The sequence below is a fragment of the Burkholderia sp. Ac-20349 genome (genome assembly GCF_017104865.1).
Classification (GTDB): domain Bacteria; phylum Pseudomonadota; class Gammaproteobacteria; order Burkholderiales; family Burkholderiaceae; genus Burkholderia; species Burkholderia aenigmatica.
On the sequence record NZ_JAAGPM010000021.1, the window covers coordinates 1 to 56,770 of the forward strand.

Here is a 56,770-nt window from a genome sequence, read left to right on the forward strand (position 1 = left end):
GACCGCGCGGCCCTGCGCGTCGCACAGCAGCACGGGCAGGCAATCCGCGACCATCACGACGCAGACGGCACCCGCCCGGTCGGTGACGCTCGCATCGGCCTGCACCGGCGCCGCAGCGGCGGGCGCCGCTGCGATCACCTCGTCCGCGCGCACGATCTGCGCGCCGTGAACCTGCTCGAGCCAGGCAGCGCTCGACTGGCCTGCCAGCGCGAGCAGACGCGCGCGATTCCCGGCGACATGGGCCGGGTCGTCACCGGTATGCAGACCGAGATTCATCCCGCCCGGCAGCGCGTCTCCGCCCTGCCAGCGCCCGTACGGGCCTTCGCTCAGCCCGCCGTCGCGCGTCGTGATCAGCGCGCGCACGCGCGGCGACACCTGCCAGTCGGGTTGTACGCAGTCCTGCCACGTCAACGGCGCCAGGTTCGTCATCGGCACTCACTCCTCCTCATCGTCCAGGTCCGGCTCGTCATCCTGATACTCGTCGCCGAAATCGTCATCGTCGTAGACACCGTCATCGTCGTCGAATTCCTCGTCGCCCTGCCCGAAGCCGAGCGCCGCGACGAGTGCGTTCATGTCGTCCGGCAGCGGGCAGCGCCATTGCATCGCCTTGCCCGTGACCGGATGCACGAGACCGAGCCGCCACGCATGCAGCGCCTGCCGCGCGAACCCGTCCGGCAGCGGCGTGACCGAGCGCTTGCCACGCGCGCGCCCGTACACGGGATCGCCGAGCAGCGGGTGCCCGGCGTGCGCGCAGTGCACGCGGATCTGGTGCGTGCGACCGGTCTCGAGATCGCACTGGATCGCCGAAACCGGCTGACGTTGCCACAGGCATGTGTCAACCGTGCGGAAATGCGTGCGCGCGGGCTTGCCCGACGCGCCCGTGACGACGGCCATGCGCGTGCGTTCGCGCGGATCGCGGCCGATCGGCGCGTCGATCGTGCCTTCCTCGGGCATCGTGCCCCACACGAGCGCGAAATAGCGGCGCTTCACCGTGCGGGCCTGCAACTGGCGCACGAGGTCCGTCTGTGCGGCCAGCGTGCGCGCCACCACCATCAGGCCCGACGTTTCCTTGTCGAGCCGGTGGACGATCCCTGCGCGCGGCAGGCCGGCCGCCGCGTCGCCGTAGCGATGCAGCAGCCCGTTGAGGATCGTGCCGCTCCAGTTGCCGGCGGCCGGATGCACGACGAGGCCGGCCGGCTTGTTGATCACGACGAGCGCGTCGTCCTCGTAGATCACGTCGAGCGGCACGGGCTCCGGCGTAAAGGCGAGCTGCTCGGGGAGCAGGTCGGGCACGAGCTCGATCTTCGCGCCGAGCGGCACCGGCTGGCGGATCTTGGCCGGCGCGCCGTCGACGAGCACGCGCTGCGCCTCGATCCAGCTCTGCAGGCGGCTGCGCGAGAATTCGGGGAACAGTTGGGCGAGCGCCTTGTCGAGGCGTTCGCCCGCGAGCGACAGCGGCACTTCGACGACGCGCGGCGCCTCATCGACCGCCGCGGACGGCACGACGGGCGGCTGCATTGCGTCGCCGGTCAGATCGTCATCGAGGGAATCCCCCGAGGCAGCGTCGGCGGGCCGATCGCTTGGGCTATAATCTTCGCGATTTGGTGTGCCCGGCTGGGCATTCTGCGAACTTGAACGGGTCATTTAGACTGGGTCACCGAGACTTGAAGCTAGGACATGCGAGCATGATGAATTCGACCAAACGCACGGCCATCACCGTCGCCGCCCGGGCTGCGGCGGTAGCGGCCGCGGCCCTCATCGCCGGCTGCCACGGCTTGCCGCAGAAGCAGGACGAGACGGCTACCTGGTCGAACAACAAATTATACTCAGAGGCCCAGGACGCGCTGTCCGGCGGCGACTGGGGCAAGTGCGCGAAATATTTCGAATCGCTGCAAGGCCGCGATCCGTTCGGCCACTTCGCGCAACAGGCGCAGATCAACGTCGCGTACTGCAACTGGAAGGACAACGAAGCGGCCGCCGCCGACCAGGCCGTCGATCGCTTCATCCAGCTCCACCCCGATCATCCGGATATCCCGTACGCGTACTACCTGAAGGGGATGATCCACTTCAACGACGATCTCGGCCTGTTCGGACGCTTCTCCGGCCAGGACATGAGCGAGCGCGATCCGCAGGCACTGCGCGAATCGTACGATGCGTTCAAGGTCGTCGTCGACCGCTTCCCGAAGAGCAAGTACGCGCCCGACGCCGCCGCGCGGATGCGCTACATCGTCAACGCGCTCGCCTCGCACGAAGTGCACGCGGCCGACTACTACTACCGGCGCGGCGCCTACGTCGCGGCGATCAACCGTGCGCAGCTCGCGATCAAGGACTACAAGGGCGCCCCGGCGATCGAGGACGCGCTGCACATCATGATCCTGTCGTACGGCAAGCTGAACCAGCCGCAACTCGCCGAGGACACGAAGCGCGTGCTCGCAGGCACGTTCCCCGACAGCCCGTACGTCACGGGCCACTCGCGCCCCGGCACGAAGAAGTCGTGGTGGCAGTTCTGACGAACGCACCGTGCAGCCCCCGCTGCACGAACAAAAAACCCGGCCATCGAGCCGGGTTTTTTTATGGGCGCCGCATTCAGGCGGCGCCGGTGCGAGGGCGCGACGATCGCCGCGCGCGCCGTCACGTGCGCTTTGCCGAACGGTGTTCGTCGAAGAAGTCCTGGACGACCGCGATCTCGCGGGTCCGCTTGAACGGCGGCAAGCTCTGCCAGATCCGGCGCCCGTACGGCTTGTCGACGAGCCGCGTGTCGCAGATCATCAGCACGCCGCGATCCGTCTCCGCGCGAATCAACCGGCCCGCGCCCTGCTTCAGCGTGATCACGGCCTGCGGCAACTGGTGCACGGCGAACGGGCTCAGCCCTTTCTTCGTCAGCGCGTCGAGCCGCGCAGCCAGCACCGGATCGTCCGGCGGCGCGAACGGCAGCTTGTCGATCACGACGAGCGACAGCGCATCGCCGCGCACGTCGACGCCTTCCCAGAAACTCTGGCTGCCGACCAGGATCGCGTTGCCGTACGCGCGGAAACGGTCGAGCAGTTCGGTACGGCTCGCATCGCCCTGCACGAGCAGCGGCGTGTTCCAGCCGCGCGATTCGATCACGTCGCGCAGCTTCGACGCGATCCGGTCGACCGCGCGCAGCGTCGTGCACAGCATGAACACGCCGCCACCGGACGCCTCGATCGCCGGCAGCGCGGCGTCGAAGACGGCATCGGTAAATGCCGGCGAAGACGGTTGCGGCAGGTTGCGCGGCACGTACAGCAGCCCTTGCGACTGGTAGTCGAACGGACTGGCGAGCGTCATCGAGCGACGCGAGCTGAGGCCCATCTGCGCCGCGTAGTGCGTGAAATCGCCGCGCACCGACAGCGTGGCCGACGTGAACACCCAGGCACGCGGCACGCCCGCGCGCTGCTTGGCAAAGATCGGCGCGACCGACAGCGGCGTTTCGTGCAGCTGGACGGTATGCGCGAACACTTCGACCCAGCGCACCTTCTCGTTCGGATCGCCGTCGGATGACGCCTTGTCGCCGGCCGCCGCCGCGTCGGCCTTCGCAGCCGCCTCGGTCGCGCCGGGCGCAACCCAGCCGGCCAGCAGGTCCTGCAGTTCGCGTGCGCGCCGCAGGCACGCGCCGAGCGATTCCGCCCGTTCGGCCTGGCTCGCAAGCGCCGACGCCAGCGCGTCGAGCGCCGCCTCGAGCGCGTCGAGCGCGCCGAACATCGGGTGATCGTCGCCGAGCTGGGCGAGCGACATGCGGACGATCTGGTCGTTCGCGAACGCAAGGCGCAAGTCGCGCGCCGCGCGCTCGAGATCGCCGCCGAGCTTCACCCATTCGACCGCGTCGCGCGCATGGCTCAAGCCTTCCGCCACCGTGTCGCGTGCGAGCTCGAGGATCTGCGTCGTCGACAGCGTCTCGCCGAAGAACAGCGTCGCCGTTTCCGGCAGCTGGTGCGCTTCGTCGAAGATGACCGTATTCGCGTTCGGCAGCAGCTCGGCCATCCCCGTATCGCGCAGCATGATGTCCGCGAAGAACAGGTGGTGGTTGACGACGACGACGTCGGCCTGCTGCGCCTCGCGCCGCGCCTGCATCACGAAGCAATCCTTGTAATGCGGGCATTCCTGGCCGAGGCAGTTGTCGCGCGTCGACGTGACCATCGACCACACGGGCGCCGTTTCCGGCACGCTTGCGAGCTCGGCCTTGTCGCCGCTCTTCGTGATCTTCGCGAAACGGACGATTTCCTGCAGATAGGCCGTATCCTGCCGCGACGGCAACCGGCCGTTGTCGGCCGTGCGTTGCAGGTAGTAGTGGCACAGGTAGTTGGCGCGGCCCTTCAGCATCGCGACCGACACCGGCACCGCGAGCGCGTTGCGCACGGTCGGGATATCGCGCTGGAACAGCTGATCCTGCAGGTGTTTCGTGCCGGTCGACACGATCACCTTGCCGCCCCACAGCATCGCGGGCACGAGGTACGCATAGGTCTTGCCGGTACCCGTGCCGGCCTCGACGATCAGCGTATTGTCGCCGGCGTCGCTGTCGGGCTCGGCCGCCGCAGCGGCGTCCGAGCCCGGTTCGGCCGTTTTGTCGCCGTCGCCAAGGCGACGCGCCGGCCGCTTGCGGGTTTCGAAGATCTCGGGCTCGGGCATCCGGCGCGCGGACGCTTCCATCGCGGACGCGACGGCACGCGCCATCTCGATCTGCGACGTACGCGGCCGATAGCCGTCGATCGCACGCGCCAGCAACCCGCCTTCGCCGAAGATCGTGTCGAGTTCGTCGACACGTTTGCGGCTCAGCTCAAAGGTGCCTTCGGGCGCACGAGCACGCCCGGCGGACGACACGTCGCGCCGGGCATCGGGGGTGGCTTCAAGCGGTGAATTCAAGGCAAGCGTTCCTGTGTCCAGCGCCCGGGCGGCGCCGGCGCTTGCCAGGCCGCGCTCAGGCGCGCTTATCCGGTTCCAGCTGCGATTGCAGCAAAATGATTTTGTCCTTGGCCGCCAGCTTTTCCTTCTTCAGCCGGTGCAGCGTGATGTCGTCGATGTCGGAGTGTCCTTCCTTCAGCTCGATCTCCCGAGCGAGCTGCTGGTGCTGCTCCTGCAATGCAGCCAAACGGTTGTGCAATTCCTGCTGCTGTTCCGTGGGACGGTTTTGCATACTTGCCTCCTCATCGAAGCAGCGCGCCGGCTGGCGTGCCAGCGCGCGAGACTGATTCCGGATCAATCCAACACGTTACTGCCCCTGCTGTTGCTTCTGCTGCGCCTTCTCGGTCGCTTCCTTCTGGCGCTGCTCGACATCGGCCTTGTGCTGCACGGCTTCCTTCTGCTTCTGCTCGTAGCGCGCGGCGTTGTCCGCCCGCTCCTGCGCCTTCTGCGCGGCCTGCTGGTGCGCCTGGTCGAGCTTGCGCTGGAAGTCGCCCTGCTTCTGGTCGTATGCCTGCTTGCTCGCCGCGCGCTGCGGCGCCTCCGCCCCGCGCTGCGCCTGCTTCAGCGCATTCTGCTCCTGCTTGTCGCGGAACGCAGCCGCGTTTGCCGCGTCGTTCGCCGCGCGCTGCGGCGCTTCCGCCGCATCCCGTGCCTGCTTCAGCGCCTGCTGCTGGTCGCGCTGCTGCGCGCGCACCGCCCGCTGCTCGTCGTTGAGCGCGAGCTGCTCCTGACGGATGCTCGCCCGCTCGTCGCGCATCTGCTCACGCGCCTTGCCGAGACAGTGATTGACGAAGAACTTGCTGTAGCAATCGTGCTCGGCCACCGCATAACGATAATCGTTTTCCGCGGAGCGTTGATTGAGCACTTTTTGACGGGCGTCGAAATCCGGTGCGGTTGTGGCTGCCATGGGCGCAGCCGCGGCGGCGGCCGGCGCGGTGGCGCCCGAAGCCTGCGCGAACGCGCCGGAAGGCCCCGCAGACAAAGCCGCGGCGAGCGCTGCGCCGAGCGCGACGAGAGAAATTCGGGAAGTTGGCAACGTCGTAGGAAAGCTGCGGGACATGTGTCAAATTCTATCACCCCCGGCTGGGCGCTCCGCCATTTATGGCAAAATGCCCCGCTTCACTCACCCGCGGCATCTGGCCCGTCGGGCCCGCCACGCAGCCCGCCGCTTCGGGCCTGCCGGCCCGCGCCGCGATTTCAGCAGGCAGATCATCCACGACATGACGGAAACCGTAGCACTCAAGATCGTACAGCGCATCGCCACCGAACTGTCCGTCCAGCCGCGCCAGGTCGCGGCGGCCGTGCAACTCCTCGACGAAGGCTCGACCGTTCCGTTCATTGCCCGGTACCGCAAGGAAGTGACCGGCAACCTGGACGACACGCAGTTGCGCCAGCTCGAGGAACGCCTCCTGTATCTGCGCGAACTCGAGGATCGCCGCGCGACGATCCTGGCGAGCATCGACGAACAGGGCAAGCTGACCGACGAACTGCGCGCCGCGATCGACGCGGCCGACAGCAAGCAGGTGCTCGAAGACCTTTATCTGCCGTACAAGCCGAAGCGCCGCACGCGTGCGCAGATCGCCCGCGAGGCCGGCCTCGAGCCGCTCGCCCAGGCGCTCCTCGCGAACCCGCTGCTCGACCCGCAGGCCGAGGCAGCCGCGTACGTCGACGCCGAGAAAGGCGTCGCCGACGTGAAGGCCGCGCTCGACGGCGCGCGCGACATCCTGTCCGAACAGTTCGGCGAGACGGCCGAGCTGCTCGGCAAGCTGCGCGACTACCTGCACAACCAGGGTGTCGTGTCGTCGGCCGTCGTCGAGGGCAAGGAAAACGAGGAAGGCGAGAAATTCCGCGACTATTACGACTACGCGGAAACGATCAAGACCGTGCCGTCGCACCGCGCCCTCGCGTTGTTCCGTGGCCGCAATGCCGGCGTGCTGACCGTCAAGCTCGGCCTCGGCGAAGAGCTCGACGCACAGGTGCCGCATCCCGGCGAGGCGATGATCGCGCGCCATTTCGGCATCGCGAACCAGAACCGTCCGGCCGACAAGTGGCTGTCCGACGTGTGCCGCTGGTGCTGGCGCGTGAAGGTGCAGCCGCACATCGAGAACGAGCTGCTCACGCAACTGCGCGAAACGGCCGAAACGGAAGCGATCCGCGTGTTCGCACGCAACCTGAACGACCTGCTGCTGGCCGCGCCGGCTGGCCCGAAGGCCGTGATCGGTCTCGACCCCGGCCTGCGCACGGGCGTGAAGGTCGCGGTCGTCGACCGCACCGGCAAGGTGCTCGCGACCGACACGATCTACCCGCACGAGCCGCGCCGCGACTGGGACGGCTCGATCGCGAAACTCGCCCGCATCGCCGCGCAGACGCAGGCCGAGCTGATCAGCATCGGCAATGGCACCGCGTCGCGCGAAACCGACAAGCTCGCGAGCGAACTGATCGCGAAACACCCGGAACTGCGCCTGCAGAAGATCGTCGTGTCGGAAGCCGGCGCGTCGGTCTACTCGGCGTCCGAACTCGCCGCGAAGGAATTCCCGGAGCTCGACGTGTCGCTGCGCGGCGCCGTGTCGATCGCACGCCGCCTGCAGGACCCGCTCGCCGAGCTCGTGAAGATCGAGCCGAAGGCGATCGGCGTCGGCCAGTACCAGCACGACGTGAACCAGCGCGAACTCGCCCGCTCGCTCGACGCGGTCGTCGAGGATTGCGTGAACGCGGTCGGCGTCGACGCGAACACGGCGTCGGCCCCGCTGCTCGCCCGCGTATCGGGCCTGAACGCGACGCTCGCGCGCAACATCGTCGACTACCGCGATGCGAACGGCCCGTTCCCGTCGCGCGAGCACCTGCGCAAGGTGCCGCGCCTCGGCGACAAGACCTTTGAACAGGCCGCCGGCTTCCTGCGCATCAACGGCGGCGAGAATCCGCTCGACCGCTCGTCGGTGCACCCGGAAGCGTATCCGGTCGTCGAACGGATGCTCGCGAAGATCAGCAAGCGCATCGACGACGTGCTCGGCAACCGCGAAGCGCTGTCGGGCCTGTCCCCGACGGAATTTGTTGACGAACGTTTCGGCCTGCCGACCGTACGCGACATCCTGTCCGAACTGGAGAAGCCGGGTCGCGATCCGCGCCCCGAATTCAAGACCGCAACGTTCCGCGAAGGCGTCGAGAAGGTGTCGGATCTCGTGCCGGGCATGACGCTCGAAGGCGTCGTGACGAACGTCGCCGCGTTCGGCGCGTTCGTGGACATCGGCGTCCACCAGGACGGCCTCGTCCACGTGTCCGCGATGTCGACGAAGTTCATCAAGGACCCGCACGAAGTCGTGAAGGCCGGCCAGGTCGTCAAGGTGAAGGTGATCGACGTCGACGTGAAGCGCCAGCGCATCGCGCTGACGATGCGCCTCGACGACGACGCGGCAGCACCCGGCATGTCGTCGCGCGGCGGCCAGGATCGCGGCAACGCGGGGCGCGGCGCCGCCCGCCCGCAGCGTTCGCGCGAGCCGGAACCGGCCGGCGCGATGGCTGCGGCGTTCGCGAAGCTGAAGCGCTGAGCACGCGCAAGCTTTCGCGACGTACAAAAAAGCCCGCCGAAAGGCGGGCTTTTTTATGGCTGCGGCGAACACGGTGCGCGGCCGGACGGCCCGCGCACCACACCGCGCATCAGATCTCGATCTTCGTCCCGAGCTCGACCACGCGGTTCGCCGGGATCGAGAAGAAGTCGGTCGGCTTCGCGGCATTCTGGTGCATCCACGCGAACACGCGCTCGCGCCAGATCGACATCCCGGGCAGATGCGTCGGCACGACCGTTTCGCGCGCGAGGAAGAACGACGTATCCATCAGCTCGAACGTCATGTCGTGCGTGCGGCCGAATTCCTCGAGCACCGCCTTCACGTCCGGCGTCTCGTTGAAGCCGTACTCCGCCTTGACGATGTACAGCCCGCCGCCCGCATCGCGCGAGGTCTGGCGCTTGTCGTCGCGCACGTAAGGAATGTCGCGCGTGACGAACGTGAGGAAAATGGTTCGCTCGTGCAGCACCTTGTTGTGCTTCAGGTTGTGCAGCAGGCTGACGGGCACGAGCTTGTCGTTGCCGGTCAGGTAAATCGCGGTGCCCGACACACGGTGCGGCGGGTGCGCGAGCAGCCCCTGCAGGAACGGCTCGAGCGGGATACCGTCGGCCGCCGTGCGCTCCTTGACGATGTGACGCCCCTTGTACCAGGTCATCAGCAGGAAGAACAGCAGCGCGCCGATGCCGAGCGGCAGCCAGCCGCCCTGCGCGACCTTCAGCAGGTTCGCGCCGAAGAAGCCGAGGTCGACCGCGAGGAACACCGCGATGATCGCGCCGACCAGCAGCCGGTTCCAGTTCCACACCTTCACCATCACGACCGCGGCGAGCACGGTCGTGATCACCATCGTCGCCGTCACCGCAATGCCGTACGCGGCCGCGAGGTTGTCGGAGCTCTTGAAGCCGATGACGATGCAGAGGATCACGAACAGCAGCAGCCAGTTCACGACCGGCACGTAGATCTGGCCGATCGCGAGTTCCGACGTATGCAGCACCTTCATGCGCGGCACGTAGCCGAGCTGGATAGCCTGCGACGTCAGCGAATACGCGCCCGAGATCACCGCCTGCGACGCAATGACGGTCGCGACCGTCGACAGCACGACGAGCGGCAGCAGCCCCCATTCGGGTGCCAGCAGGAAGAACGGGTTCTCGATCGCCTTCGGGTTCTGGATCAGCAGCGCGCCCTGGCCGAAGTAGTTCAGCACGAGCGACGGCATCACGAGCCCGTAGGCAGCGATGCGGATCGGCTTCGCGCCGAAGTGGCCCATGTCGGCGTAGAGCGCTTCCGCGCCGGTCAGCACCAGCACGACCGAGCCGAGCACGACGTAGGCCTGCAGCAGGTGATCGGCCATGAACGACGCCGCGTAATACGGGTTGATGGCCGCCATGATGCCCGGCACCTGCGCGATGTGATACACACCGAGCGCCGCGATCACGACGAACCACACCACCATGATCGGGCCGAACAGCTTGCCGACCAGTGCGGTGCCGTGACGCTGGATCCAGAACAGCGCGATCAGGATCACGATCGTGATCGGCAGTACGAGGTGGGACAGGTGCGGCGTCGCGATTTCGAGACCCTCGACCGCCGACATCACCGAGATCGCCGGTGTGATCACCGCGTCGCCGTAGAACATGCAGGCGCCGAAGATGCCGAGCGCCATCAGTGCGCCCGTCACACGGGATTTCGAGTTGAGCGGCCGCAACGACAGCGCCATCAGCGCGAGCACGCCGCCTTCGCCGTTGTTGTCGGCCCGCATCACGAACAGCAGGTACTTGATGCCGACCACCAGGATGATTGCCCAGAACAGCAGCGAGATCACGCCGAGAATCGATCCTTCGGTGAGCGGAATGCCGTGTGCGGGGCTGAACGCCTCCTTGAGCGAATACAGCGGGCTGGTGCCGATGTCGCCGAACACGACGCCGATGGCTGCTATCGCTAGCGCCCGCATCGAGTGTTGTTGCGTCGAATGCGGCGCGTGTGCTGCGTCGGTCGCTTGGATCGTGTCGTTCATATGAAGCGTAATAATCGGGTCCGGGTCGGACAAAACGAGCGCTATTCTACTCGCGCCCCCGTGAAACGCCGCCCTGCTCTGTTGCCGTGGAACCACGTAATCGACGCTGCGCATGCAATCCGGCGCAAGCTGTGGCAGGGCTGCCAATCATAGCCGCGGCAGCGCCGTCTGCCTACCGGATCCGCGGCGCGCGCAGCGCCGGCGCGCATGTCGCCCCAATGAAAAACGGCGCCGCAAGCGGCGCCGTACAAGGCTTTCCTTCGATCGGCCGGCCGCTTACGCGCCCGAACCGTCGCGCTGTGCGCGACCGCGCTTGATCCACGCCTCGAGGTTGTGCGGGCGAACCGTGTCCCACTCCTCGAACGGCTGATGAATCCACGGATTCGTCGGCAGAAACTGCGTGTGATAGTCGGGCTTGACCTTCGAGCACCCCTTGTACCAGAGCACGGCCGAGCGCACGGCCGTCACCGACGGATAACGCTCCTTCAGGTGCTCCTGCACGCGCGCAAGCGTGACGCCCGAATCGACGAGATCGTCGACCAGCAGCACGTTGCCCGCCAGGTTGCCGCGCGTCATCGTGATGTACTGCGCGATGTCGAGATCGCCCTGCTCCGTGCCGGCCGCTTCCCGGTACGAACTCGTCGCGAGAATCGCGAGCGGCACGTCGTAGATGCGCGACAGTTGATCGCCGACACGCAGGCCACCGCGCGCGAGGCACAGGATCTGGTCGAACTTCCAGCCCGATGCATGAACCTGGAGCGCGAGCAGCTCGATGAGACGGTGATACTCGTCCCAGCCTACCCACAGGTTCTTGTCGTCGTTGCGCGGATCAGTCATCAAGTCTGCCGCCGTCATCGTGATTTGCTGCGTCATCTGGAAATTACACCTTGAACGGATGGCGGAGCAGGATCGTTTCGTCGCGGTCCGGGCCCGTCGACACCATGTCGACCGGCACGCCAGCCACTTCCTGGACGCGGGTCAGGTAAGCCTGCGCATTCGCCGGCAGTGCTTCCCACGTCTTGATGCCGACCGTGCTTTCCTTCCAGCCTGCAAACGTTTCGTAGACGGGCTCGCAACGCGCCACGTCGGCGGCACCGCGCGGCAGGATGTCCGCATCCTTGCCGTCGATCTTGTAGCCGACGCACAGCTTGACTTCGTCGAGGCCGTCGAGCACGTCGAGCTTCGTCATGCACAGGCCCGACACGCCGTTGATCTGGATCGAGCGGCGCAGCGCGGCCGCGTCGAGCCAGCCCGTGCGGCGCGGACGGCCGGTGACCGAACCGAATTCCTTGCCGACGTTCGCGAGCGTGACGCCGACCTGCTCCTGACGCTGCGGATTGTCCGCATCGTAGAGTTCGCTCGGGAACGGGCCCGAGCCGACGCGCGTGCAATAGGCCTTCGTGATGCCGAGGATGTAGTTGAGCTTCTGCGGACCGACGCCTGCGCCGGCCGACGCCGCACCTGCGACGCAGTTGCTCGACGTGACGAACGGATAGGTGCCGTGATCGATGTCGAGCAGCGTGCCTTGCGCGCCTTCGAACAGCAGGTTCTGGCCCGCATTGTTCGCGTCGTACAGGCGGCGCGACACGTCGGCCACCATCGGCTTCAGGCGATCGGCATAGCCAAGCATCGTGTCGAGCGTGGCCTGGAAATCGACGGCCGCGGCGCCCAGGTACTGGGTCAGCACGAAGTTGTGGAAATCGAGGTTTTCGCGCAGGCGGTCGGCGAAGGTCTTCGCGTCGAACAGGTCCTGCACGCGCAGCGCGCGGCGGCCGACCTTGTCTTCGTACGCGGGGCCGATGCCGCGGCCCGTCGTGCCGATCTTGCCCGCGCCCTTGCGCGCTTCGCGCGCCTGGTCGATCGCGATGTGGTACGGCAGGATCAGCGTCGTGGCTTCGGAAATGAACAGACGGTCGCGCACGTTCACGCCGGCTTCTTCCAGCTCGCCGATTTCCTTGAACAGTGCTTCGGGGGACAGGACGACGCCGTTGCCGATGTAGCAGGCGACGCCTTCACGCATGATGCCCGACGGAATGAGGCGCAAGATCGTTTTCTTGCCGCCGATGATGAGGGTGTGGCCGGCGTTGTGACCGCCCTGGAAACGCACGACGCCCTGAGCGTGGTCCGTCAGCCAGTCGACGATCTTGCCCTTGCCTTCATCACCCCATTGCGTTCCCACGACGACGACATTGCGCCCGGGAGTCACGTTCACTGCGCTGGCAGACATGTTGATTCGTTAGCTGGTTAAAAACGTATTCTACCTATGTTCGCGGGCGATTCCGAATTTTTCCGTTTCGCTTCAACGATATGCACGCCGAAGCACGTCCCGCGAACGCCTGTTTATCGGGGTTCGACCACCCATGCACCGTTGCGCTCGACGAGCGAACGGTCGCAGGCAAACTCGTCGAGCACATGATCGTGGCCCGGCAGCGCCTGGATCACGACTTCGCCCGCATCGCGCAACGCCGCAACGGCCGTGCTCAGTGCGTCGTCCTGTGCCCACGGCGCGAGAATCGCGGTGCCGCGCGCCTCGACCGGCGAGATCCGCGCAAGCTCGCGCAGGTCGAGCGAGAAGCCCGTAGCCGGACGGGCACGGCCGTACGCCTGGCCGACGTGGTCGTACCGGCCGCCCCGCGCGATCGCGTTCGGCACGCCGTCGATGTAGGCGCTGAACATCGCACCGCTGTGGTACGCGTAGCCGCGCAGGTCGCCGAGATCGATCGCCACTTCGACACCCTTCGCCTGCGCCGCGAGCTGCGCCAGATCGTCGAGCGCCCGCGTGATTTCGGGCAGCACCGGCAACCGCGCGCGCGCCTCGGCGAGCACGCTCGCATCGCCATAGAGATGCGGCAGCGCGCGCAGCGCGGCGCGCGTATCGGCGCCGAGATCGTCGGTGAGTTCGTTCAGCAGCGGCACGTCCTTGCCCGACAGCGCGTCGTACAGCGACTCGCCGCGCTCGGCAGCCTGCGCGTCGCGCGCCAGCAGTGCCGCGAGCACACCCGCGTGGCCGAGGTCGAGACGGATGCGCGACAGCCCCGCGAGATGCAGCGCGTCGAGCATCAGTTGCTGGATCTCGAGGTCGGCTTCCAGCCCGCCATGCCCGTAGATTTCGGCGCCGATCTGGATCTGCTCGCGCGTTGCGTGCAGGCCGCGCGGACGCGTATGCATCACGTGGCCCGCATAGCAGAGGCGCGTCACGCCCTGACGGTTCAACAGGTGCGCGTCGATCCGCGCGACCTGCGGCGTGATGTCGGCGCGCAGGCCGAGCGTGCGGCCCGACATCTGGTCGACCAGCTTGAAGGTGCGCAGGCGCAAGTCGGCGCCGCCGCTCGTCAGCAGCGACTCGAGATACTCGAGCAGCGGCGGCATCACCATTTCGTAGCCGTACGAACGGAAGCGGTCGAGCAGCCTGCGGCGCAGCTCCTCGATCTTGCGCGCTTCCGACGGCAGTACGTCGGCGATATTCTCGGGAAGTAACCAGGTCGACATCGGTACGGTCCTACGACGGGAAACAGCGCGCGACACGCGCGCCGCGATGTGAATCGGAAATTCTGAATTCGGGCGGGACGAACGGCGGATGCGCCGTCCGGATCGGGTGTCCGGTCAGGTCGCGAGCAGCAGCAGTACGAGCCCGAGCACCATCACGATCAGCCCGCCGATCCGGATATGATGCGGCGGCCGCTCAGCTATTCTACGAAACGTGTCGCGCCAGGCGACGGGAAACACGAAGGGGAACGCCCCCTCGATGATCAGCATCAGCGCTACTGCGAGCAACAACGAGCCAGCCAGGTCCATGCGAGCGACGGCGCCGCTCGACGCGGCGCCCCAAGGTCAGTGTTTGCGGGGAGCAGGCGCCGCCGGTGCGGCACCGCCCGTCGGGCTGCGCATGAAGCGGAAGAACTCGCTGTCGGGATCGACGACGATGATGTCGTTGCGCTTGAACGTGTTCCGGTAAGCCTGCAGGCTCGCGTAGAACTGATAGAACTGCGGATCGCGGCCGAACGCGTCGGCGGCAATCGTCGCAGCCTTCGCATCGCCCTCGCCCTTGATCGTCTGCGCGGACTTGTACGCGTTCGCGAGCACGGCCTGCTGTTCGCGTTCGGCATCGGCCTTGATCTGCTCGACGTCGGCCGCGCCTTGCGCACGCACCTGCGCCGCCTGATCGCGCAGTGCGCCGATCATCCGCTGATAGACGGCATCGGTCTGCGCGGCGGGCAAGTCGACGCGCATCAGCTGGACGTCGACCACGTCGACGCCGAACCCGGACGCCTTCGCCTTCACTTCGTCGCGGGCCGCATCGGCGATCGCACGCTGGCCGCCGAGCGCGTCGTCGAGCGCGCGCTTGCCGAACGCGTCGCCGAGTGCGCTCTTCAGCGCGCCGGCCAGACGTTCGCCGGCTGCCGCCGGGTCGCCACCCGTCGCCGTGAAATACTTCATCGGATCGCTGATCCGGTATTTCACCGCATAGGCGACGAGCAGGTCGTGCTTGTCTTCCGTTGCCAGTTGCAGCGGATCCGACGACTCGAGCGATTGCAGGCGCGTGTCGATCAGCGTGGCCGTCTGCAGCGGCGGCGGCAACTTGAAATGGATGCCCGGGCCAGCCAGCTCGGGCTGCGCGCCGTCGCGCCCCGACAGCACGGCCGTGTGGCGCGGATCGACGGTAAGGACGGTCGACGATGCCGCGAAGGCAACGATCACGATTGCGACGACGAGCGCAATGATTCGGTTCATGTTCTGCGCTCCCCGTTACTTCAGATCGTCTTCGCGCGACCGGCTGCGAAACGCTTCGCGCGATCGCAGCACGTCGTTGCCCGACGCTGCCGACGCCGCACTCGCGGGTGCCGCTGCAGCCGGCGCGACGGCCGCCGGCGCCGACGCCGCATCGGGCACGGCTGCGCCAGTGGACGCCGCGGCGTTTTGCCGCCCCTGCTCGACGAGCTTGTCGAGCGGCAGATACACGACGCTGTTGCCGCCCTTGTTGCCGACGAACACCTTCGTCGAGTTCGAATAGATTTCCTGCATCGTCTCGAGATACATCCGCTCGCGGATCACCGCGGGCGCCTTCGAGTACTGCGCATAGACCTGCTTGAAGCGATCGGCATCGCCTTCGGCTTCCGTGACCACGCGATCGGCATACGCCTTCGCTTCGTCGACGAGCTTCGCGGCATCGCCCTGCGCCTTCGGCAGCAGGTCGCTTGCATATGCCTGTGCAGCACGCTTCGCGGCCTCGCGCTCGTCGCGCGCCTTCGCGACTTCGCCGTACGCGGCCTGCGTCTGCTCGGGCGCCGCCACGCTCTGCATCGTGACGGCCGTCACCTCGAGCCCCGACTGGTAGCGATCGAGATCGCGCTGGATCGCGGTGGACAGCTGCTCGCGCAGCGCATCACGATCCTGGTTCAGCACGTCGGCCGCGCTGCGCGTACCGACGATCGCACGCACCGCGGCCTGGGCGGCCTGCGAGACGCTGCGCTCGGGATCGACGCTGCGGAACAGGTAATCGGTCGCGGAACGGATCCGGTACTGGACGATGAAACGCACGTCGACGATATCGGCATCGCGCGTCAGCATCGCCGCTTCCTTCACGTTCGCGAGACGCACGACGTTGTTGCGGCCGATCTCGATCGAGCGGACCTGCGACGTATCGACGATCTCATGCGACGCGAACGGATACGGCGCGCGCCAGTGCACGCCCTGACCGACCGTGCCCGACAGCTTGCCGAGTTGCAGCACGACGCCCGTCTGGCCGTCCTGCACGACGAACAGCCCGCTGCCCGCGTAGACCGCGACCAGCACGCCGATCACGATGCCGACGCCGACTCGCGCGGCTCGCCCGTTGTCAGGACGGAAACCGTTGCCGCCCTTGCCGCCGAACAGGCCGTTCAGGCGTCGGTTGAAGTTGCGCCACATCTCGTCGAGATCGGGCGGGCCATCGCCGTCGCCGCCTTGCGGCCGCTTCGATTCGTTCGCACGGGGACGGGATCCATCCTTGCCATTGCCTTCGCCGCGTCCCCAGCGGGGATCGTTGATCGACAGCAAGGCGCGCATCCGCCGCCAGGTACTCCGCTCGTTGTATTCGTTCACCAGAGTTTGTTCACCAGATTAGACGCCGGCGAACCGGCCGGGACCGGTTAGCGCCCGTGTTCGGAAATCGTGTGGTCTTCGTGTGGTTCTGCGGGAGCGCCGTCGAACGCGCCGTTGGGTAACGTCGCGCTGGAAAGGTGTTCCGCGGAGGCGATTTCGGCGATGGCGGCACGCAACGCGTCAAGACCCTGACCGGTGCGCGCGCTCAAAAAGACGCGCGAAATATTACCATACTCGTCCCGCTCGACCGCGTCGCCGCGGGCCGCCAGCTCAGGCACGGCGTCGATCTTGTTGAATACCAGCACCTGCCGGATCGTGTCCGCGCCGATCTCGTGCAGCACGCCGTTGACCTGCTCGATCTGTTCAAGCCTGACCGCGCTCGACGCATCGACCACGTGCAGCAGCAGATCCGCGTGGATCGTTTCCTCGAGGGTCGCGCGGAATGCGGCGACCAACTGGTGAGGCAACTCGCGGATGAACCCGACCGTATCCGACACGACGATCTGGCCGACCTCGTCGCCGAGGTACACGCGCCGCGACGTCGTGTCGAGCGTGGCGAACAGCTGGTCGGCCGCATACGCCTGCGCTTTCGTCAGCGCGTTGAACAGCGTCGACTTGCCCGCGTTCGTATAGCCGACGAGCGACACCGACATCGTGCCGCTGCGCGCACGCTGCCGGCGTTGCGTACTGTGTTGCCGGCGCAGCCGGTCGAGCCGCGACTTCAGCATCTTGATGCGCTCGCCGATCAGCCGGCGGTCGGTTTCGAGCTGCGTTTCACCCGGGCCGCGCAGGCCGATACCGCCCTTCTGACGCTCGAGGTGGGTCCATGCGCGAATGAGTCGCGTCGACAGATACTGAAGCTGTGCGAGTTCGACCTGCAGCTTGCCTTCGTGGCTGCGGGCGCGCTGCGCAAAGATGTCGAGGATGAGGCTGGTGCGATCGACCACACGCCTGTTAAGTGCCTGCTCCAGATTACGTTGCTGGGCTGGCGCCAGTGCGTGGTTGAAGATGACGATTTCGACGTTGTGCGCGTCGCAGGCGAGCCGGAGTTCTTCGGCTTTGCCGCTGCCGATGAACATCTTGGCATCGGGACTGGCGCGACGGCCTGTGAGGGTGACGGCGGGACGGGCCCCGGCGCTGGAGGCGAGAAGACTGAGTTCTTCGAGACTGGCTTCGAAATCGGTCTTGCCGAAATCGATGCCGACGAGCGCTGCGTTGATCAAATTTTCAGGTGTCAAGATAAGGCGGCTGGCATCGGTCGCTCGCGGCGACCGGATGCCGGCCGCTGCGATAGGTTAGGACGAGGCTTCCGCGTCCGGGTGGAAATTCACCGGGCGCGCCGGCACGACCGTCGAGATGGCGTGCTTGTACACCATCTGGGTCACCGTATTACGGAGCAACACGACGTACTGGTCGAACGATTCAATGTTCCCTTGAAGCTTGATGCCGTTGACGAGGTAGATCGAAACGGGAACGTGCTCTTTGCGCAGTGCGTTCAAAAACGGGTCTTGTAACAATTGCCCTTTGTTGCTCATGGCGTACTCCATCTTTTTTTGCAGGTTGATCTGGATTGGCGGCGAAGAAAAAGAGATCCGGCGCCAATCGCTACACTATAGCCGATTTTGCCTGGCCCGCCCGGGGCGTAGGCCTTGCGGCCAACCCCTTGCGGGACGCGTGAAACAGGCGTCTTCAGCTCTTGTCCGCGTACGGATTGTTCGACGAACGGAACTCTATGCGCAATGGAGTCCCTGTCAGTGAGAAAGTTTCGCGGAACCGGTTTTCCAGGTAACGCTTGTACGTTTCCGTCACGGCGTCGAGCGCGTTACCGTGGATCACGATGATCGGCGGATTCTGGCCGCCCTGGTGCGCGTAGCGCAGCTTCGGACGCACCGGGCCGCGACGGCGCGGCTGCTGGAACTCGACCGCCTCGATCAGCGCGCGCGTGAGCTTCGGCGTCGGCAGCTTCGCCATCGCCGCCGCGTATGCGTCGTCGACCGAGCGCATCAGCGTGCCGATACCCGTCTTCTTCGTGGCCGAAATGAAGTGCGATTTCGCGAAGTCGAGGAATTTCAGCTTGCGGGTCAAATCCGCTTTCGCACGTTCGCGCGCATGCTCGTCGAGCCCGTCCCACTTGTTGACGCCGATCACGAGCGCGCGGCCCTGTTCGACGACGAAGCCGGCGATGTGCGCGTCCTGGTCGGAAATGTCCTGCTGCGCATCCAGCAGAAGAATGACGACGTTCGCGTCGGAGATCGACTGCAGCGTCTTCACGACCGAGAATTTCTCGATCGCCTCGAACACCTTGCCGCGGCGGCGCAAGCCGGCCGTATCGATCAGCGTGTATTTCTTGCCGTTACGTTCGAAGTCGACGTAGATCGAATCGCGCGTCGTGCCCGGCATGTCGAACGCGATCACGCGATCCTCGCCGATCAGCGCGTTCACGAGCGTCGACTTGCCGACGTTCGGGCGGCCGACGATCGCGATCTTGATGCCGCGCGACGGGTCGTTCTCGTCCTCTTCCTCCGGACGGTCCGCATACGCGACATCCAGCGCCTCGTTGATCATGTCGGTGACGCCGTCGCCGTGCGCCGCCGAGATCGCGCGCGGATCGCCGAGCCCGAGCTCGTAGAAGTCCGTCGCGACCGCCGTGTACTTCATCCCCTCGGCCTTGTTGACGACGAGGAAGATCGGCCGGCCGGTCTTGCGCAGGTAGTCGGCGATCGACTTGTCCTGCGGCGCGAGCCCGTTGCGGCCGTCGACGATGAACACGACGACGTCGGCTTCCTCGACGGCCTGCCGCGTCTGGCGTGCCATCTCGTGCAGGATGCCGTCCTTCGCGACGGGCTCGAAGCCGCCCGTATCGACGACCAGGTACGGCCGCTCGCCGACGCGCCCTTCGCCATAATGGCGATCGCGCGTCAGGCCCGGCAAGTCGGCGACCAGCGCATCACGCGAGCGCGTGAGCCGGTTGAACAGCGTGGATTTCCCCACATTGGGGCGCCCAACGAGGGCAATGACCGGTTTCATCTGTGTTTTCTACGGTGAAGCGCAGCAGCGGGAGGCCCGCTGCTGCGGGCGGCTGCGCTGAATGAAAATATCACGAATTCGCGCCGCGCCGGATGCGCGCGCCTGGCGCGCGTTGCGCGCCGTCGTCTTTCGTCTCGAACTGCCTTTCAAATACCGAGCGGCCGGGAGCACCGGCCGCCTTCAAATCGCGCGGCCGCGGTGCGCGGGACAAAGCCCGTCACACCGCGGCCGCGCATGTTTCCTGCGCGTCAGCGCGGACGGAATCCGTACAGGCCGCCGTCCTTCGTTTGCACGACGAGCGTATTGCCCGCGAGGACCGGCGCCGCCGTAATCGCGCTGCCGTCGGTCTTCATCCGTGCGATGAAGCTGCCGTCTTCGCGCGACAGGAAGTGCACGAAGCCCTTGTAATCGCCCATCACGACCGCGTGCCCGAGCAGATACGGCACGCCGACGTCACGGCTCTTCAGCTTGTCGTTGCGCCACAGCTCGTTGCCCGAAGCGGCATCGTACGCCGTCACGACCGACCAGTCGTCGCCGCCGGCGACCACCGAATCATCCTGCGCGAGACCGCTGCGGCTCGAGAACGCCTTTTCCCACAGCGGGCGGCCCGAGTTTGCATCGAAGCAGCCGAGCTGCCCCTGGAACGTCACCGCGCAGGCTTCCGCGCCCACGAGCGTCGGCGGGCCGCTGACGTCGTTGATGCGCTCGACCTCGGTCACGCCCTTCGGAAACGACACCGGCGTCTGCCAGAACGGCTCACCCGTCTGCAGGTTGATTGCGACCAGCCCGCCGCCCGGAAAGCCCGCCAGCACCGCCGCGTCACCCGCGAACGTCATGCCGGCCGACACGCGCAGGTTCAGCGGCACCGCGCGGTTGCGGTAGTTCCACTTCTGCTCGCCCGTCTGCGCGTTGAACGCGATCACCTGGCCGTCGATCGTGCGGACGACGACAAGGCCGTTGCCGACGAGCGGCGGCGAGAAGATCTCGCCCTGCACGCTGGTCTTCCACAGTTGCTTGCCGTCCGGGCCCAGCACGAACACGCCGCCCTTCAGCGCGCCGACCGCGGTCAGGTTGCCGTCGCTGCCGACACCGGCCGACAGGTCGGAACCGACCTTCGCGCGCCAGAGCGTCTGGCCCGTCTTCGCGTCGATCTTCTCGACCGAACCGTTTTCGCCCGCCGCATAGACGGCGTCGCCTACGGCCACCGGCGAGAACAGGTAGCGCCCGCCCTTGCCGACGCCCGCCTTCCAGACCTGTTGCACGTCCATCTGGGGCTTGAACTCGGTGAGCGGCGTCGGCACGCGGCGCGCATCCTTCGTCGACGAGCAGGCCGCCAATGCGAGGACAGCCGCCGCGCAGGCAACGGGCACAGCGTAACGTTTCAGCAAATTCATCGGTTAGCGAAGCAGAGTTAAGAGGTTGAGGGGACCAGGATTCAGCCGCCGAGCGCGTCCAGCTTGAACTGAACGAGCTGGCGCGCAGACTGGTCGTCCTTCGACAGGCCGTCGAGCGCAAGCTTGTAAGCCGCGCGCGCATCGTCGGTCTTGCCTTGCGCAGCAAGCAGATCGCCACGGCGATCGGCCACGAGGCCCTTGAATGCATCGACCGGCGTACCCGACAGCAGCGCGAGGCCCGCGTCGTACGCCTTCTCGTCGAGCAGCAGCGCCGCGAGACGCAGCTTCGCGATCTGCTTGTACTCGTCATCCTTGGCGTGATCGACGGCCCATTGCAACTGCGCCTTCGCACCTGCCGCGTCGCCGGCCGCGTACAGCGTCTTCGCGGCGGAGAGCGCCGTCATCTGCGCATACGGCGTGCTGCCGAACTTGTCTTCCATGTCGGCGGCCGCGCGGGCCATCGTCGCCTTGTCGTTCGCGGCGGCGGCCTTCTGGACCTGCTCGTACAGCCCGGACGCCTCGGCAGCCTGACGGCGCTGCCAGTAGTTCCAGCCGTTGAAACCGGCCGCGACGACGAGCGCCGCGAGCACGATCCACGTGGTGAGGTTACCCCAGCGGGCCCACCACGCCTTGAGACTTTCAATCGATTCTTGTTCGTCGTGATAACTCATCGGCGAGCGATTCCTTCCTGTTCAGGCCTTTCTTGTCGAGCGGATGCCAGCGCGATCAGTCGTCGCCGTCTTCGGCGGATGCAACCATCGCATTGATTAGGAATTCGGTCAAGCCTTCGACCGGTACGGTCTGCTGAACGTTCTTTTCCCCATCTCCGCCCGCACCGCGCAGCGCTTTCACGCCCACCGTCCCGTTCGCAACCTCTTCTTCACCGAAGATCACCGCGAACGCGGCACCGCTTGCGTCGGCTCGCTTCATTTGCGACTTGAAGCTGGCCGGCGCACCGTCGGCGCTGCAGTGGAAGATCACGTCGAGGCCCGTATCGCGCAGGCGTTCGGCCGCGATGAACGCCTGTTCACGTGCGGTCTCGCCCTGGTGCACGACGTACACGTCGACACCTTCCTGCTCGGGCGCGAGATCCTCGTCCTTCAGCAGTTCGAGGATCCGCTCGATGCCCATCGCCCAGCCGCACGCGGCGGTCGGCTTGCCGCCGAGCTGCTCGATCAGCGGATCGTAGCGGCCACCGGCCGCAACCGTGCCCTGCGCGCCGAGCTTGTCGGTGACCCACTCGAACACGGTCAGGTTGTAGTAGTCCAGACCACGCACGAGACGCGGGTTGATCTTGAACGGGATGTTGTTCGCGAGCAGCAGGCGCTGCAGCCCTTCGAAGTGCGCGCGCGATTCATCGCCGAGGAAGTCGATCAGCTTCGGCGCGTTCTGCGCGATTTCCTGCAGCGCGGGGTTCTTCGTATCGAGCACGCGCAGCGGGTTCGTATACAGGCGACGCTTCGCATCCTCGTCGAGCACGTCGGCGAACTGTTCGAGGTACTTGATCAGTTCGACGCGGTGCGCGGCACGCTCTTCGGCGAGGCCGAGCGAGTTGATCTCGAGCTTGATGCCGGTCAGGCCGAGGTCGTCCCACAGGCGCTGGCACATCATGATGATCTCGGCATCCGCATCGGGACCCGCAAAGCCGAGCGCCTCGACGCCGACCTGGTGGAACTGGCGGTAGCGGCCGCGCTGCGGACGCTCGTGACGGAACATCGGGCCGATGTACCACAGGCGCTTCGGGCCGTCGTACAGCATGTTGTGCTCGATCGACGCGCGCACGACCGCCGCGGTGTTTTCCGGGCGCATCGTCAGGTTCTCGCCGTTCAGCGCGTCGGTGAAGCTGTACATCTCCTTCTCGACGATGTCGGTGACCTCACCGATGCCGCGCGTGAAGAGCTGCGTGTGCTCGACGATCGGCGTGCGGATGTTCTGGTAACCGTATGCGCGCAGCAGCGATTTCACGGTGGCTTCGAAGAACTCCCAAAGGCCGGCATCCTGCGGGAGGATGTCGTTCATGCCCTTGACGCCGGTGAGCTTCTCGATCTTGCGTTTTTGTTCAGTCATCGTGTGTGTGGACGAATTAGTTCGTGGCCTCAGCGCGGCCGTAATTGCGTGCGACGTAGTCGCTGACGATCTGCTGGAATTCCTCGGCGATTCGCTCGCCGCGCAGCGTCTTGACCTTCTCGCCGTCGATGAAGACAGGTGCGGCCGGGTTTTCGCCCGAACCCGGCAGGCTGATGCCGATGTTCGCGTGCTTCGATTCGCCCGGGCCGTTGACGATGCAGCCCATCACCGCGACGTTCATTTTCTCGACGCCCGGATATTCCTTGCGCCAGACCGGCATCTGCTCGCGCAGGTAGGTCTGGATCTGCATCGCGAGTTCCTGGAACAGCGTGCTCGTCGTGCGGCCGCAGCCCGGGCACGCGATCACCATCGGCGCGAACGAGCGCAGGCCCATCGTCTGCAGGATTTCCTGGCCGACGATCACCTCGCCCGTGCGCGGCGCGCCCGGCTCCGGCGTCAGCGAGATGCGGATCGTGTCGCCGATCCCCTCCTGCAGCAGCACGCCGAGCGCAGCCGTCGACGCGACGATGCCCTTCGAGCCCATGCCCGCCTCGGTCAGCCCGAGGTGCAGCGCGAAGCCGCAGCGGCGGCCGAGCTCGCGGTACACGGCGATCAGGTCCTGCACGCCGCTAACCTTGCACGACAGCACGATGCGGTCGCGGCCGAGGCCCAGTTCGACCGCACGTTCGGCCGAGCCGATCGCCGACTGGATCAGCGCCTCGTACATCACGCTCTGCGCATCCCACGGCTGCGCACGCGCGCCGTTCTCGTCCATCATGCGCGCGAGCAGGTCCTGGTCGAGGCTGCCCCAGTTCACGCCGATCCGCACCGCCTTGTCGTACTTGGCGGCCGCTTCGATCATCAGCGCGAACTGCGTGTCGCGTTTCGCACCCTGGCCGACGTTGCCCGGGTTGATCCGGTACTTCGACAACGACTCCGCGCAGCCCGGGTAGTCGCGCAGCAGCAGGTGGCCGTTGTAGTGGAAATCGCCGACGAGCGGCACCGTCACGCCCATCCGGTCGAGCTGCTCGCGGATCGCCGGCACGGCGGCCGCGGCCTCGGGCGTGTTGACCGTGATGCGCACCAGTTCGGAGCCCGCATTCGCGAGATCCTTGATCTGGATTGCCGTGCCGATCGCGTCGGCCGTGTCGGTATTCGTCATCGACTGCACGCGCACCGGCGCGTCGCCGCCGATCGTCACGAGCTGCCCGCCCCAACGGACATCCACCGCATGCGATACGCGGCGCGGCTGATGCCCGCCGAACACCGGCTCGGTTGAACAAATCTGACTGCTGCGTGGGGATTGAGCTTCGGATTGCATCGATAGATCCATTTACGCGGAATGCGCCGCGGCGCGGCGCATGAATTGAAAAAGCGCCGTGCCTTCCCGGCCTGCCGATATCGACGACAGGCCTTCGCCACGGCGCTTGACGTCAGGGCAACGTGAACCGCGCCACATTACCCCGCGCTGCCGAATATTTTGCCGGATCGACAGGTTTTCCGTCGAACGCAACCGTATCGAGGCCTGCCTTGTTGCCGATCGTGACCTTGAACGGCCCGTCGCCAGCGACCTGCTTCGCCTCGCCGCCGTGCACCAGCCCGGAGAACAGCTCCTTGCCGCTCTTGTCGCGCACGCTGAACCAGCTGTCCTGCTTGACCTTCAGCTCGATCATCGACTGGCCGGCCGCCACCACGACACTCGCCGGCTGGGCCGGCGCGGCGGCGCTGGCCGCCGTCGGTGCCACGACGGGCTGCGATGCAGCCGCCGTCACGACCGGCGCCACGGGCGCAGGTGCCGGAGCAGCCGACGCAACGACCGGCGCCGGGGCGGCAGAAGCAGCAGCCGGGGCCGGAACCTCATTCGCGACCACGGCAGACGCACCGCTCGATGCCGCCTCTTCGACTGACGACGAGGATCCAGCCGGCACGCTCGCGGCCGACGCATGCTCCGCGTCGCCGCTCTTGAAGCGCGCGAGCAGGCTGGCCGAATCGCCGCCAGTGTGCCACATCAGTACCGCAACCACCGCGACGACGACGATCGCCGTGCCCCACAGCCACGGGTGATGCCGCGACGATCCGCCCAGCGGAATCGACACGCGGCCGCGCGGCAGATCCGTCCCCGACGACGCGGGCATCGACAGGTCGACTTCCGGCACCCCGCGCTCACGGCGCAACGCCTGCGCGAACGGTTCCGGATCGACGCCGAGCATCTTCGCGTAGCTGCGCACGACGCCGAGCGCAAACGTCACACCAGGCAAATGGCTGATGTCGCCGGCCTCGAGCGCCCGAAGCTTCGGCGGTGCGACCTTGAGTCGCGCCGACACGTCGTCGACGGTCCAACCCCTCGCCTCCCGAAGCTGCGCCAGCCGGCTGCCGACCGCCGCAAGCGATTCCAACCCTGCCGGTGCCGGCTTCGCGCCATTCGTCTCTGCGCCGTTAGACGGCTGCGGCTCACTCATCCTTGTCCTCGCGTCGATTCTTCTTCACTGGCGGCCGCCGCCGGCTCCTGCCGGCAGCACCCGCAACTGTCCATACCATGCGCGACGCCGAGGCGCCGCGACCGATCGCTATTCGCGTGTTGTACCGCCCAAAGGTCCTGGCATCCCCGGCCAGGCGTCCATGTCAAACCGACCGAACTTCGATGATTTTTCCTGCCACACCCGTTCGTTCCGCGAGGCGCGTGCGGTCCTTCACTGCGCCGGCCAGCTGGCCGCACGCGGCATCGATATCGTCGCCGCGCGTCTTGCGCACGGTCGTGACGACACCCGCGTCGAGGAGAACCTGTGCAAAACGCTTGATCTGCTCCGGCTTCGAGCGGATGAGGCCCGATTCCGGAAACGGATTGAACGGGATCAGATTGAACTTGCACGGCACGTCGCGCGTGACGGCCAGCAGTTCGCGCGCATGCGCTTCGGTGTCGTTGACGCCGTCCAGCATGCAGTATTCGAAAGTAATGAAGTCGCGCGGGGCGACTTTCAGATAACGCTGGCAAGCCGCCATGAGCTCGCGCAGCGGATACTTCTTGTTGAGCGGCACCAGCTCGTCGCGCAGCGCATCGTTCGGCGCGTGCAGCGAAACGGCCAGCGCGACCGGCAACTCGGCGCCGAGCCGATCCATCATCGGCACCACGCCGGACGTCGACAGCGTGACGCGGCGGCGCGACAGGCCGTACGCGTTGTCGTCGAGCATCAGCCGCATCGCCGGCACGACCGCGCTGTAATTCAGCAGCGGCTCGCCCATGCCCATCATCACCACGTTGGTGACGACCCGTTCGGCCTTGCCGTTCGGGCCGGGCGCGCGGCCCAGCGACGCTCGCAACGCAAATTCGGCCATCCGTAGCTGGCCGATGATTTCGGCTGTCGACAGATTGCGGGAAAAGCCCTGCTTGCCCGTCGAACAGAAGCGGCAGTTGACCGCACACCCGGCCTGCGACGACACGCACAGCGTGCCGCGCGTCTCTTCCGGGATGAACACGGTTTCGACCGCATTGCCGTTTCCGACGTCGATCAGCCACTTGCGCGTGCCGTCGGCGGAAACGTGATCGCTGGCGATCTCGGGCATGCCGATCGACGCGCGGCCCTTGAGTTTTTCTCTCAAGGACTTCGCGAGATCGGTCATGCCGTCGAAATCGCCAGCGTTGTACTGATGGATCCAGCGCTGCAACTGCTTGGCGCGGAACGGCTTCTCGCCGAGGCTGCCGCAGTACGCGACAAGACCCTCGGCATCGAAGTCGAGAAGATTGACGGAAGTTTCGCTCGTCATGATGTGCTGCCTTGCCGCGTGCGCTGAATCCTGCCTACTTGCTGCCAGCCAGGGCTTAGCGCGAGTAAACGTTCATTTCCGGGAAGAAGAACGCGACTTCGACCGCTGCCGTTTCAGCAGCGTCCGAGCCGTGAACGGCGTTCGCGTCGATGCTGTCGGCGAAGTCGGCGCGGATCGTGCCCTTTTCTGCCTTCTTCGGATCCGTCGCGCCCATCAGGTCGCGATTCTTCAGGATCGCGCCTTCACCTTCCAGAACCTGGATCATCACCGGGCCCGAGATCATGAAATCGACGAGGTCCTTGAAGAACGGACGCGCTGCGTGAACCGCGTAGAACTTCTCTGCGTCAGCACGCGACAGGTGTGCCATGCGCGATGCGACGATCTTCAGGCCGGCGCCTTCGAAACGGCTGTAGATCTGGCCGATCACGTTCTTTGCCACCGCATCCGGCTTGATGATCGACAGGGTGCGCTCGATTGCCATAAAAACTCCAAAAAATTAAGAAGTTACAGGTTCAAATGAATCCGCTATTGTAGCACGATCCCGTGTATCATTGCGATTGAACCCTTACACGCATGAAAGGTTCAGAATCCATATGTTTTGTGCCGCCCGGCCATTGAAACCTCCCGGCACGGAACGTATCTTAGCCATAGCTGCTCCGGTTTGCTGCGCCGCACACCGCGCGCGCCGAACCGGCCCCGGACGCCCATGCGTTCAATGTTAGGAGAAACCATGAACGACTATCCGTACAATTTCGGCCGCGGCGGTTCCGTCAGCACCGCCGAGGTTCGCAACCGCGTGCTGCGGAACACGTACTGGCTGCTCGCGCTGTCGATGGTGCCGACCGTGCTGGGCGCCTGGGTCGGCGTCGCGACGGGCTTCTCGCTGTTCGCGGCCACGAGCCCGATGATGAGCCTGCTCGCGTTCTTCGCGATCGCGTTCGGCTTCATGTTCGCGATCGAGCGGACGAAAAACAGCGCAGCCGGCGTGTTCGTGCTGCTCGGCTTCACGTTCTTCATGGGCCTGATGCTGTCGCGGCTGCTGAGCTTCATCCTCGGCTTCTCGAACGGCCCGTCGCTGATCATGCTCGCGTTCGGCGGCACCGGCATCATCTTCGCCGCGATGGCGACGATCGCCACCGTCAGCAAGCGCGACTTCTCGGGGCTCGGCAAGTGGCTGTTCATGGGCGTGATCGTGATCCTGCTCGCCTCGGTCGCGAACATCTTCCTGCAACTCCCGGCGCTAATGCTCACCGTGTCGGTACTCGCGATCGCGATCTTCTCCGCGTACATGCTGTTCGACGTCCAGCGCGTCGTGAACGGCGGCGAGACGAACTACATCTCGGCCACGCTCGCGATCTACCTCGACCTGTACAACGTGTTCACGAACCTGCTTGCGCTGCTCGGCATCTTCGGCGGCAACCGCAACTGACGTTCGCCACGCAACATGAAAAAACCGGCCCGCGGGCCGGTTTTTTTTCGTCCGCCGCCCGGCGTTCAGTCGCGCTCGAACAGCGCGATCGATTCGACGTGCGACGTATTCGGGAACATGTTCACGACACCGGCGCCCTTCAGGCGGTAGCCTGCCTCGTGCACGAGCAGGCCCGCGTCGCGCGCCAGCGTCGACGGGTTGCACGACACATAGACGATCCGCTTCGGCAGCGGGCCCTCACCGCTCTGCGCGATCTCGGCCAGCGCCTTCGACACCGCGAGCGCGCCTTCGCGCGGCGGGTCGATCAGGAACTTGTCGAATGCGCCGAGCGCACGCATGTCGTCGCCCGTCACTTCGAACAGGTTCCGGCACGCGAACGTCGTGTGGCCGTCGACACCGTTCTCGCGCGCATTCGCCAGCGCGCGCGTCGTCAGCGTGTCGCTGCCCTCGATGCCCATCACTTCGCGCGACAGCCGCGCGAGCGGCAGCGTGAAGTTGCCGATCCCGCAGAACAGGTCGAGCACGCGGTCGTCGCGCGACGGCGCGAGCAGGCGCAGCGCACGGCCCACCAGCACGCGGTTGATCTGATGGTTGACCTGCGTGAAATCGGTCGGCTTGAACGGCATGCGGATACCGAATTCCGGCAGCGCGTAGTCGAGCGACACGTCGAGCGGATAGAACGGCGCCACCGTATCGGGGCCCTTCGGCTGCAGCCAGAACTGCACCTTGTGCTCGTCCGCGAACGCGCGCAGCAGCGCCTCGTCGTCCGCGTTGATCGGCTCCAGCACGCGCAGCACGAGCGCCGTGACTTCGGAGCCGACCGCGAGCTCGATCTGCGGCATCCGATCGCGGATCGACAGCCCTTCGACGAGCCGGCGCAGCGGCACGAGCATCGCCGACACATGCGGCGGCAGCACTTCGCAGCTCGTCATGTCGGCAACGTAGCTGCTCTTCTTCTCGTGGAATCCGACCAGCACGCCGCCCTTCTTCGCGACGTTGCGCACGGTCAGGCGTGCACGGTAGCGATAGCCCCACGACGGGCCGTGGATCGGCGCGAACATCGTTTCCGCGCGCAGCTTTGCCAGGTGCCACAGGTTGTCTTCGAGCACGCGCTGCTTGACCGCCACCTGCGCGCGCATGTCGAGATGCTGCATCGAACAGCCGCCGCAGGTGCCGAAGAACGTGCACTTCGGCTGCGTGCGCATCACGCTCGGGCGCAGAATGTCGACAACCGTCGCCTGCTCGTAGCTCGGCTTGCGGCGGAAGCTCGAATAGGTCACGCGCTCGCCCGGCAGCGCCCCCTCGACGAAGATGACCTTGCCCGGCTCGCCGTCCTCGGTGATCGTGCGGCCGACACCGCGCGCTTCCATGTCGAGCGATTCGATCTCGAGAACCGGGGCGGGCCCGGGCGCGACGGGCGCATTTCTTGATTTGCGCGCAGAAGTGGGGACGGCTTCGGACACCAGCTTTTCCTGACAAACGTTGAAGAAGGCGAGATTGTAGACGACGAAGGCCCGCATCGCCCGCTTTGCATGAGGCAAGCGTCGATACTTAAGCATAGGCGCCCCGGCATTGCGCGGGAGCGGCCACACAGGCGGCCCGGAAGCCCCCTCGGCCGGGGCGACCGCGGAGCCGGTCAGGCCCCGCCCTCGCCCGCAATCCATCCGACAGGAGATTCGACCATGCGACTGATCGACTGGAACATCCAATGGGGTCGGGACGCGGCCGGCGTCGTCGATCTTTCGCGCACCGTCGCGGCAATCCGCGGGCTCGGCGACTTCGACGTGCTATGCCTGCAGGAAGTCACGCGCGGCTTCGGCGCACTGCCCGGCCGGCCCGGCAACGACCAGTTCGCCGAACTCGCAGCGCTGTTGCCCGGCCATACGATCGTCGAAGCGATCGGCGCCGACCTGCCGCCCATCGAAGCCGGTGCACCGCGCCGCCAGTTCGGCAACGCGATCGCGACCCGGCTCCCGGTCGGGCGTGTGCTCCGCCAGTTGCTGCCGTGGCCGGCCGACGCCGACGCGCCGTCGATGCCGCGCGTCGCGCTCGACGTCGAGTTGCAGGCACCATTCGGGCCGCTGCGGGTGGTCACCACGCATCTGGAATATTATTCGGCGCGCCAGCGGCTCGCTCAGGTCGACGCACTGCGCGGCCGGCATCGCGAGGCCTGCGCGCACGCGGCACGACCGGCGCCCGCCGAAACCGCCGAGGGGCCATTCAGCGCGACCAGCCAGCCGTGCGATGCGATCGTCTGCGGCGATTTCAACAGCGCATTCGGCAGCGAAGCCTATTGCCGCTTCCTGGAGCCGATCGCAGACGCGCCGCGTTTCGTCGACGCATGGGTCGCCCGGCACCCCGGCCGCACGCCACCGCCGACGGCGGGCGTCTACGATACGGTGCAATGGTCGGAGGGGCCGCTCGCGTGCGACTTCGTGTTCGTGACCGATACGCTACTGCCGCGCGTCACGCGCTGCGAGATCGACGGCGATGTGCGCGCGTCGGATCACCAGCCGGTGCTGCTCGAACTCGATTGATCAAGACGCCGGCCGCGGCGCGCCCCGCCCGCGCTACGCGTCGAAGCCGGCCAGGTATTCGGCCCAGTGCGACGCAGGCTCCTGTGCAAGCGAGTTCTTCACGAGCAGGATTTCATCCGCGTATTCGCTCGGCGTGAGACCGCCGCGCATCAACTGGAACCGGCAATACAGCAGGTAGGTATTGACGACGTCGGTTTCGCAATAATTGCGGATTTCCTCGATCTGCCCGTTCTGGAACGCCGGCCACACCTGGCTGCCGTCCATCCCGAGCTTGCCCGGAAAGCCGCACATCTTCGCGAGCGCGTCGAGCGGCGCGTTTGCACGTGCCTGATACATCGCGAGCACATCCATCAGGTCGGTATGCCGCGAGTGGTAGCGCGAGATGTAGTTGTTCCACTTGAATTCGCGATCGTCTTCGCCGAGATCCCAGTAGCGGGACGCGGGGATGCCGTGCACGAGCGCGCGGTAATGGAGCACCGGCAGATCGAAGCCGCCGCCGTTCCACGACACGAGCTGCGGCGTGTATTTCTCGATCACGCGGTAGAACGACTGGATCAGCGCCGCCTCGTTGTCCTGCATCGTGCCGAGCGAGCGCACGCGAAAACCGTTGTTGTCGCGGAACACGCACGATATCGCTGCGATACGCTGCAGGTGGTGCGGCAGGAAATCGCTGCCAGTCTTCTCGCGACGGGCTGCGAATGCATGTTCGGCCACTGCGGCATCGTCGAGCGTCGCAGGCAGGTCTTCCAGACGGCGAATGCCGTCGACATCGGGAATCGTCTCGATGTCAAAAACAAGAATCGGAGTCATCAGTTACAGAACGGCGTCCTTGCGCACGCCGTTGGAGGCAAAAAACCGCTTGAGGCGCACCAGCGCTTCCTGCTGGATCTGGCGCACGCGCTCGCGCGTGAGCCCCATCTCGTCGGCCAGCTCCTCGAGCGTCGCCGGTTCGATGTGGTTCAGGCCGAAGCGGCGCTCGATCACATGGCGATGCTTGTCGGACAGCCGCGACAGCCACGCGCGCGTCAGCGTCTCGAGCTCGCGGTGTTGCACCTCGGCGTCGGGCGACTGGCTCTGGTCGTCGGGCAGCAGGTCGAGCAGACTGCTCGCAGGATCGAGGTCGAGCGGCGCGTCGAGCGACGCCGTGTGCTCGTTGAGCGCGAGGATATCGGTGACTTCCTCGGCGGTCTTGCCGGTGAGATAGGCGATGTCGTCGATGCTGGCTTCGCGGCGCTCGGCCGCCTCGCCCGTCGACATCGAATTCTTTTCGAGGTGGCGCTTCGCGCGCAACACCTGGTTCAGCTCGCGGATCACGTGCACGGGCAGGCGCACCGTGCGGGCCTGGTTCATGATCGCCCGCTCGATGCTCTGCCGGATCCACCACGTCGCGTAGGTCGAAAAACGAAAGCCGCGCGTCGGGTCGAATTTTTCGATCGCGTGCATCAGGCCGAGGTTGCCTTCCTCGATCAGGTCGAGCAGCGGCACGCCACGGTTCAGATACCCCTTCGCGATGCTGACGACGAGGCGCAGGTTGCGCTCGATCATCACCTGCCGCGCCTCGAATTCGCCGGCCTTGGCCAGACGCGAATAGCGCTGCTCCTCCTCGACGGTGAGCAGCGGCTTCACGCTGATGCGGTTCAGGTAATGCTGGATCGTGTCGGCCGTGAGCTCGGCCTGCAGCATCGTGCGGAAATCGTCGACGTCGGGCGCCGCCTCCGGGCGGCCTTCGCGCTCATCGTCACCACCGTCCGCGTCGGCGTCGCGTGCCTCGAGGTCACGCTCGTTGTCCGCGACGTCGTCTTCGTCGTCCGTCGAAGCACCAGCTCGCCCCACCGACGCTTGCGTGGCACGACTGATCTTCTCAGACTCGGCTTGCGGCTCGTGGCGCTTCGATTTCGGCATGGTCGTCTCGGTTATTGAGGCGGCAAATACTTCAGCGGATCGACAGGTTTACCCTGCCGGCGAACCTCGAAATGCAGCATCACGCGGTCGGAATCGCTATTCCCCATCTCGGCGATCTTCTGCCCCTTCGTTACCGCGTCCCCCTCTTTTACCATCAAAGCGCGATTGTGTGCATACGCCGTGAGGTAAGTTGCATCGTGCTTGATGATAATGAGGTTGCCGTAGCCGCGCAGGCCATTGCCGGAGTAGACGACGCGGCCGTCGGCCGCCGCCTTCACGGTCTCGCCGGCCGTACCGCCGATATTGACGCCCTTGTTCTTCGCGTCGTCGAAACCGTTCAGCACGGGACCGCGCGCGGGCCACGCGAACGTCACGGGGCCGCTCGGCGCGGCGGCCGTATCGCTCGATGCGGCGGCCGCGGCAGGCGGCGGCGCAACCGAGGACGACGTGCCGGCGGACGGCGTTGCCGGGCCGCTGCTGAGCGGCGCGGTCGCAACGGCTGCGCCGGCGATCGGCGCGGCGACCTGCGTGCCCGCAACGGCGGCACCGGCCTGCGGCGAAACGCGCAGCAGCTGGTCGACTTCAATCTGATTCGGGTTCGCCAGGTTGTTCCATGCGGCGATGTCGCGATAGTTCTGCCCGTTTTCGAGTGCGATCCGGTACAGCGTGTCGCCCGGCTTCACCCGGTAGTAACCCGGTGGCGCAGGGGGAAGCGGCGCCGCGGGCTGCGCGGTGCCGGTCGTGCCGAGCGAACCGGAGCGATCGACGACGGGCGCGTTGTCGAGCCGCGTCGCACAGGCGGCCAGTAGCGTGGAGAACGCAGCTACGCAGATCGCGCGCTGGGCGAGCGTGAGCGGTTCCCTGGAACGGTTGTTTTGCATCGCGCGCAACATACTCATCGGTTTCAAATTACTCCGGATTTTAAAGGGACAAAGAAAACGCGATCAAGCCGTGACTCTCTCCATTGCGCGTGCGCGACGCGCTCGACGAGCGTGAGCACCTGGTGCTGCCCGCTCTGCGCGCCGACCGGCGCGACGAGCCGCCCGCCGATCGCGAGCTGCTCGAGCAGCGCCTGCGGCACGTCGAGCCCCGCCGCCGCGATCACGATCGCGTCGAACGGGGCCGCGGACGGCAGGCCGACACGCCCGTCGCCGTAGTGCAGACGGATGTTCGGCACGCGCAGCGGCCGCAGGTTCAGCTTCGCGCGCTCGTAGAGCGGCTTGATGCGTTCAATCGAATACACGTCGCATGCCACGTGGCTCAGCACGGCGGCCTGGTAGCCGCAGCCCGTGCCGATCTCGAGGACGCGCTCGAGTGTGCGGCCGGCCATCGCGAGCTCGATCATGCGCGCGACAACCGACGGCTTTGAAATGGTCTGCTGATGGCCGATCGGCAGCGCCGAATCCTCGTAGGCCTGCGTCGCAAGCCCGGGATCCACGAACAGGTGACGCGGCACTGCCGCCATCGCTTCCAGCACGCGCGCGTCGGTCACGCCGTTCGCGCGCAACCGTTCGACCATCCGTTCGCGCACACGTTCCGACGTGAGCGCGAACGCGCCGGCCGGCGCGACGCTCGGTGCGGCCGGCTTCGGCATCGCAGGCTTCAGCACGGTCGGCTTCGGCGCGGTCGCGGGCTTCGCAGCCGCGGAGCCGGGCAACGCCGTGCGCGCCGCAGCAGGCTTCACCGCAACCGGTTTCAGCGCGGCGGCGGGCTTGTCGGCGGCCTTCGATACCGCGACCGCCGCATGGCGTTCGCCGGCCCGACCTTCCGACTTGCGTGGCGCTCGCTTGAGATCTTCGAGCGCGAGCGGGAACCGCTTCGCGCGCTCGCCGCTCATGAAGCCCGCCCTCCGGCGCGCGCCCATTCGCGCGTCGCGGGAAGCATCTGCGTATGCGTGAGGTCCAGCTGCAACGGCGTGATCGACACGAAACCGTTTGCGACCGCGTGGAAATCGGTGCCTTCGCTGGCGTCCATCGCGTCGCCCGCCGCGCCGATCCAGTAGATCGGTTCGCCGCGCGGGTCGGTCTGGCGAATCACCGGCTGCGACGGATGACGCTTGCCGAGGCGCGTGACCTTCCAGCCTTTCAGTTCGTCGTAAGGCAGGTTCGGAATGTTCACGTTCAGCAGCGGCTGGCCCGGCAGCGGATGCGCAAGATAGTGCGCGACGATTTCCGCGGCGACGCGCGCGGCGTCCGCCAGATGAGCCCAGCCCTTGTCGGCCAGCGAGAACGCAATGGCCGGCACGCCGAACATGATGCCTTCGGTGGCGGCCGCAACTGTCCCCGAATAGAGCGTGTCTTCGCCCATGTTCTGGCCGTTGTTGATCCCGGAAACGACGAGATCCGGCCGGGCGTCGGCCATCCCGGTCAACGCGACGTGCACCGAATCGGTCGGCGTGCCGTTCACGTAGAAGAAACCCGTACTCGCCGCGCGCTGCACCGACAGCGGCCGCGACAGCGTGAGGGAATTCGACGCGCCGCTGCAATTCTGCTCGGGCGCGATCACCGTGAGTTCGGCCAGCGGCTGCAGCGCGTCGCTGAGCGCGCCGAGACCGGGGGCGAGATAGCCGTCGTCGTTGCTGAGTAGGATTCGCATCCGGCGATTGTAACCGAGGAAAGATGGCGCGAGAGCGACAGTCCGGCGGCTGCGGATGGACCGTTGCGGGTGCCCGCGCACGCTGTGCCGCCGCGTTGCGCGGCGGCGTTCCGCGCGCTCAGGAAAGCGTCGAACCGCCCCGGGTGTTCCGCCGCCAACGGCGCCCCCTCGGGGAATACCCCCTTCGGGGAACGTGGCGTGAAGCGGCAGGCCCGAGGATGCTCAAATTGCACCCGCGTCGCGCAGTGCGGCGATCGCTTGCGCATCGTAGCCGAGGCCCCGCAGCACCTCGTCCGTGTGCTCGCCGAGTTCCGGCCCGAGCCAGCGCGTTTCGCCCGGCGTGTCCGACAGCTTCGGCGTGATGTTCGGCAGCGGAATGTCCGTGCCGTCGGCGAGCTTGAAGCGCTGGATCATCTGCCGCGCGACGAACTGCGGATCGGTGAACATGTCGGCGGCGCTGTAGATGCGCCCGGCCGGCACATCGGCCGCGTTGAGCACGACGAGCGCTTCGTCGATCGTGCGCGGCGCGAGCCACGCGGCAATCGCGTCGTCGATCTCCTGCGTGCGCGGCACGCGTCCGTCGTTTTGCGCGAGCGCGGGATCGTCGGCGAGGTCGTCGCGCTCGATCGCCTTCATCAGCCGCTTGAAGATCGGATCGCTGTTGCCGCCGATCACGATGCTGCCGTCGCGGCACGCATAGGTATTCGACGGCACGATGCCCGGCAGCGACGCGCCGGTGCGCTCGCGCACCATCCCGTACACGCCGTATTCGGGCACCACGCTTTCCATCATGTTGAAGACGGCTTCATACAGTGCAACGTCGACCACCTGCCCCGCACCGCCGTTGACCTTGCGGTGATGCAATGCCATCAGCGCGCCGATCACGCCGTGCAGCGCGGCGATCGAGTCGCCGATCGAGATGCCGATGCGCGGCGGCGGCAGGTCGGGATACCCGGTGATGTGGCGCAGCCCGCCCATCGATTCGGCGATCGCGCCGAAGCCGGGCCGGTCGCGGTACGGGCCCGTCTGCCCGTAGCCGGACAGGCGCACCATCACGAGACCCGGGTTGTCGGCCGACAGCACGTCGTAGCCGAGCCCGAGCTTTTCGAGCAGGCCCGGGCGGAAGTTCTCGATCACGATGTCGGCCTCGCGCGCGAGCTGCCGCGCGATCGCCTTGCCGGCATCGGCCTTCAGGTTGAGCGTGACCGATTTCTTGTTGCGTGCCTGGACGGACCACCACAGCGACGTGCCGCCCTGCTCCGGGTGCAGCTTGCGCCACTTGCGCAGCGGGTCGCCGCCGTTCGGATCCTCGATCTTGATCACTTCCGCGCCGAATTCGGCAAACAGCCGCGACGCGAACGGTCCCGCGATCAGCGTGCCGAATTCGAGCACTTTGACGCCCGCGAGCGGGCCCTGGCTGGTGCTCATGTGTCTCCCTGGCATGAGGAACGGCGCCGCCGGCCGGCGGCGCCCGGCTTACATCGTGCGACGGTCGAGCATCGCGCGGGCGATGGTGCCCGCGTCGACATATTCGAGCTCGCCGCCCACCGGCACGCCGCGCGCGAGGCGCGTGACCGCGAGCCCGCGCGCCTTCAGCGTCTGGCCGAGGTAGTGCGCGGTGGCTTCGCCCTCGTTCGTGAAGTTGGTCGCGAGCACGACTTCCTTGACGACGCCGTCGGACGCGCGCCGCACGAGACGGTCGAAATGGATTTCCTTCGGGCCGATTCCGTCGAGCGGGCTCAGCCGGCCCATCAGCACGAAATACAGCCCGCGGTAAGTCATCGTCTGCTCGAGCATGATCTGGTCGGCAGGCGTCTCGACGACGCACAGCAGCGTCGGATCACGCTCTTCGTCGCTGCAGACCTCGCAGATCTGCGCTTCGGTGAACGTGTTGCACTTCTCGCAGTGCTGCAGGTGCTCGGTTGCGAACAGCAGCGACCGGCCGAGCCGCTCCGCGCCCTCCCGATCGTGCTGCATCAGGTGGACCGCCATGCGCTGGGCGGATTTCGGCCCGACGCCGGGCAGCACGCGCAACGCTTCGACGAGAGCGGACAGGGCGGACGGCTGTTTCATACGGCAGCAAAAAGTGGCACGGACGCTGCGCTCAGAACGGCAGCTTGAAGCCCGGGGGCAGCGGCAGGCCCGACGTCATGCCGCTCATCTTTTCCTGCGACGTCGCTTCGGCCTTGCGCACGGCGTCGTTGACCGCAGCCGCGACGAGATCCTCGAGCATGTCCTTGTCGTCCGCGAGCAGGCTCGGGTCGATCGACACGCGACGCACTTCGTTGCGGCACGTCATCGTCACCTTGACGAGGCCGGCGCCCGACTGCCCTTCGACTTCGATCAGCGCAAGCTGCTCCTGCATCTTCTTCATGTTTTCCTGCATTTGCTGCGCTTGCTTCATCAGTCCGGCGAGGTTGCCTTTCAACATGGGAATACTCCTTCTTGATCGTGTGAAAACCGGCACGCGGCGCGTGCCGGCCAATGTGTGGGCGTGATTGTGCCTGTCGCGGGGCGGTCAGTTCAATGCAGCGTCGGCGGCGGGCCGTCCGGCGCCGCGTCGGCGAGCGGGCGCACCGAACCCTCGACGATGCGCGCGCCGAATTCGCGCACGAGTTGCTGGACGAACGGATCGCCGTGAATCTCCTGCTCGGCCTCGCGCTGGCGCGCCGCGCGCGCGGCCGCCGCGCAGGCCGCGATCCGCGCGATCGACTCATCGCACGACGCGATCTCGACCGATCTCGACGAATCGGGCGCCGCGCGCTGCGCGGATATCTCCGCACGCGTGATGGACCAGTACCGCCGCCGCCTCGCGACGCTCGCCGAGGACGGCCCCACGCCGCGCGCGGAAGCGAAGCAGGCCGAAACGATGGAACTGCAGATGCGGATCGCCGCCGTACGCGCGGAACGCTCCGCGCTGTACCGGCTGCGCAGCGACAGCAAGATTTCCGACGAAACGCTGACGAAGCTGCTCCGCGAGATCGACCTGTCGGAGACCGCGCTGTCGACTCGCAAGAAAGGCATTCTCTGATCCGATGTTCGGGGCGGCGGCAGGCGGCGCCCCGGCCATACGAAAAGCGCGTGTCCGCGACCTTCGCCCGGCGGCATGTTGCGCCGCGCGAGCGGTGCCTCACCGCTTTTCCACTCTCGACATCCGGCAGCCGGCCGCGCACGGCCCGCCCGATTTGTCTGCTCATTTAAAAAAACTTACACACCGCACTGTCAAGATCACCGCTTGCCGACGGATGCGTCGCGCGGTTCATCTCGCGCGACCAGGAGCGCACCTCGCGCGCCGTCACCCGTGATGCATGGCCAGGCCGGCTTCCGGCTCATTTTGCATCGTAATCCTGATTAAAAGCGCCGCCAGGTGCCAGCCGGCGAACCGGTCCGACCTCCTCATGCCCAACCATCGAAACCCGCTGACCTCCCTCCCGCACCCAAGCCGCCGCCGCTTCCTGACGCAGGGTGCCGCCGTGCTCGGCAGCGGCATGCTCGCCGCCTGCGGCGGCGATTCGGTCGAATCGTCCGAACACTTCGCCGACGGCTTCGTCTGGGGCGTCGCGACCGCTGCACCGCAAGTCGAAAGCCGCGATGGCCGTGGACGAAGCAACTGGGATGTGTTCGCCGACCAGCCCGGCACGATCGCGGACGGCTCCACGAACGCGCGCTGCATCGAATTCGAGCAGCGCTATCCGGGCGATCTCGCGCTACTGGCGAACGCGGGCGTCCAGGCGTTCCGCTTCTCGACCGCATGGCCGCGCGTGCAGCCGGACAGCGCCGGCGCGGCGAGCGACGCGGGCCTTGCCACCTACGACCGCATGGTCGACGCGATGCTCGAGCGGCGGCTCACGCCGTACCTGACGCTCTTTCACTGGGACATCCCGGTCTGGGCCGGGGATTTCCGCGACCGCGACATCGCATACCGGCTGGCCGACTACGCGCATATCGTGTCGCGCCGGCTCGGCGACCGCGTCAAGCACTGGATGATGCTGAACGAACCGAACGGCGTCGCGCTCGCCGGCTACGGCTTCGGCGCATCGCCGCCGCGCGCGCACTCGATGGAGGCGATGTTCGCCGCGATCCACCATCAGAACCTCGCGCAGGGGCTGATGTTCCAGGCCGTGCGCGCGAACGTGCCGGGCACCGCGCAGATCGGCACCACAATCAGCGGGCGGCCCGTGCATGCGGCGACAAACGCGGCCGCCGACCAGGCTGCCGCCACCCGGTTCGACGCGATCTGGCATCGCGCGTTTCTCGACCCGCTGTACGGTAAAGGATATCCGGCGGAGCTGCAGTCGGCGCTGGCGCCGCTCGTCCAGCCGGGCGACATGGCGACGATCGCCGCGAACCCGGATTTTCTCGGCGTGCAGTATTACAACTGCTTCTATGTGAAGGCCGACGCAAGCAGCGCGGGTTTCGCGCTGGCCGACAGCCCGCCGAACGAAATCCAGACGATGGGGTATCCGGTCGAACCGTACGGGATGAGCGAGATGCTGCTGCGCGTCCATCGCGACTATGGCGCGCCGCGCATCGTCGTCACCGAGACGGGCTTCGCGATCGCCGAGCCTGCGCCGAGCGGCGGCATCGTCGACGACGGTCCGCGCATCGACTACCTCGCCAGCTACCTGAACGCCGCGCACGACGCGTATCGGCAGGGCGTGCGCCTCGGCGGGCTGTTCTGCTGGGCCGGGCTGGACAGTTGGGAATGGAGCAGCGGCTTCGCGAAAAAATTCGGGCTGATCCACGTCGACCCGACGACGCAGGCGCGCTCGCCGAAGCGCAGCCTCGCGTACTACTCGCGGTGCATCGCCGGCAATCGCGTCGCATAAGCGACGCACGCGGACGTGACCGGCGTGCCTGCGCCGAACTGCCGGCGGCGCCGCGTCGGCCGCCGCGCAGGCATCGTGCCGGCATCGCCCCGGTTGCCCGGAGCGAACCGCACCCGCGTTCGCGTTACTTCGCGACGACGACCGGAATCCCCTTCAGCATCCCCGCGCCCTTCATCTCGTCGAGCGCATGCTGCACGGCCACGCTCGTCGCCGCTTCGATGCCGAGCTGCAGCGCGAGCTCGCGCTCCGCACGCTTCACGCCGGCCAGGTTGCGCACCTTCACGTGACCGAAGCCGCGCACGCGTGCGTGCAGGTCGGCCAGTTGCGCGACCTGCGCCGCATTGCCGGCCGTCATCGCAGCGAACGCACGCGCGAGCGTCGTCTCGTAGTCGTCGGCGAGCGCGCGCTCCATCTTCCGCTCGACGGTGCGGCCGAACGGATCGAGCCACGTGCCGCGCAGTCTGCGCACGCGCGCCAGCATGCCGAACACCGGCCACATCCACTGGCCGAACACGCGCTTCTTCGGCGCGCTGCCGTCGCTGCCGGCCTTCGCGACCGTCGGCGGTGCAAGGTTGAACTTCACGCGATACGCCTGCCCCGGCACGCCTTCGAACTGCGCCTCGAGCGCCGTGCGGAACGCGTCGTCCGTGTACAGCCGCGCAACCTCGTATTCGTCCTTCACCGCGAGCAGCCGGTAGAACGTCGTCGCGACCGCGCGCGTGAGCGCATCGTCGCCCTTCGTGCGCGCCGCGCTCACGAGCGCACGGTAGCGCTCGACATAGCGTGCGCCGCCGTACGCGTCGAGACGCGCTTCGCGATCGGCGATCAGCTCCGCGAGCGTCTCCGGCGCGGCATGCGCGGCCACCGTGTGGCGCGCGTTCCACAACGCATCGAGGCCCGCCGCGTCGCCGGCCGCCATCCGGCCGATCGAGAACGCGAGCTTGTTCATCGGCACCGCGACGTTGTTCAGCTCGATCGCGCGCATCATCGCGGCGAGCGACACCGGCACGAGGCCGAGCTGCCACGCGTAGCCGAGCATCAGGATGTTCGCGCCGATCGAATCGCCGAGGAACTTCGCGGCGAGCGCCTGCGCGTCGCAGCTCGACAGGTAGCCGTCGCCGGCCGCGTGGTGCATCTTCTCGAGCAGCGCATCCGCATGCAGGTTCGCGTCGGGGTTCTGCACGAACGACGCGTTCGGGATCCGGTGCGTGTTGACGACGATCCGCGAACGCTCGTGACGCACCGTCTGCAGCGCCTCGGCGCTCGCACCGACGACCATGTCGCACGCGAGCAGCACGTCGGCCTGCTGCGTGTCGATGCGCACCTGGTTCAGCCACCGGTCGCTCGACGCGATCCGCACGAACGACAGCACCGAGCCGCCCTTCTGCGCGAAGCCCATGAAGTCGAGCACCGACGCGCTCTTGCCTTCGAGGTGCGCGGCCATGCTGATCAGCGCGCCGACCGTCACGACGCCCGTGCCGCCGACACCCGTCACGAGCATGTCGAACGGCGCCGCGTCGAGATGCGTCGCCGGCACCGGCAGCGCATCGACGCGCGCGGCGAGCGCGGCTTCATCGAAGGCGGCACCGGCGGCCTTCTTCAGCGCCGCGCCTTCGACCGTCACGAAGCTCGGGCAGAAGCCGTTCACGCACGAATAGTCCTTGTTGCACGACGACTGGTCGATGCGGCGCTTGCGGCCGAGCGGCGTCTCCAGCGGCTCGACCGACAGGCAGTTCGACTGCACGCCGCAATCGCCGCAGCCTTCGCACACCGCGTCGTTGATGAACAGGCGCTTGTCCGGATCGGGGAATTCGCCCTTCTTGCGGCGGCGGCGCTTCTCGGCCGCGCAGGTCTGGTCGTAGATCAGCACGGTGACGCCCGGCGTCTCGCGCAGCTCGCGCTGCACGGTGTCGAGCTCGCTGCGGTGATGGAACGTCGTGCCCGGCGGGAACTGGCCGTGATGGCCGTCGTACTTCTCCGGTTCGTCCGACACGACGACGAAGCGCGACACGCCCTCCGCCTCGACCTGCCGCGCGATCTGCGGCACCGAGATGCTGCCGTCGACCGGCTGGCCGCCCGTCATCGCGACCGCGTCGTTGTAGAGGATCTTGTACGTGATGTTCGCTTTCGCGGCCACGGCCTGGCGAATCGCGAGGATGCCCGAGTGGAAGTAGGTGCCGTCGCCGAGGTTCTGGAACACGTGCTTCGTGTTGGTGAACATCGCGTGCGCGGCCCAGTCGACGCCCTCGCCGCCCATCTGGATCAGCCCGGTCGTGTCGCGCTCCATCCATGACGCCATGAAGTGGCAGCCGATGCCGGCCTGCGCGATCGAGCCTTCCGGTACCTTCGTCGACGTGTTGTGCGGGCAGCCCGAGCAGAAGTACGGCGTGCGCTTCACCGCGTCCGCCTCGTTCGACAGGATCTGCGGCGCGACGAGATCGACGACGCGCTCGCGGCGGTCGAGCGCCGGCTTGTGGCGTGCGAGCCAGTCGGCGAACACCGGCAGGATCCGCGACGGGCGCAGCTCGCCGAGCTCGGACAGCAGGCAGCCGCCGGCGGCGTCGTGCTTGCCGAGCACGCGCGGGCGCGCGCCTTCCGTGCGGTTGTACAGGTAGTCCTTGATCTGCTGCTCGATGACGGGGCCCTTCTCCTCGATCACGAGCACTTCTGAAAGCCCGTCGACGAAGGTTTCGAGCCGCGTCATTTCGAGCGGATACGACAGGCCGACCTTGTAGATCCGCACGCCGGCCGCGTCGAGGTCGGCCACCGTCAGGTCGAGGCGGCGCAGCGCTTCCATCAGGTCGAGGTGCGCCTTGCCGCAGGTCACGATGCCGACGTTCGCCTGCGCGCTCGGCGCGATCCACTTGTCGATGCTGTTGGTGCGCGCGAAATGGCGCACCGCGTCGAGCTTCGCGGCGAGGCGCGCCTCGATCGTGAGGCTCGGCAGGTCGGGCCAGCGGTTGTGCAGGCCGCCCGCCGGCGGCGTGAAGCCTTCCGGCGCCGGCCACTGCGTCTGCAGCGCGTCGAGGTCGACGGTCGAACCCGATTCGACCGTTTCCGAGATCGCCTTGAAGCCGACCCACGTGCCCGAGTAGCGCGACAGCGCCCAGCCGTACAAGCCGAATTCGAGCATGTCGGCGATGTTCGCCGGGTTCACGACCGGCATGTGCCACGCGATCATCGCGAAGTCGCTTTGGTGCGGCATCGACGACGACACGCAGCCGTGGTCGTCGCCCGCGACGACGAGCACGCCGCCATGCGGCGACGAACCGTACGCGTTGCCGTGCTTCAGCGCGTCGCCCGCGCGATCGACGCCCGGGCCCTTGCCGTACCACATCGCATACACGCCCTCGACCGTGCGCTCGGGATCGGCCTCGACGCGCTGCGTACCGAGCACGGCCGTGCCGCCGAGTTCCTCGTTGATCGCGGGCAGGAAGCGCACGCCGCCCGCGTCGAGCAGATTCTTCGCCTTCCACAGCTGCTGGTCGACCATGCCGAGCGGCGAACCGCGATAGCCGCTGACGAAGCCGGCCGTGTTGAGCCCCTGTTCGGCGTCGACCGTGCGCTGCATCAGCAGCAGGCGAACCAGCGCCTGCGTGCCGGTCAGGAAGATCCGGCCGCGCGTCGCGGTCAGGTTGTCGGTCAGGCGGTAGTCGGACAGGGCAGGCGTGCCGTCGACGGGCAAGCGGGCAGTCATGGGGGATGTCTCCGGATTGTGCTGTTCTGGGCTGCTCGGCAAGGCGTCAGGCGACGCGTGGGGGCCGGCAGCGAATGGCTCTATTTTTTCGCGCGGCGCCGAGAATGTTTTTTCTCATCTTGCTCGGACGGGGCCGGGGCGAGAAAAACTACGCAGGTTTTTGGGGGGTTTTGAGAGAGTTCTCGCGCAGCGCGGAATGGGTGGGGGTGTGCGGCGGTTGCGTGGCTGCGCGGGGGAAGCCACGCGTTGGTGGAGGGTGTGGCGGGATGCCGGGGCGTCGCCCGCGGGGTGGCGATGGGCGTTTGAGCCTTTGCTGGCGGGGGTTTGAGCGGATCGAGGCGGTATCCTCACCGTTCGATTGCACAGCATTTCGAGTGGCGTGGGGAGCGGATGTCCACAACGGGATCGGGCTGGCACGTCGGTGGCCGGAACGTCCTGCACCCCGTTCCGATGCGCGGGGCTTCGTGCCAACTTTCGAGTGGATTCTGCTTCGGCCCGGTGCGGGTACTCATCGCCGGGATGCACCGGGGTTCGAGTGGTCGCATGGGCGGGATATCCACATCGAAGCCGGCACGCGTTTCGATTTCGGGCTGACACTCACCGTTGAATTGCACAGGCGCACGAGTGGTTGCGAGGCCTGGATATCCACATCGCAACCAGCTCGCGTTTCGACGCCGAGCCGACCATCACGGTCGAAATACACGGGCGCTCGCGTGATCGCCGAGGCCGGATATTCACAACATGACCGGCGCGATTTCCGGCGTAAGGACTCGTGCTTCTCCTCGACATGCACCGGCGTCGAACGGCTTCGGAGGTTGAACCGGCACCCTGATATTCACGCTGGAATGCGCGTTTCGGCCGATCGATCACCGACGCTCACCCTCGAAATGCACAGCCCTTCGAGTCGTTTTGGGGGCGGGATATCCACACGGGAACGAGCGCCGTATTCGATCACGTGCTCGCACTCACCGTCGAAATACACAGCGTTTCAAGTCTCTTCGGAAGGGAGATATCCACACCGCCTGCACCCGTTGCCCGCTCACCAACGCGCTCACGCTCACCGTTGCTGGGCGGCGTTTCGCGTCACATGCGATCAGGGCTTGAAGCCGCGTGATGTGGAAACGTTCTGGCGAGTCGCTGTCCGTCGCGCAAAAAGCCGTGCCGCGCGTAGAAGCGGTGAGCATCCGGCCGGTGGTCGCCGCTCGTCACTTCCAGCTTCACGCATCCGGTCGCGTCGAACCACCGCTCTGCAGCCGCCATCAGCGCACTGCCCACGCCGTACCCGCGATGGCGCTCATCGACGACCAGGCTGGTAATGCGTCCGAGGTAGCCTGTCGCGTGGAAGAGCGGCAGCGCGTGGAGACTGATGCTGCCGACGACCTCGTGTTGCACGACCGCCACGACGATCGTGTCCGTCGGACTCGGAAGCAACGCTTCGATCTTCGCGAGGATCAGCGACGGCGTAGTGTCGTAGCCGAGCTGACTCAACAGTGCGGCAATGGCTGCGTGATCGGACGGCTGCGCGTCCCGGATCGCGAGGTTCGACGACGTGATCAAGTCCGGCGCTCCCGAGGGAAAGATGTTCGTCGTTGCCGAGCGTTATCGCTCCGGGTATCCGCACCGCCAACGGCCGCACAAGGCCGCCGGCCCGGACAGGCACCCACGCTCACCGTTGAAATGCACAGCGGTTCGAGTCCCTTCCAGGGCAGGATATCCACACCCTGGCGAACGCCTCGTTCGATCGGGCATTCACCCTCACCTTCGAAATACACAGTGCTTCGAGTCCATTCCAGGGAAGATATCCACACCTTGGCGAACGCCTCGGCCGATTCCGCGATCGCACGTGCTTTCGAAATTCTCGGCACTTCGGGTCCCGACCAAGGCAGGATATTCACACCTCAGCGAATCCCCCAGCCGATCCCGCGATCGCAACCACTTCGAAATACACGACGCTTCGCGACTCTTCAAACGCAGAATATCCACACCGCTGCGAGCGCCGCGGCCACCCCGTCAATCACACTCACCATCGAAATGCACAGCGCTTCGAGTCCATTCCAGGGAAGATATCCACACCTTCGCGGACGCCTCGTTCGATGCCGCACTCGCTTTCGAAATTCTCGGCACTTCGGGTCCCGACCAAAGCAGGATATTCACACCTTAGCGAATCCCCCAGCCGATCCCGCGATCGCAACCACCTCGAAATACACGACGCTTCGCATCTCTTCAAACGCAGAATATCCACACCGCTACAAGCGCCGCGGCCGTCCCGTCGATCACCCTCACCATCGAAATGCACAGCACTTCGAGTCCATTCAAGGGCGAGATATCCACACCTCGGCGAACGCCTCGTTCAACCCGGCGCGCGTACCGACCCTCGCCCTCCACAGCATGCCGAGTCGCTTGCGGGGACCGGATACTACATCGAAACGGGCGCCCCGTTCACATCGATGGTCGACATTCACCTTTGAAAAGCACGGTTTTTCGCGTCTTGCCGGGTATCGGATGCCCGCAACAAGGGGGGCGCATCCGACCGCGGTCAACGATCCTCATCGATGAGATACACAGCGTTTCCCGTCGTTCGAACACGACAGGTACGCCGTGCGCGCGAAAAACCTCGCAACCGGCAGCGCGCCGCGCCCCGTTGCGCTGACGCCGCTCAATGTCCGGCGCCGGTCATCCGTCGCAAGTCCGCCAGCCAGCTTTGACTCGTATCCAGCTGATCGCCGGGCGCGCTTTCCGTCCATACGATCACGCCGTTGATGGCTCGCCCTGCCTCGGACAGTTCGCCGAGCCATTCCGCATCGCCCAAAAATCCGTTCGCCGTCTGTCCGGCCTTGTAAGGCGACACGTACGCATAAATCGGCAGCGATCGGTTGATGGCCCGGTCGTTTTCGACGACCGCCCGCAGATTCGTTCACCACAGCGCATGGTTCGGCCAGCGCTGATACAGCGTCGGTGCAAAGAAATCGAATCCGCCGGCCTGATAAAGCTGCGCCCGGATGTCGCGGAATTTCGGATTGAAATCGTAGTCGTACATGCCGAGCCGGGCATTCGGATAGGCCGCTCGCGTCCAGGCGATGAACTTCTGGAACAGTGCCACTTCGTTCTCGGCCTGCGCCTCCGAGCGCGCCGCATCGATCACGATCTTTTCGAAATCGAACGCGATGAATTCGTTCGATCTGAATTGCGACACATAGCCGGCCAGCACCTTCTTGAACTGGCCCTCGGTCGGGACGTGATAGCAGCGGGTTGCATCGCACGACAGCCCCCAGACGTCATAGATCGACGTGAAGGGCACCAGCCCCATCCCGTCGAGATAGGCGGCGTTCGCGTACCGGTTTCCGTTGAAGGCGGTGAAGCCGTTGCCGCGCGGGAATGCGACGACGGGCGTTTTCGTCTGCGCAGCATTCGTCTCGTGAGCCAGCGGCTCGTTCGCGGCGACGGCCGCACAACCCGCCATCGCGATGGCAGTCGCTACCGACAGGCAGCGGGCAAGAATCGTGCACTTCGACATGACGGTGGAACTCCGATCGTCCTGGGATCACTCGGCGGCTCACCGACTTCCTTTCGGACGGCGAGCGCCTGACATTGCTCGGCGGTGGCCGCGCCATCGCTGCGCATCTGCCGCTGCTTCATCCTGCGCATGCGCCCGTGTTCGGCGCTCGGTCTGCGAGGCATCGAATTCTCGCGGCAATCAGGATCGGCATGCAAGCGGTTCGCACGGCCGCGCGCGCCCGCGCTCGCCCGCGCCTCCGAACCGCTCGCTCTGTCCTCACCGTTCCAATCCACAGCATTTCGGGTTGCTTTGCGCGACGGTTTTCCACAATCTGCCGACTCCTCGACGTCGAAGACACGTGTGATATTCCACCCGGCAGATCGGCATGACGAAGCACGTACGCTCGCGCCAGGATACCGGCCGGCCCGGCGTATCGCCCGCCCGGCACGTCATTGACCGACATCAGCCGCATCAACCCCGCATCCACAGAATTCATGACTAGTTCGCGCATGACTAGTTATAAATTTCCATCGTCGACCGCCCCTGTCCGAACCGTTCCCGCTCGGGTACGCTTGAACATCGATCGACACGGCACCCACCCCCTACGCGGAGGCGCAATGAAGCTCTACTACTGGCCGAAGACCCGGGCGTTCCGGGCGTTGTGGATGCTCGAGGAACTCGGCGTCGTCTACGAGCTCGTGCCGATCGACCTGCGCTCGCACGAACAGGGGAGCGACGCGTTCATCCAGGTCAATCCGATGGCCAAGCTGCCCGCGCTCGACGACGGCAACGCGCCGTTCGCCGAATCGGGTGCCGTGCTGCTCTATCTCGCCGACTGCTGCCCGGGCGCCGGGCTCGGCATTGCGCCCGACGATCCGCTGCGCGGCCGCTTCCTGCAGTGGATGTTCTTCACGCCGACCTGCCTCGAACCGGCGATGGCCGAGAAATTCACGGGCGCGTCGGGCAATCCGGTCGCGTTCGGCTGGGGCAACATCACGCGTGTGCAGCGCGCGCTCGCGCAGGCGCTCGCCCATAGTCCGTGGCTCGTCGGCGAGCGCTTCACCGCGGCCGACCTGCTGCTCGCCAGCACGCTGAAGATCGCGTTCGACGCGCATCTGCTGCCGCATGAAGGCGTGCTGGGCGATTACGTCGCGCGTGCCGAGGACCGCGACGGGTTCCGCCGCGCGGCGGCGATCGAACAGCGCGAAGCGGCGCGCCTGCTGCATGCGTGACGCGCGCGGGCGTATCGCCCACTGGCCGGCCTAGGCGGCCGGCCTCGGCACGGTGGTCGCGGCCACCGCGCCCGGCGTGCCGCCTTCGTCGGTCTCGACGTCGACCGGCACCACCTCATGAAAATGCGTGTAGTCGATGTGCGTGATGCCGTCTTCTTCGTGCATCAGGTCGACATAGCGATGCCGCCAGCGGATCTCCGCGTGCTCCCACGAGTGACGCGCCTGCATCACCTGCGCGGTCGTCTCGTCCGAACCCTCGATCGTGATCAGCAGCGACGCGTCGCGCGCCGCGAGCGACTCCGGCGTTTCACCGAACAGCGGGCTCGATTCGTCGATCACGTGCATCAGGTTCCAGCCGAGCAGGAAGATCGGATGCTCGCTGCGCACCAGCGGCAGGTCGTGGATCTTGCGCAGCGTGTAGCCCTCGTGCGTGCCTTCGACGCGCATCAGCCGCAGCTTCGCCTGCGCCTCCGCGATCACGTTCTGGCGAGCGTTTGCCGCGCGCACCATCAGCGTCATCCGGCCATTCAGCGGCCGCACGATCGCGTAGCGCGCGAACAGGATCTTCGCCTGCGGACGGGAGAAACGCGCGAACACGAGCCCGGTGGCCAATGCGATGCCCGACATCCCGATAAAGATCTCGAACGTCGCGACCAGGTGCGCATAGACGGTCTGCGGATGCATGTCGCCGTAACCGACGGTCGCGAGCGTCTCGACGCTGAAGAAGAAGGCACCGCCGAACCCGGCCGGCGACTGGTTCGCGATCGACGCGTGGCCGAGCAGGTAGAGCATCGCGAAGCCGCCGTTGAGCAGCAGGAACAGCATCGCGAGCGACAGGAAGAAAACGGGCCAGCTCACCGTCAGCGCGCGGTGATAGAGGTCGCGCCAGCCGAGCGGCGGCATCCCGTAGGCGATCACCAGGCGCGTGCCCGACCAGATCTTGCGGCCACGGCCGCGGGAGGCTGAGGAGGACGAATCGACGTTCATCGCGCGGTGCCGAAAGCAGGAAGGCGATGAGCGTAGCACGCGCGACGGCGGCCGGGAATGCGGGCCGCTGCGCAACCCACGGCCCGCCAGCGATGCGCGAACATGCGCCGCGCGCCGCCATGAAAAAAGCCGGCCGCATCAGCGGCCGGCTTCCCGTCCATCCTGCCGCGGCGCGCACGGTGCGCGCCGGCCCGTCACTTCCGGTCGACGATCACGCGATCGAACGTGCCGCCGTCGGCGAAGTGCGTCTTCTGCGCGTTCGCCCAGCTGCCGAAGACCTGCTCGACGCTGAACGTCTTCAGCGGCTTGAACTCGGCCGCATGCTTCTTCAGCACGTTCGCATCGCGCGGGCGCAGATGATGCTGCGCGATGATCTCCTGCGCTTCCGGCGTGTACAGGTAGTCGAGATACGCCTGCGCAACCTTGCGCGTGCCTTTCTTGTCGACGACCTTGTCGACGACGGCGACCGGCGGCTCCGCGAGGATGCTCGCCGACGGATACACGGCGTCGAACTGCGCGCCCGATGCCCCCGTGTCCATCAGCGCGACTTCGTTCTCGAACGTCACGAGCACGTCGCCGATGCCGCGCTGCGTGAACGTGGTCGTCGCCCCGCGGCCGCCCGAGTCGAGCACCGGCACGTTGCGGAAAATCGCCTTCTCGAAGTCGAGCGCCTGCTGGTCGGTCGCGCCCTTCTGCTTCTGGAAGCCCCACGCGGCGAGATACGCGTAGCGGCCGTTGCCGGACGTCTTCGGGTTCGCGATGATCACCTGGACACCCGGCTTCGCGAGATCGCTCCAGTCCTTGATCGCCTTCGGGTTGCCCTTGCGCACCAGGAACACCATCGTCGTCGAGTACGGCGAGCTGTTGTCCGGGAAACGCGCGCGCCAGTCCTTCGGCAGCAACTGGCCGCGCTCGGCGAGCAGGTCGATGTCGTTCGGCTGGTTCATCGTCACGACGTCGGCCTGCAGCCCCTGCAGCACCGACAGCGCCTGCGCGCTCGACGCGCCGTGCGACTGCTTGATCGCCACCGTCTCGCCGGTCTTCTGCTTGTAGGCGGCGGCAAAGCTCGTGTTGATGTCCTTGTACAGTTCGCGCGTCACGTCGTACGACACGTTCAGGATCGACGTGTCCGCGTGCGCGGCCGTCGCAGCCACGACCAGCGCCGCCGCGGCGCCCGTGTGCAGCCAACGGCCGATCCCCTTCATGCTTGCCATCGTGATATGCCCCGTTTCCAGTGGTGGTGAGTGTGCGTGACGGCACGCGTACGCGCTGTCATCGAAACGTAAGCGGGCATTCTAGCGGCCGGGCGCGACGCGCTTTCCAATCAGTCGTGGAAAGCAAATCTCGAATCCTGCTAAACGGCGGCGGACGCTCGCGCATGCATCGGATCCGGTGTTAAGATCGCCGCTCAGCCCACTTACGGTTCCTCCATGTCCGCTGCCCTGCGCTCGCTTTCGATCCTCGCCGCCGTCGCGGCAGGTACGCGCGCGGCCGGGCTGAAACTGAAAAAACGACTCCTCGACTGACGGGGACGTCGCGTCCCGTCAGGCGAATGCCGGACGGGATGCCCGCAGGTCGTTTCTTTCTCCTTGCACGCACGCCTCGCTCCGGCACTCCGCCGGCGGAACGGTTCCTTCCCACTCCGTTTCCACCATGAGGCTTTGCATGAACACACGTTTCGAAGGTATCTGGCTGCCGATCATCACGCCGTTCCACCACGGCGAGGTCGACCACGCCGCGCTTGCGCGGCTCGCGCGCCACTATGCGGCCGCGGGCATCGCGGGCTTCGTCGCGGGGGCGACGACCGGTGAGGGCGTGCTGCTCGACGCGCGCGAACAGGACGCGGTGTTCGCGACGCTGCGCGACGCGGCGCCCGGGCTGCCGATCGTCGTCGGGCTGACCGCGAGCGCGACGCATTTCGCGGCCACCCGCGCGCGCGAACTCGCGGCACTGCGGCCCGACGGGCTGCTCGTCACGCCGCCCGTCTACGTGCGGCCGACGCAGGACGGCATCCGCCGCCACGTCGAAGCGATCGTCGAGGCGGCCGACCTGCCGGTGCTCGTCTACAACATCCCGTACCGCACCGGTGTGAACGTCGAACTGGAGACGCTGCAGGCGCTGGCGCAGGACCCGCGCGTCGCGGGCATCAAGGAATGCGGCGGCACGCTCGAACGGATGAGCCGGCTCGTGCACGACACGCCGCTCGCGATCCTGTCCGGCGACGACAACCAGAACTTCGCGGCGATGTGCGCCGGTGCGCACGGCGCGATCGCGAGCAGCGCGCACGTGCTGCCCGAATGGCATGTGCGCATCCACGCGCTGCTGCGCGACGGGCGGCTCGCCGATGCGCGGCGCCTGTCGGTTGCGCTGCAGCCGCTCGTCGCGGCGCTGTTCGCGGAGCCGAACCCGGCGCCGGTGAAGGCCGTGCTGGCCGCGCAAGGGTGGTGCGAGGACGGGTTGCGGCTACCGTTCGTGCCGGCGAGTGAAGGGTTGAGGGCGCGGCTGGCGGCCATTTGTGCGGAACTGGACGAAATCGAGCCGGACGTCGCAGTGGCATAAACCGCGACGCCGCACGAGGCGCTGGCACCCGACGAATTTCGCCCCGGCAGATTGCTTCAAACTGTCAGAACGAGAGACAGGCCGTACTGTGCAAGATGGGCATCGGCCGTCACGAGCTGAAGCGGTTCGAGCCGGGCCTGCGCCACCAGCAAGCGATCGAATGGATCACGATGGTGATGCGGCAAATCACGGACCGCGGCCCCATGCACGGCCCGAACCGGTAGCTCGCGAATCCCGCTTGAGCCGATCGCCCGGATCAACTTGCCGACGTCGATATCGAGCTTCCCCAAGCCGGCCTTGATGGCGGCCTCCCAGATACTCGCGCTGCTGACGAAACGTTCGTCGGCGGCCGAGATCAGTCTGCGCGCCCGTGTGCTGAGCTTGGGGTCATTGGTCACGATCCACAAAAAGATGTGCGTATCGAGCAACAGCCGCATCAACGCCCTTCGAAAGCATCCAGCAGGTAATCGGGCAGCGGGGCATCGAAGTCGTCCGCGATCCAGGCCTGCCCTTGCAGGACACCGAACCGAATGGGCGGCTTGGCAGGGAGGCGTCGATCGGCTGAAGCCCCGTCACCGCGGATCGTGGCATCTGCCCTTTGAGCCGGATCGACCGCACTGGCGCCGGGTGTATTCGCGTTTTGCATGATGACCTCCGTTTCAAGTGATCACCACTGTAGTCAGGTTCCCCCGATCGATCCATTCGACCGATCGGCAGAGGGACTGGCGAAACGCAACCCGCGGCGGCAATCGAGTGTTTCATCACGCCGCCAGCGCCACCCCTGCCCCCTCCGTCGCATCCCGCACCGCCTGCTTCACGATCCGCGCGAGCCGATCGACGGTCGGCGTCGCCGACGACGTGCGCCGCAGCAGGATCAGCGGCAGGCTCGGCAGTGCCGGCAACCCGCACGTCGCCGCATCGAGCACGCGCACCGACGCGGGCAGCCCGTAGTGCGAGCGCACCGTCAGCCCGAGGCCGGCCGCCGCCGCGGCCCATAGCCCGGCGAGGCTCGGCGTCGTGAACGCGACCCGCCACGGCATGCCCGCGCGGTCGAGCGCACCGGTCGCCGCGCCGAAGAACCGGCAGGGCCGGTCGAACACGACGAGCGGCAGCGGCTCGCCCGGCGCGCGTATCGCACGGCCGCCCGTTTCGAGCGCGCCGCCTTCCGCCCCCTCCTCCGCGGCGCCGGGCATGCCGAAGCCGCCCGCTCCCGCCGCCCCGACCCACTGCATCGGCACCTGCGCGATCGCCTCGCTGTCGATCCCCGTGCGCGCCACCAGCGCCGCCGACGCCGGATCGCCCCACACCAGCGCGAGATCGAGCTGGTTCGCGTCGAGCCGGTCGAGCAAATCGGCATTGCGCGCCACCCGCGCCTCGATCCGCACCTTCGGATGCGCGCGCGCGAACCGCCCGAGCACGTCGGGCAGGATCGCCTCGCCGAAATCCTCCTGCAGCCCGACGCGCACCCAGCCGTCGAGATTCGTGCCGCGCACCGCCGCGGCCGCCTCGTCGTTCAGCTCGATCATCCGCCGCGCATAGCGCAGCATCGCGTCGCCGGCGTCGGTCAGCGCCAGCCCGCGCCCGGCTTTCACGAACAGCGGCGTGCCGGCCTGCTCCTCGAGCTTGCGGATCTGCGCGCTCACCGCCGACGACGAGCGCGCGACGCGGTCGGCCGCCTTCGCAAAACTGCCGAGATCCACCCCCGCGACGAGGCTGCGCAGCGCCGCCACGTCGAAGTTGGGCCGTGCCAGCGCGGCATCGGCCAGCGCGAGCGACTCGCCGCCGTCGCGCGGAATGTCATGTCCGGGCATATCAATCATCCTGTTTCATCGAACGATTCATCAAGAACTTTCCGATTTTCAGGATGAATGTAGGTCGCCAGACTGTCGATGTCAATTTCCAACCGGGCCTGCCGTCATGGATACCTCGTACCTCGCCTCTCCCTCCTCGCCCGCCCGCGATGCACGCGGCCCGGCCCATCGCTGGCGCGTGCTGGCCGCCGGCGTCGCCGCGAACATGAGCTTCTCGGCCGCGGCGGCGGGCATTCCGACCACGGCGGTGTGGATGCGCACGGCCTATCACCTCGACAACGCCGCACTCGGCCTCGTGCTCGGCGCGCTCGGCTTCGGCGTCGCGCTGTCCGAGCTGCCGTGGGGAATGGCCGCCGATCGCTTCGGCGATCGCCGCGTGCTGCTCGCCGGGCTCGTCGCGACGGCCGCGATGTTCGCGCTGATGGTGTGCACGATCGTCCCGACCGCGCACGGGGTGCCGCCGCTGCTGCGCGTCGTCGCGGCGATGTGCTGCGTCGGCCTGCTCGGCGGCAGCGTGAACGGGTCGAGCGGGCGCGCGGTGATGCGCTGGTTCGGCGAGCGCGAACGCGGGCTCGCGATGAGCATCCGCCAGACGGCCGTGCCGCTCGGCGGCGGGATCGGCGCAGCGCTGCTGCCGTCGCTCGCGTCGCACCTGGGCTTTGCCGCGGTATTCGGCACGCTGATGCTGCTGTGCGCGGGATCCGCGGCGCTGACCTGGCGCTGGCTGCACGAGCCGCCCGCCGCACCGGTCACCGTCGACGCCGCTGCGACACGCGCGGCGGAACAGCCGCATCAGGCAGCCCCGCGCACCCGCGGCCCGCTGACGAGCGGCCCCGTGTGGCGCATCGTGCTCGGCATCGGCGCGCTGTGCGCACCGCAGTTCGCGGTGCTCACGTTCGCGACGGTGTTCCTGCACGACTTCGGCCGGCTCGGCCTCGCCGGCATCAGCGCGGCGATGGTCGTGCTGCAGCTCGGCGCGATGGTGACGCGCGTCTGGAGCGGCCGCCATACCGACCGGCACGGCAACCGGCGCGCGTACCTGCGCCGTTCGGTGCTCGTCGCGGCCGGGTCGTTCGCGCTGCTTGCGGCCGCGACGGCCGGCAGCCCGCAAGTCCCCGTCGCCGCGATCGTCGTGATTCTCGTGTTGGCCGGCATCTGCGTGTCGGCGTGGCACGGCGTCGCGTACACGGAGCTCGCGACGCTGGCGGGCGCGAACCACGCGGGCACCGCGCTCGGGATGGCGAACACGATCTGCTACCTCGGGCTGTTCGCGACGCCGCTTGCGATTCCGCCGCTGCTCGCCGTCAGTTCGTGGAGCGTCGTGTGGCTCACGGCCGCGCTGGTCGCGGCCGCGACCTATCCGCTGTTCGCCGCGCGATAGCGGCCGTGCGTTGCCCGCGGGCATCGCGGCACCTGCCGCGACACCCACGCTTGCATCAGGCCGCTTCGCGCGCCAACGCGCGTCGCGCGGCCGGCCGTTCGGCCTCGCGCTGCGCATGGGCGGTCCACGCGGGATGCCGCGTCATGTCGAGCCCGATCGCGACACCCCAGCGATACAGCACGAACAGGAACGGATCGACGATCGAATGCGCGCCTGGCTCGGCCCATGGGCGGCCGTCGGCGAGCGCGGCTTCGATCGTTGTATTCGCGACTTCGATCGTGTCTCGACCGTGCGCACTGACCTCGCCGTGCAGGGCCGGATCGCCGATGAAGCGACCCGGCCGCCACAGCGCGCCGTAGCCGACGCCATGCACCCAGCCGACCAGCCAGGCGAGCCATTCGTGACACCGTGCCTCGCGCAGCGGATCGCCGAGCGGCAGCAATTGCGCGTCCGGATAACGGCGCGCGAGATACGTGAGGATCGCCGGCGTTTCGGTCAGCACGCGCGGCTCGCCCGGAATCGCGAGCACCGGCACGCGCGCCTTCGCGTTGATCGCGAGATAGCGCGCTTCGAGGTTCTGCTGCTTCTGCACGGAGACGATCTCGACGTCGAACGGCGCACCGGTTTCCTCCAGTGCGATGTGGGCGGCAAGCGAACAGGCGCCCGGCGAAAGATAGAGACGATATGCGTTCATGGTGGTGTGGCCCGACGGCGCTGTGGAAGACGGAACCGAGTGTAGGAACGCGTGCACGTGCGCCGCAAACGATGAATTGTCGTGCTCGGACATCAGTGTTACTAATACCCGCATGCGACGCATCCACCTTCCTCCGCTGCAGACGCTGCGCGCGTTCGAGACCGCCGTGCGGCTGCAGAGCTTCACGCGCGCGGCCGACGAACTTGCGCTCACGCAAGGCGCCGTCAGCCAGCACATCCGCGCGCTCGAGGCGCAGCTCGGCTACCCGCTCTTCACGCGCGAACGCAACGGCGCGACGCCGACGCACGCCGCGCACGCGCTCGCACTGCAGGTGCGCCAGGGCCTCAGCGTGCTGGAACGCGCATTCGAGCCGGCACTCGCCACGCGCAGCCGCCCGCGCACCGGCGACGTCACGCTGAACGTCAGCGTGCTGCCGAGCGTCGCCGAGCGCTGGCTCGCCCCGCGCCTGCCGCGCTTCTCGGCCGCGCATCCGCACATCGCGATCGCGCTGCACCCGGACGTGGCGCTCGCGCCGCTGCGCAAGCGCGATCGCATCGACGTCGCGCTGCGCTACGGGCCCGGCACGTGGCCGGGCGTCGTCGCCGAGAAGCTGATGAACGAGACGATCTTTCCGGTCGCGAGCCCCGCGTACCGCAATCGCGACGGCGTCGCGCCGCGCGCGCCGGCCGATCTCGTGCGCGCGACGCTGCTGCGCCATCCCGCCCAGCCGTGGGAACCGTGGCTCCAGGCCGCGCGGCTCGACCTCACCGAATCCACGCGCGCGCCGCGCTTCACCGAT

At 66.9% G+C, this 56,770-nt stretch carries 50 protein-coding genes and 2 pseudogenes (1 of these 52 cut by a window edge); 10 read left to right on the forward strand and 42 right to left on the reverse strand.

Annotated features, from left to right (window positions below; genetic code table 11):
• The coding region (locus tag G3N61_RS10370) for a laccase domain-containing protein (RefSeq protein ID WP_205822347.1) at window positions 1–429 on the reverse strand (429 nt) is incomplete at its 3' end.
• A gap of 6 nt (window positions 430–435) precedes the next feature.
• Entirely contained in the window at window positions 436–1,644 is a 1,209-nt protein-coding gene (locus G3N61_RS10375; protein WP_043188317.1) for an RluA family pseudouridine synthase, read from the reverse strand.
• A gap of 41 nt (window positions 1,645–1,685) precedes the next feature.
• Between G3N61_RS10375 and G3N61_RS10380 the strand changes: the two genes are divergently transcribed.
• Window positions 1,686–2,510 (forward strand): outer membrane protein assembly factor BamD, encoded by an 825-nt coding sequence (locus G3N61_RS10380; RefSeq protein WP_043188314.1) that lies wholly within the window; start codon window positions 1,686–1,688, stop codon window positions 2,508–2,510.
• Between the two features lie 121 nt (window positions 2,511–2,631).
• On the opposite strand, the gene G3N61_RS10385 is transcribed toward G3N61_RS10380, so the two are convergent.
• From G3N61_RS10385 to G3N61_RS10395, 3 genes are all read right to left on the reverse strand, one after another.
• The gene (locus tag G3N61_RS10385; protein WP_205822348.1) at window positions 2,632–4,881 is read right to left on the reverse strand and encodes an ATP-dependent DNA helicase; all 2,250 of its coding nucleotides are present in this window, start codon (window positions 4,879–4,881) and stop codon (window positions 2,632–2,634) included.
• 55 nt (window positions 4,882–4,936) lie between these two features.
• Window positions 4,937–5,152, reverse strand: coding sequence for a YdcH family protein (locus G3N61_RS10390; protein ID WP_006755091.1), 216 nt, complete (start codon window positions 5,150–5,152; stop codon window positions 4,937–4,939).
• A 75-nt stretch (window positions 5,153–5,227) separates the two neighbouring features.
• On the reverse strand, window positions 5,228–5,980 hold the full coding sequence (locus G3N61_RS10395; protein ID WP_205822349.1) for a hypothetical protein: 753 nt from the start codon (window positions 5,978–5,980) through the stop codon (window positions 5,228–5,230).
• A gap of 160 nt (window positions 5,981–6,140) precedes the next feature.
• Here G3N61_RS10395 and G3N61_RS10400 point away from each other — a divergent pair, with 160 nt between their 5' ends.
• Window positions 6,141–8,465, forward strand: a complete 2,325-nt coding sequence (locus tag G3N61_RS10400; protein WP_043188308.1) for a Tex family protein — start codon at window positions 6,141–6,143, stop codon at window positions 8,463–8,465.
• Between the two features lie 109 nt (window positions 8,466–8,574).
• Here G3N61_RS10400 and G3N61_RS10405 read toward each other — a convergent pair whose 3' ends face one another.
• The 17 genes from G3N61_RS10405 to ndk form a co-directional block, all read right to left on the reverse strand.
• Window positions 8,575–10,491, reverse strand: a complete 1,917-nt coding sequence (locus G3N61_RS10405) for a potassium transporter Kup (protein WP_205822350.1) — start codon at window positions 10,489–10,491, stop codon at window positions 8,575–8,577.
• Between the two features lie 276 nt (window positions 10,492–10,767).
• Window positions 10,768–11,364, reverse strand: coding sequence for a phosphoribosyltransferase (locus G3N61_RS10410; protein WP_011352251.1), 597 nt, complete (start codon window positions 11,362–11,364; stop codon window positions 10,768–10,770).
• Window positions 11,365–11,371: 7 nt separating this feature from the next.
• Complete coding sequence (locus G3N61_RS10415) at window positions 11,372–12,718, reverse strand: adenylosuccinate synthase (RefSeq protein ID WP_043188303.1); 1,347 nt, start codon at window positions 12,716–12,718, stop codon at window positions 11,372–11,374.
• 113 nt (window positions 12,719–12,831) lie between these two features.
• Window positions 12,832–13,980 (reverse strand): ATP phosphoribosyltransferase regulatory subunit, encoded by a 1,149-nt coding sequence (locus tag G3N61_RS10420; protein ID WP_043188302.1) that lies wholly within the window; start codon window positions 13,978–13,980, stop codon window positions 12,832–12,834.
• A gap of 114 nt (window positions 13,981–14,094) precedes the next feature.
• Window positions 14,095–14,286, reverse strand: coding sequence for a DUF2065 domain-containing protein (locus tag G3N61_RS10425; protein ID WP_006478685.1), 192 nt, complete (start codon window positions 14,284–14,286; stop codon window positions 14,095–14,097).
• A 36-nt stretch (window positions 14,287–14,322) separates the two neighbouring features.
• Entirely contained in the window at window positions 14,323–15,222 is a 900-nt protein-coding gene (locus G3N61_RS10430; protein ID WP_089450608.1) for a protease modulator HflC, read from the reverse strand.
• Between the two features lie 15 nt (window positions 15,223–15,237).
• Window positions 15,238–16,572 carry an FtsH protease activity modulator HflK gene (gene hflK, locus G3N61_RS10435; protein ID WP_089450609.1) on the reverse strand — a complete coding sequence of 445 codons (1,335 nt, stop codon included), beginning with the start codon at window positions 16,570–16,572 and terminating at the stop codon, window positions 15,238–15,240.
• 47 nt (window positions 16,573–16,619) lie between these two features.
• Window positions 16,620–17,795 (reverse strand): GTPase HflX, encoded by a 1,176-nt coding sequence (gene hflX / locus G3N61_RS10440; protein ID WP_175021157.1) that lies wholly within the window; start codon window positions 17,793–17,795, stop codon window positions 16,620–16,622.
• Between the two features lie 72 nt (window positions 17,796–17,867).
• The gene (gene hfq, locus G3N61_RS10445) at window positions 17,868–18,107 is read right to left on the reverse strand and encodes an RNA chaperone Hfq (RefSeq protein ID WP_006399927.1); all 240 of its coding nucleotides are present in this window, start codon (window positions 18,105–18,107) and stop codon (window positions 17,868–17,870) included.
• Between the two features lie 154 nt (window positions 18,108–18,261).
• The gene (gene der / locus G3N61_RS10450) at window positions 18,262–19,599 is read right to left on the reverse strand and encodes a ribosome biogenesis GTPase Der (protein WP_051890220.1); all 1,338 of its coding nucleotides are present in this window, start codon (window positions 19,597–19,599) and stop codon (window positions 18,262–18,264) included.
• Window positions 19,600–19,847: 248 nt separating this feature from the next.
• On the reverse strand, window positions 19,848–20,993 hold the full coding sequence (bamB, locus tag G3N61_RS10455) for an outer membrane protein assembly factor BamB (RefSeq protein ID WP_205822351.1): 1,146 nt from the start codon (window positions 20,991–20,993) through the stop codon (window positions 19,848–19,850).
• A 41-nt stretch (window positions 20,994–21,034) separates the two neighbouring features.
• Complete coding sequence (locus G3N61_RS10460; protein WP_043188288.1) at window positions 21,035–21,664, reverse strand: tetratricopeptide repeat protein; 630 nt, start codon at window positions 21,662–21,664, stop codon at window positions 21,035–21,037.
• 55 nt (window positions 21,665–21,719) lie between these two features.
• Window positions 21,720–23,060 (reverse strand): histidine--tRNA ligase, encoded by a 1,341-nt coding sequence (hisS, locus tag G3N61_RS10465; RefSeq protein ID WP_205822352.1) that lies wholly within the window; start codon window positions 23,058–23,060, stop codon window positions 21,720–21,722.
• 16 nt (window positions 23,061–23,076) lie between these two features.
• Window positions 23,077–24,381, reverse strand: coding sequence for a flavodoxin-dependent (E)-4-hydroxy-3-methylbut-2-enyl-diphosphate synthase (gene ispG / locus G3N61_RS10470; RefSeq protein WP_043188280.1), 1,305 nt, complete (start codon window positions 24,379–24,381; stop codon window positions 23,077–23,079).
• Between the two features lie 112 nt (window positions 24,382–24,493).
• Entirely contained in the window at window positions 24,494–25,519 is a 1,026-nt protein-coding gene (locus G3N61_RS10475) for a helix-turn-helix domain-containing protein (RefSeq protein WP_205822353.1), read from the reverse strand.
• Window positions 25,520–25,682: 163 nt separating this feature from the next.
• Window positions 25,683–26,822, reverse strand: a complete 1,140-nt coding sequence (gene rlmN, locus G3N61_RS10480) for a 23S rRNA (adenine(2503)-C(2))-methyltransferase RlmN (RefSeq protein ID WP_043188276.1) — start codon at window positions 26,820–26,822, stop codon at window positions 25,683–25,685.
• Window positions 26,823–26,877: 55 nt separating this feature from the next.
• Complete coding sequence (gene ndk, locus G3N61_RS10485) at window positions 26,878–27,303, reverse strand: nucleoside-diphosphate kinase (RefSeq protein ID WP_011352265.1); 426 nt, start codon at window positions 27,301–27,303, stop codon at window positions 26,878–26,880.
• Between the two features lie 249 nt (window positions 27,304–27,552).
• On the opposite strand from ndk, the gene G3N61_RS10490 reads away from it, so the two are divergent.
• A complete protein-coding gene (locus G3N61_RS10490) occupies window positions 27,553–28,251 on the forward strand; it encodes a Bax inhibitor-1/YccA family protein (RefSeq protein WP_006761414.1) in 699 nt (232 codons plus the stop codon).
• A gap of 65 nt (window positions 28,252–28,316) precedes the next feature.
• Here G3N61_RS10490 and rlmD read toward each other — a convergent pair whose 3' ends face one another.
• Window positions 28,317–29,714 carry a 23S rRNA (uracil(1939)-C(5))-methyltransferase RlmD gene (gene rlmD / locus G3N61_RS10495; RefSeq protein WP_205822354.1) on the reverse strand — a complete coding sequence of 466 codons (1,398 nt, stop codon included), beginning with the start codon at window positions 29,712–29,714 and terminating at the stop codon, window positions 28,317–28,319.
• A 219-nt stretch (window positions 29,715–29,933) separates the two neighbouring features.
• On the opposite strand from rlmD, the gene G3N61_RS10500 reads away from it, so the two are divergent.
• Window positions 29,934–30,788: an endonuclease/exonuclease/phosphatase family protein gene (locus G3N61_RS10500; protein WP_205822355.1), complete on the forward strand. Its 855-nt coding sequence runs from the start codon at window positions 29,934–29,936 to the stop codon at window positions 30,786–30,788.
• A 33-nt stretch (window positions 30,789–30,821) separates the two neighbouring features.
• On the opposite strand, the gene G3N61_RS10505 is transcribed toward G3N61_RS10500, so the two are convergent.
• The 9 genes and pseudogenes from G3N61_RS10505 to G3N61_RS10545 all read right to left on the reverse strand — a co-directional run.
• Window positions 30,822–31,598 carry a 3'-5' exonuclease gene (locus tag G3N61_RS10505; protein ID WP_205822356.1) on the reverse strand — a complete coding sequence of 259 codons (777 nt, stop codon included), beginning with the start codon at window positions 31,596–31,598 and terminating at the stop codon, window positions 30,822–30,824.
• Between the two features lie 3 nt (window positions 31,599–31,601).
• Window positions 31,602–32,690, reverse strand: a complete 1,089-nt coding sequence (gene rpoS / locus G3N61_RS10510; protein ID WP_089450612.1) for an RNA polymerase sigma factor RpoS — start codon at window positions 32,688–32,690, stop codon at window positions 31,602–31,604.
• An 11-nt stretch (window positions 32,691–32,701) separates the two neighbouring features.
• Complete coding sequence (locus tag G3N61_RS10515; protein ID WP_043188256.1) at window positions 32,702–33,589, reverse strand: peptidoglycan DD-metalloendopeptidase family protein; 888 nt, start codon at window positions 33,587–33,589, stop codon at window positions 32,702–32,704.
• A gap of 5 nt (window positions 33,590–33,594) precedes the next feature.
• Window positions 33,595–34,527, reverse strand: coding sequence for a protein-L-isoaspartate(D-aspartate) O-methyltransferase (locus tag G3N61_RS10520; protein WP_205822357.1), 933 nt, complete (start codon window positions 34,525–34,527; stop codon window positions 33,595–33,597).
• Entirely contained in the window at window positions 34,524–35,285 is a 762-nt protein-coding gene (surE, locus tag G3N61_RS10525; protein WP_205822358.1) for a 5'/3'-nucleotidase SurE, read from the reverse strand. The genes G3N61_RS10520 and surE overlap by 4 nt, the downstream gene beginning before the upstream one ends.
• A gap of 222 nt (window positions 35,286–35,507) precedes the next feature.
• Window positions 35,508–36,713 carry a CaiB/BaiF CoA-transferase family protein gene (locus G3N61_RS10530; protein ID WP_043188252.1) on the reverse strand — a complete coding sequence of 402 codons (1,206 nt, stop codon included), beginning with the start codon at window positions 36,711–36,713 and terminating at the stop codon, window positions 35,508–35,510.
• A 48-nt stretch (window positions 36,714–36,761) separates the two neighbouring features.
• Entirely contained in the window at window positions 36,762–37,358 is a 597-nt protein-coding gene (gene recR, locus G3N61_RS10535) for a recombination mediator RecR (protein ID WP_006478665.1), read from the reverse strand.
• A 31-nt stretch (window positions 37,359–37,389) separates the two neighbouring features.
• A complete protein-coding gene (locus tag G3N61_RS10540) occupies window positions 37,390–37,716 on the reverse strand; it encodes a YbaB/EbfC family nucleoid-associated protein (protein ID WP_043188249.1) in 327 nt (108 codons plus the stop codon).
• Between the two features lie 92 nt (window positions 37,717–37,808).
• Window positions 37,809–38,066: pseudogene (locus G3N61_RS10545) on the reverse strand (hypothetical protein); the annotation flags it as partial.
• On the opposite strand from G3N61_RS10545, the pseudogene G3N61_RS10550 reads away from it, so the two are divergent.
• A pseudogene (locus G3N61_RS10550) lies at window positions 37,951–38,316 on the forward strand (Na+/H+ antiporter); the annotation flags it as partial. The pseudogenes G3N61_RS10545 and G3N61_RS10550 overlap by 116 nt on opposite strands.
• A gap of 367 nt (window positions 38,317–38,683) precedes the next feature.
• On the forward strand, window positions 38,684–40,114 hold the full coding sequence (locus G3N61_RS10555; protein WP_241017681.1) for a family 1 glycosylhydrolase: 1,431 nt from the start codon (window positions 38,684–38,686) through the stop codon (window positions 40,112–40,114).
• Between the two features lie 124 nt (window positions 40,115–40,238).
• Here G3N61_RS10555 and G3N61_RS10560 read toward each other — a convergent pair whose 3' ends face one another.
• The 4 genes from G3N61_RS10560 to G3N61_RS10575 form a co-directional block, all read right to left on the reverse strand.
• Complete coding sequence (locus tag G3N61_RS10560; protein ID WP_205822359.1) at window positions 40,239–43,811, reverse strand: indolepyruvate ferredoxin oxidoreductase family protein; 3,573 nt, start codon at window positions 43,809–43,811, stop codon at window positions 40,239–40,241.
• Window positions 43,812–44,894: 1,083 nt separating this feature from the next.
• The gene (locus G3N61_RS10565; RefSeq protein ID WP_241017682.1) at window positions 44,895–45,368 is read right to left on the reverse strand and encodes a GNAT family N-acetyltransferase; all 474 of its coding nucleotides are present in this window, start codon (window positions 45,366–45,368) and stop codon (window positions 44,895–44,897) included.
• 1,099 nt (window positions 45,369–46,467) lie between these two features.
• A complete protein-coding gene (locus G3N61_RS10570) occupies window positions 46,468–46,659 on the reverse strand; it encodes a hypothetical protein (RefSeq protein WP_205822360.1) in 192 nt (63 codons plus the stop codon).
• 66 nt (window positions 46,660–46,725) lie between these two features.
• The gene (locus G3N61_RS10575; RefSeq protein ID WP_205822361.1) at window positions 46,726–47,325 is read right to left on the reverse strand and encodes a hypothetical protein; all 600 of its coding nucleotides are present in this window, start codon (window positions 47,323–47,325) and stop codon (window positions 46,726–46,728) included.
• 599 nt (window positions 47,326–47,924) lie between these two features.
• On the opposite strand from G3N61_RS10575, the gene G3N61_RS10580 reads away from it, so the two are divergent.
• A complete protein-coding gene (locus tag G3N61_RS10580) occupies window positions 47,925–48,539 on the forward strand; it encodes a glutathione S-transferase (RefSeq protein WP_043187053.1) in 615 nt (204 codons plus the stop codon).
• 30 nt (window positions 48,540–48,569) lie between these two features.
• Here G3N61_RS10580 and G3N61_RS10585 read toward each other — a convergent pair whose 3' ends face one another.
• Entirely contained in the window at window positions 48,570–49,526 is a 957-nt protein-coding gene (locus G3N61_RS10585; RefSeq protein ID WP_043187051.1) for an ion channel, read from the reverse strand.
• A 194-nt stretch (window positions 49,527–49,720) separates the two neighbouring features.
• Window positions 49,721–50,740 carry a sulfate ABC transporter substrate-binding protein gene (locus tag G3N61_RS10590; protein WP_089451370.1) on the reverse strand — a complete coding sequence of 340 codons (1,020 nt, stop codon included), beginning with the start codon at window positions 50,738–50,740 and terminating at the stop codon, window positions 49,721–49,723.
• 451 nt (window positions 50,741–51,191) lie between these two features.
• Here G3N61_RS10590 and dapA point away from each other — a divergent pair, with 451 nt between their 5' ends.
• The gene (gene dapA, locus G3N61_RS10595; protein ID WP_205822362.1) at window positions 51,192–52,085 is read left to right on the forward strand and encodes a 4-hydroxy-tetrahydrodipicolinate synthase; all 894 of its coding nucleotides are present in this window, start codon (window positions 51,192–51,194) and stop codon (window positions 52,083–52,085) included.
• Window positions 52,086–52,141: 56 nt separating this feature from the next.
• Here dapA and G3N61_RS10600 read toward each other — a convergent pair whose 3' ends face one another.
• The 3 genes from G3N61_RS10600 to G3N61_RS10610 form a co-directional block, all read right to left on the reverse strand.
• Window positions 52,142–52,522 carry a type II toxin-antitoxin system VapC family toxin gene (locus G3N61_RS10600; protein WP_205822363.1) on the reverse strand — a complete coding sequence of 127 codons (381 nt, stop codon included), beginning with the start codon at window positions 52,520–52,522 and terminating at the stop codon, window positions 52,142–52,144.
• Window positions 52,522–52,731 (reverse strand): hypothetical protein, encoded by a 210-nt coding sequence (locus G3N61_RS10605; protein ID WP_205822364.1) that lies wholly within the window; start codon window positions 52,729–52,731, stop codon window positions 52,522–52,524. The genes G3N61_RS10600 and G3N61_RS10605 overlap by 1 nt, the downstream gene beginning before the upstream one ends.
• Window positions 52,732–52,846: 115 nt before the next feature.
• Window positions 52,847–53,896 (reverse strand): LysR substrate-binding domain-containing protein, encoded by a 1,050-nt coding sequence (locus G3N61_RS10610; RefSeq protein ID WP_205822365.1) that lies wholly within the window; start codon window positions 53,894–53,896, stop codon window positions 52,847–52,849.
• A gap of 106 nt (window positions 53,897–54,002) precedes the next feature.
• Between G3N61_RS10610 and G3N61_RS10615 the strand changes: the two genes are divergently transcribed.
• Complete coding sequence (locus G3N61_RS10615; protein ID WP_205822366.1) at window positions 54,003–55,277, forward strand: MFS transporter; 1,275 nt, start codon at window positions 54,003–54,005, stop codon at window positions 55,275–55,277.
• 55 nt (window positions 55,278–55,332) lie between these two features.
• Here the strand turns inward: G3N61_RS10615 and G3N61_RS10620 are convergent, their stop codons facing one another.
• Window positions 55,333–55,971 carry a glutathione S-transferase gene (locus G3N61_RS10620; protein WP_205822367.1) on the reverse strand — a complete coding sequence of 213 codons (639 nt, stop codon included), beginning with the start codon at window positions 55,969–55,971 and terminating at the stop codon, window positions 55,333–55,335.
• A 112-nt stretch (window positions 55,972–56,083) separates the two neighbouring features.
• Here G3N61_RS10620 and G3N61_RS10625 point away from each other — a divergent pair, with 112 nt between their 5' ends.
• Window positions 56,084–56,770 carry the 5' portion of a LysR substrate-binding domain-containing protein gene (locus G3N61_RS10625; protein ID WP_205822368.1) on the forward strand. The gene runs 234 nt beyond the window's last position, so the window shows 687 of its 921 coding nt (coding positions 1–687); its start codon is at window positions 56,084–56,086; its stop codon lies beyond the right edge, outside the window.

Coding starts and splice junctions, on each gene's coding strand:
- G3N61_RS10375 (WP_043188317.1), bottom strand. CDS start 1,644: ATGACCCGTTCAAGTTCGCAGAATGCCCAGCCGGGCACACCAAATCGC.
- G3N61_RS10380 (WP_043188314.1), top strand. CDS start 1,686: ATGATGAATTCGACCAAACGCACGGCCATCACCGTCGCCGCCCGGGCT.
- G3N61_RS10390 (WP_006755091.1), bottom strand. CDS start 5,152: ATGCAAAACCGTCCCACGGAACAGCAGCAGGAATTGCACAACCGTTTG.
- G3N61_RS10395 (WP_205822349.1), bottom strand. CDS start 5,980: ATGTCCCGCAGCTTTCCTACGACGTTGCCAACTTCCCGAATTTCTCTC.
- G3N61_RS10400 (WP_043188308.1), top strand. CDS start 6,141: ATGACGGAAACCGTAGCACTCAAGATCGTACAGCGCATCGCCACCGAA.
- G3N61_RS10405 (WP_205822350.1), bottom strand. CDS start 10,491: ATGAACGACACGATCCAAGCGACCGACGCAGCACACGCGCCGCATTCG.
- G3N61_RS10410 (WP_011352251.1), bottom strand. CDS start 11,364: ATGACGCAGCAAATCACGATGACGGCGGCAGACTTGATGACTGATCCG.
- G3N61_RS10415 (WP_043188303.1), bottom strand. CDS start 12,718: ATGTCTGCCAGCGCAGTGAACGTGACTCCCGGGCGCAATGTCGTCGTC.
- G3N61_RS10420 (WP_043188302.1), bottom strand. CDS start 13,980: ATGTCGACCTGGTTACTTCCCGAGAATATCGCCGACGTACTGCCGTCG.
- G3N61_RS10425 (WP_006478685.1), bottom strand. CDS start 14,286: ATGGACCTGGCTGGCTCGTTGTTGCTCGCAGTAGCGCTGATGCTGATC.
- G3N61_RS10430 (WP_089450608.1), bottom strand. CDS start 15,222: ATGAACCGAATCATTGCGCTCGTCGTCGCAATCGTGATCGTTGCCTTC.
- hfq (WP_006399927.1), bottom strand. CDS start 18,107: ATGAGCAACAAAGGGCAATTGTTACAAGACCCGTTTTTGAACGCACTG.
- der (WP_051890220.1), bottom strand. CDS start 19,599: ATGAAACCGGTCATTGCCCTCGTTGGGCGCCCCAATGTGGGGAAATCC.
- bamB (WP_205822351.1), bottom strand. CDS start 20,993: ATGAATTTGCTGAAACGTTACGCTGTGCCCGTTGCCTGCGCGGCGGCT.
- G3N61_RS10460 (WP_043188288.1), bottom strand. CDS start 21,664: ATGAGTTATCACGACGAACAAGAATCGATTGAAAGTCTCAAGGCGTGG.
- hisS (WP_205822352.1), bottom strand. CDS start 23,060: ATGACTGAACAAAAACGCAAGATCGAGAAGCTCACCGGCGTCAAGGGC.
- ispG (WP_043188280.1), bottom strand. CDS start 24,381: ATGCAATCCGAAGCTCAATCCCCACGCAGCAGTCAGATTTGTTCAACC.
- G3N61_RS10475 (WP_205822353.1), bottom strand. CDS start 25,519: ATGAGTGAGCCGCAGCCGTCTAACGGCGCAGAGACGAATGGCGCGAAG.
- rlmN (WP_043188276.1), bottom strand. CDS start 26,822: ATGACGAGCGAAACTTCCGTCAATCTTCTCGACTTCGATGCCGAGGGT.
- ndk (WP_011352265.1), bottom strand. CDS start 27,303: ATGGCAATCGAGCGCACCCTGTCGATCATCAAGCCGGATGCGGTGGCA.
- G3N61_RS10490 (WP_006761414.1), top strand. CDS start 27,553: ATGAACGACTATCCGTACAATTTCGGCCGCGGCGGTTCCGTCAGCACC.
- G3N61_RS10500 (WP_205822355.1), top strand. CDS start 29,934: ATGCGACTGATCGACTGGAACATCCAATGGGGTCGGGACGCGGCCGGC.
- G3N61_RS10505 (WP_205822356.1), bottom strand. CDS start 31,598: ATGACTCCGATTCTTGTTTTTGACATCGAGACGATTCCCGATGTCGAC.
- rpoS (WP_089450612.1), bottom strand. CDS start 32,690: ATGCCGAAATCGAAGCGCCACGAGCCGCAAGCCGAGTCTGAGAAGATC.
- G3N61_RS10515 (WP_043188256.1), bottom strand. CDS start 33,589: ATGAGTATGTTGCGCGCGATGCAAAACAACCGTTCCAGGGAACCGCTC.
- G3N61_RS10520 (WP_205822357.1), bottom strand. CDS start 34,527: ATGAGCGGCGAGCGCGCGAAGCGGTTCCCGCTCGCGCTCGAAGATCTC.
- surE (WP_205822358.1), bottom strand. CDS start 35,285: ATGCGAATCCTACTCAGCAACGACGACGGCTATCTCGCCCCCGGTCTC.
- G3N61_RS10530 (WP_043188252.1), bottom strand. CDS start 36,713: ATGAGCACCAGCCAGGGCCCGCTCGCGGGCGTCAAAGTGCTCGAATTC.
- recR (WP_006478665.1), bottom strand. CDS start 37,358: ATGAAACAGCCGTCCGCCCTGTCCGCTCTCGTCGAAGCGTTGCGCGTG.
- G3N61_RS10540 (WP_043188249.1), bottom strand. CDS start 37,716: ATGTTGAAAGGCAACCTCGCCGGACTGATGAAGCAAGCGCAGCAAATG.
- G3N61_RS10555 (WP_241017681.1), top strand. CDS start 38,684: ATGCCCAACCATCGAAACCCGCTGACCTCCCTCCCGCACCCAAGCCGC.
- G3N61_RS10560 (WP_205822359.1), bottom strand. CDS start 43,811: ATGACTGCCCGCTTGCCCGTCGACGGCACGCCTGCCCTGTCCGACTAC.
- G3N61_RS10575 (WP_205822361.1), bottom strand. CDS start 47,325: ATGTCGAAGTGCACGATTCTTGCCCGCTGCCTGTCGGTAGCGACTGCC.
- G3N61_RS10580 (WP_043187053.1), top strand. CDS start 47,925: ATGAAGCTCTACTACTGGCCGAAGACCCGGGCGTTCCGGGCGTTGTGG.
- G3N61_RS10585 (WP_043187051.1), bottom strand. CDS start 49,526: ATGAACGTCGATTCGTCCTCCTCAGCCTCCCGCGGCCGTGGCCGCAAG.
- G3N61_RS10590 (WP_089451370.1), bottom strand. CDS start 50,740: ATGGCAAGCATGAAGGGGATCGGCCGTTGGCTGCACACGGGCGCCGCG.
- dapA (WP_205822362.1), top strand. CDS start 51,192: ATGAACACACGTTTCGAAGGTATCTGGCTGCCGATCATCACGCCGTTC.
- G3N61_RS10600 (WP_205822363.1), bottom strand. CDS start 52,522: ATGCGGCTGTTGCTCGATACGCACATCTTTTTGTGGATCGTGACCAAT.
- G3N61_RS10605 (WP_205822364.1), bottom strand. CDS start 52,731: ATGCAAAACGCGAATACACCCGGCGCCAGTGCGGTCGATCCGGCTCAA.
- G3N61_RS10610 (WP_205822365.1), bottom strand. CDS start 53,896: ATGCCCGGACATGACATTCCGCGCGACGGCGGCGAGTCGCTCGCGCTG.
- G3N61_RS10615 (WP_205822366.1), top strand. CDS start 54,003: ATGGATACCTCGTACCTCGCCTCTCCCTCCTCGCCCGCCCGCGATGCA.
- G3N61_RS10620 (WP_205822367.1), bottom strand. CDS start 55,971: ATGAACGCATATCGTCTCTATCTTTCGCCGGGCGCCTGTTCGCTTGCC.